Source organism: Paraburkholderia silvatlantica (assembly GCF_003096715.1).
In the GTDB taxonomy this organism is placed as follows: Bacteria; Pseudomonadota; Gammaproteobacteria; order Burkholderiales; family Burkholderiaceae; genus Paraburkholderia; species Paraburkholderia silvatlantica.
In genome coordinates this window covers 340,334-382,067 of the sequence record NZ_QEOL01000005.1, presented here as the reverse complement: position 1 = coordinate 382,067, position 41,734 = coordinate 340,334, and the positions used below count along the sequence as shown (strand labels likewise).

Below are 41,734 nucleotides of genomic sequence, written 5' to 3'. Positions count from 1 at the left end.
CGCGCTGCCGTCCGACTTGCATGTGTAAGGCATGCCGCCAGCGTTCAATCTGAGCCAGGATCAAACTCTTCAGTTCAATGCCTGTTACTGTTTTCGGTTCGGTTAAGAACCGGTCGCTCACTCAAAGCTGACAGGTTTCAGAATAAATTCAAAAACCTGACTTACTTTAGTGTGAGACTCTTGATACCTTTGCTGCCCCCGACTCCGCTCCAAAGAACGAAATCAGGCCGCCACCGCATCAAGCGCCCACACTTATCGGCTGTAAATTTTTAAAGAGCATTCGCGAAACCCGCCGGAGAACTGCGTTACCACCACCCGGCGCTTTCTACGTTGCTGCGTCAGCAGCAGAGAAACGAGATTATGAAGACTGTCCGGCGATCTGTCAACAGGTTTTTTTACTTCGCTTAACCTGCCGCTGAACTTCAAATCACCCGCAGACCCAGTCGCCACAAGGCTTTCGCCCGGGCTTCCCGTCTCCCCGCGCCTTCACCGAAAGCGCGAAAGACCGGAATTCTAGTCACGCAGGTGACATCTTGCAAGCGGTTTTTTGATGGACGGGAAATTCGGAAAAACGCGTCAGCGCAATCGCCTCAAACGTGGCGTTGCATGACGCGCTCGACGATTTGCAGATAGTGGTCGAGATCCGGCGTCGGCTTGCCGGCCACCTTCGCGAGGTCGTCCCAGCGGCGCAGGCGCACCGCGTCTTCGGCGTGGGGGCGCGCAGCGAAATCGCGCGCCTCATCTGCATTGAAGATGCCGCCTTGCAATTCGAGGCTGCGCACCGAGTCTGCGGAGAGGCAGCCAAAATACGCTTTATCGACGGCGCAGAGGTAGCGCTTCGCATCGACGTGCAAGCGAATCGGTTCCAGCACGCTATCGGGTAACACGGGCCGCAGGAACGGCAGCGCATAGTACTGGTGCAGATCGTCGATGCCGCGTTCGGTCGGCGTTTCGCCCTGACGATTGAGCAGGTGACCCAGATCATGCAGGAACGCTGCAGCGGTCAACTCTTCGTTCGCACCGTCTTCTTCTGCCAGCGCGCCGCTTTGCAGCGCGTGCTCCAGTTGCGTGACCGGTTCGCCGCTATACGCCAACGCGCCGTACGTCTCGAACAGCTCACGAATATCCGCGAGGCTCAGTGCCATCTTCTTCAACTCCTCTACCAGGTGAATTCGGCGGCGGCCCGCACGAGGGCGCCTCCCATCGTTCCTTCTGCTCTCAGTCGCCGCAGGATTCGCGCATGCGCCTGGCCGATTCATCGGCGTCGCGCGATGCGAGCGCGCTCAACAGCGCCCGATGCCCCGCATACGATGCATCCAGTGCATTGTGCGCCGGCGCCGCACGCCGCGACGAGAGCCGCAATTCGCGCACGGTGCCCTCATAGGTCTCGCGCAGCCTGGCGTTGCCAGCCGCTGCGAAGAGCGACGCGCGAAAAGCGTCGCGCGCTTGCAGAAAAGCCTCGCCCTTCTCGGCGACCACCGCGTCGCGCATCGCGTTGAGGTGCTCGCGCAACTCGGCGACCTGCGCCGCGTCGATGCGCGGCGCCAGCATCCGGCACGCCGCTTCGCGCAACGCCGCGCACACTACGCCCAGTTCCTGGGCCTCAGCCGCGCCGACGCTGCGCACGAACATCCCCCGATGTTTCTCGTTGCGCACGAGACCCGCCTGCTCCAGCGCGCGAAACGCTTCGCGCACGGGTCCGCGCGAGACGGCGAGGCGTGCCGCCCAGTCGGCTTCGTTGAGTTTGTCGCCGGGTGCGAGCACGCCCGCCGCGATGCGCCGCTCGATCTCGTCGCGCACCAGCGCCGTGAGCGAATGCTGGCGCACCATGGCAAGCGGCGTCGTGTCGGACAACGCCTGAGGATCGCGACCAGGATCGCTCGCGTTCCCGTTACTTGCGCACTCATCGCTCATCGAATCTTGCACGTCCTGCCTTGCCCGTCTGTTGCGCGCCTGCGGCGCATCGAACCGCATGGCATCCATCCGCTCAGTCCGCCCGCCGGCGCGGCACACGTGCCGCGATCAGCAGCAGCGCCGCCAGCGAGACGAGCAACAGGATCAGCGAAAGCGCCGAGGCCGGCAGGTAGTAACCGCGCTCGACTGCGCCCACCACGACGATCGGCACCGTCGCAAATCCCGGTGGATACACCGTTAGCGTCGCGCCCAGCTCGCCGAGCGACAGCGCGAAGCCGAGCGCGAGACTCGCGCGGATGGCCGGCACGAGCTGCGGCAGCACCACGCGGCGCAGCACCATCGAAGGCGGCGCTCCGAGACTCGCTGCCGCTTCGCGCAGCACAGTCAGCTCGGGACGCAGCGCGGCCGCAGCGCATCGATAGCAAAACGGCAGTACGAGAGCGAGCTGCACGAACACGACGATCGCAGCCGAACTCGACAGATCCACAGGCGCCTTGTGATAGGCGATCAGCACCGCGAGACCAAGGACCACGCTCGGCACGCCGTTTGGCACCATCGCGAGCGTGTCGACAACCGCGCCCAGACCGCGCCGGTCGCGCCCTTCGAGCGCGAGTGCGAGCCACAGACCCAGCGCCGTGCCGAGCACCGCCACGCCGAAGCCGATTTCGAGACTCGTTGCGAGCGCATCGAAGTCGGTCGAGCCGAGGCGCTCGAACCAGCGCGTGCTGAAACCGTCGGGCAGGATCGTGCCCGACCAGTGCGACGCGACGCTCGACAACGCGACGACGATCACCGGCAAGACGAAAAGCCAGAAGCACAGCAGCGCCGCAAAGCCAAGCAGTACCGCGCTGGCGATGCGCGAGAAAAGGCTGCGCTCGACAGGCCGCGCACGAAGGTGCCTGGGCGGCAGCGCGATACGGTCGGAACCGGCGGCGGGATTAGTTGACATTGCGCGCGCCTCCATGACTGCGGCGATTCACGCGCCGATACAGCGCATACAGGGAAAGCGACATCGCGAGCATGACCACGGCGCCTGCGGCGGCCGCCGGCAGATCGAGGTCGACTGTGGCCGAACTGTAAATCGCCACCGGCAGCGTGATGAGGTGCGCGCTGCCGAGCACGAGCAAAATGCCGAACTCGTTGAACGTCAGCAGAAAGCACAGGATCGTGCCCGCCGCGATCCCCGGCCACGCGAGCGGCAGGATCACACGCAGGGCGACCATCCGGCTGTTCGCACCGAGACTGCGTGCGGCTTCGATCAGGCGCATGTCGAGCAGCGCGAACGCGGCGAGCGTCGGGCGCACGACGAACGGCGCATAGAACACCACTTCCGCGAGCACCACGCCGCCGATGCCGAACAGGAAGTCGAGCGGCGGCGACTGCAAATGAAAGAGCCGTTGCAGCCCGATGCTTACGGAGCCCTGCGAGCCGTACAGAAAAATCAGCGTGAACGCGACGAGAAACGACGGGAACGCCACGAACAGTTCCAGAAAACGCGTGACGAGCTGCGCCCCCGGAAACGGTTTGAAGAACAGCAGCGCGGCCAGCGCGACGCCGAGCACGGAAGCCAGACCGGCGCTCAGGAACAGGATCCACAGCGTCGTGGCGATCACGCCGCGCGAGTCGGGATTGCCGAAGAAGGTTTCGTACGCATGGAAGCTCAAGCCATGCGCGCCCGCAAGACTCAGCAGCACGAGCCGCACGAGCGGATAGACCACGAGCGGCCCGAGCACGAACACGAGCAGACACGCGATATGCCATTGCGCGCGCCGCTCGCGGCGGCGCACGGCGGCCGCGTGCGCGTCCGCGCCGGGCAGAGCCACAGCGGAATCAGGGGGTGATAAGGACGACATCGTCAGCCTCGTAACGCAAGGACACACGCATGCCTTTCGCCGGCGTCATGCCGTGGCCGCGCTGCATGGTGACGAGCACCGGTTCGTTCGGCATCGCGTCGAGCAGCACCGGCACCGAGAGGACCGAGCCATACCACTCGACCGATTCGATCGTGCCGTGCAGCGCGCCTTCGCCGAGCGGCACGATACGCAGGCTTTCGGGGCGCAGGCACGCGAGTTTGTCGCGCACGTCGTGGCGCGCGTCGCCCATCGGGAACGCGACGTTCGGCGGCAGCAGGTTCGCCGCGCCCAGATAACGGGCCACGTAGGCGTCGCCCGGCGTGTCGTAGAGTTCCTGCGGCGTGCCGAGCTGCGCGATGCGGCCATCGCGCATCAACAGCGTGCGGTCGGAGAGCACGAGCGCGTCGTCCTGATCGTGCGTCACGCAGACGATCGTGAGATCGGGCAGGCGCTCGTGCAGTGCCTTCAATTCGGAGCGCACCGAAGCGCGCAGATTGGCGTCGAGCGCCGAGAGCGGCTCGTCGAGCAGGAGCACGTCCGGCTCGATCACGAGCGCACGCGCGAGCGCCACGCGCTGCTGCATGCCGCCCGAGAGTTGCGCGGGCATGATGTGCCCCGCGTCGCCGAGCTGCACGAGCTTGAGCGCGTCGGCCACGCGCCGCGCGATGTCGCGCGACGGCACGCGCCGCGCCTTCAACCCGAACGCGACGTTCTCGAACACCGAGAGATGCGGAAAGAGCGCATAGCTCTGGAACAGCAGACCCAGGTTGCGTTGATGCGGCGGCACATGGGTCAGGTCGCGGCCCGCTACGGTGAGCGAGCCCGCGAGTCCATCGGCTTCGATGAAACCGGCGATGAAACGCAGCAAAGTCGTCTTGCCGCAGCCGCTGCGGCCCAGCACGGTCAGCAGTTCGCCGCGGCGGATCGTGAGCGACAGATCGTCGAGGACAGTGCGCGCGCCGAAGCGCACGCTCAGGTGGTCGATCTGCACGCCCGCGGCACCGGAAGCGTCCGTGGCGTCAGTCAGTCCGGACACATCCGGCAGCGCGCCGGCCATGCCGGCCGGCGCGAGGCTTGCGGTATTCACCGGGTTCATCTCCTGTCGGCCAGAGTGGGCGCTCGAGCTGTCGACCGGAATCAGGCTTTAGCCCTGATTCCGGTCCCATGCAGAACCCTTACTCTGGTCCCATGCAAAGTTGCAGGTACCGTTGCTTACTTCGGCTTCACGACTTCGAGCTGCTTGCCCGACGAGCCGATCACTTCGTTCTTCCAGCGCGTGGTCCAGTCGGCCTTCTTTGCCATCACCTGGTTCCAGTCCACCGGAATCAGCTTCACGCCCTGGATGGCCTGCTTGACGGCTTCGCCGTTCTTGCCCGCGAGCGCCACGTCCGTGCGGGCCGGAATGCCGAAGATGTCCGGCACCTTCGACTGGACGTCCGTCGACATCAGGTAGTCGATCAGCTTCTTGCCTTCCGCCTGGTTCGGGCCGTTCTTGATCAGGCCGATTGCGTACGGCAGCTGGAACGTCGTGGGATGACCACCAGCGTCGGCCGCAAGGAAGATCGGCTTGAGCGAGAGGCCGCCGTTGGCGGCGTCGTCGAGATCCATCTGCAGGTCGCCGTTGGCCACCGAGATTTCGTTGCGCGAGAGCAGCACGTCGAGGTAGCCCGTGCCCTTGGTGTGGAACTTCGCGCTCTGCTCGAGCTTCTTGAGGTAGTCGAACGCCTTGTCTTCGCCCATCAGCGAGGTCGTGAGGATGATCACAGCCATGCCGTCGCCAGCCGTGGCCGGGTTCGAGTACGCGACCTTGCCCGAGTAGTCCGGGTGCAGCAGGTCGGCAAACGTCTTCGGCTCGTTCTTCACGACATCGGGGTTGATCGCGAACGAGAAGTAGTTGTTCACGAACGTCGCCCACGAACCGTCGGTCGCCTTCGCGATCGTCGGAACGTTCTTGTAGTTCACGCTCTGGTACGGCTGCAGCAGGCCGCTTTGCTGCGCCTGCTGGATGAACGGCGGCAGCGTGACGATCACGTCGGCCTTCGGCGAGTCCTTCTCGACGTTCGCACGGTTCACGACTTCGCCGCTGCCCGCCGTCACGATGTTGACCTTGACGCCTTCCTTCTTCTCGAAGGCCGGCAGCACGTCCTTGTAGAGATTTTCGAGGCCGTCGGCCGTGTACAGCACGACGGCGTCGGCGGCGTGCGCGCTCGCGGCTGCGCCCAGCAGCGCCGCGGCGGCCGCGATCGGCAGCAGCTTGCGTGCAAAACCCGCGCGATGGGAATTCGTGTGGTTCATGTCACTCTCCGAAGGCAAAACCAGATGCTCGGGATACCCGATGCGTTTGTGATTGAATGGATCGAACTGAGCTGAACAATCCGGACTTCGGCGGACTGCGCCGCCTGTCATAGCCCGTCTGGCGGTAGACTCGTATCACGGATTGCAGATTGTCTACAATCCGGAACTTTCCGCCTGAACCGTCCGGCCCGGCGAAGCCCCGAAGCTGCCGCCCGCCTCGCTTACCGGCCCATCTGGACGGGCCCCGCAAGAATCACAGGTTTTGATGACACGCGCATGACGATTGTGGCGTTTGTCAAAAAATTCCACAATTCGCCAATATTCGACAAGCCACACAAGCGTGCAGATTCCGCCGCTCACGCGTTGGCGGCGGGCATGCGAATGTGTAGACGGGCAAAAGCAAACGCAGCGCGCGCCGCAGGAAGACTCAGGCGATGACGAGTTCGGGCCCGCGCGCCGTGATGGCGCGCGCGACGCTCTTTTCGGGCGCAAGCTCGGTGACGACGTAGCGCGCCTGCTCGAAGCCGTTGATGCGCACGGGCGTGACGCGCCCGAACTTCGAATGGTCGGCGACGACGATCGCGCAAGCCGTGGCCGCGAGCATGCGGCTGCGCACCTCGGCGACCATGCGCGAGTAGTCGGTGAGCCAGCCGTCGGCGGTAATGCCGCCCGCGCCGACGAACGCGAAGTCGGCGTGGTACTGGGCCAACTGCTGCACGGTGTCGAGACCGAAGGTCGCCTCCTCGTGGTCGGACAGCTCGCCGCCCAGCAGCGTGACGCGGTTTTCGTTGCGGCGCCCGAGCAACAGCGCGATGCGCCAGTCGTTGGTATAGACCGTGAGCCGATGGCGGTCCGTGAGCGCGCGCGCGAGCGCATGCGTGGTGCTGCCCGAATCGATGATGACCGAGGCGCCGTCGGGCACGAACTCCGCCGCGCGCTCGCCGATCGCTCGCTTGGCGCTCGCGTTGGCGGCTTCGCGCACGTCGAGATCCGGCTCGCGGCGGTCGCTCGAGAGCGCGCCGCCGTGAGTTGTGACGAGCAGCCCGCGTTCCGCGAGCGTATTGAGGTCGCGCCGAATCGTCTCGCGCGAGACGCGCAGTTCGCGCACGAGATCCGCCACGGAAAGCGCGCCCGTCCGGTTGACTTGCGAGAGGATGTACTGGTGACGTTGTTCTGCGAGCATCTCGATGGGCGCGGGTCGTGCGTGGAAAAAACGCTGCGAATGATGTGAGTCCGGTGTGAATCCGGAAAAGCCGCCGTATTGTAGTACGCATGCGCAGAACGAGCCCGCCCTGCCATGGCGTGGGCATCCCTGCTAATCTCGTGGAGACCGCGCGCTCACGCGACACTCGCTTTGCCGACCATTGGAATTCATGCGTTCACGACTTCGTCAATTGCGTCTGCTGTTTTGTGCACTGCGTTATGGCTTCAGGCTGATCTGGCTCGCAGCTCCCGAGCATCACAAGCTGCACTGGTTGCTCACGCTCGCCTCGAACCTGCACGGCGACCCGCGTCTCGCCTCGCGCCTTCATGGTTCGCTGCCGCGTCTCGCGCCGCTCGCCGCGGCCTTCGCACAAACGCTCGCCACACGCCCCGAACTCGCGGGCGTGACCTTGCACGACGCGATCGACGCCATCGACCATTTCGAAGAACCCCTCGCGGGCGAGGCGCTCAGCACTACGCTGCGCGCCGCGCTCGGCAAGCCGCCCGAAACGGTGTTCACGTGGATCGATCCCAAGCCGGCCCATAACGGCTGGTGCGAGCAGACGCACGTCGCGCGGCTCGCGCTGCCGGTGAACGGCCACCAGACGATCACGCTGCGTGTACTGCGCGCAAAACAGGTCCAGGAAGTCGACGACGACGCCGCGCTCCTGTGCGCCGTGGCCCGCTGGATAGAGCGCTTTTCGCGCGCCGCGCGCAAGCTGCAGCTGCGTTCGCTCGCGCAGGCGCTGCGAGACGACCTGCATCGCCGCTTCGACCTGCGCGCCCAGGCCGCGAACCTGAGCCAGAGCGGCCATCAGCTTGGCGACGATCCGCGCATCGTCGTTCCCGACGTGATCTGGGACCTCTGCACCCCTCAGACAATCGCGGTGCAGCACATCGACACCGTGCGCGCAACCGATCTCGCCGGGCTTGCCGAGCACCACATCAACGTCACGCAGGTGGCGGCACGTCTGATCGAGGTCGTCACGCGTCAGGCGTTCGAACACGGGTTCTTCCATGCGGCCCTCGACGCGAGCCGGGTCGCGGTGAGCGTCGAACCCGAGACGCGCGGCCGCCTCGTGCTCGCGGGCGCGGCGCTGATGACGAGCCTGTCTTCGCCTGAACGCGAATTCTTCGTGCACGGTGCGACCGCATTGTTCGAACAGGACTACGGGCGGCTCGCCACGCTGCATCACGTGGCGGGCCATGTGCCCACGCATGCACGCACCGAACAGATCGAGGCCGAATTGCGCACGCGCAGCGAAGCGCATTTTGCAAGCGACACCGACGAGCGCAGCGCGGGGGCGCTGTTCCATCATCTGCTGCACTCGGTGCAGCCGTTCGGAGGCGAAGTTTCGCCGCGCCTCGTGGCGGCGCAGCGCGCGTTCGGCCAGGCCGAGCAGCTGGCCCGCTCGATTCATCCGGGCGTCGACGCATGGGGCATTGCGCGGCACACGCTCGCCGACATCGCGCGACAAGATCTCGGCCACCACGGCTGGATCAGGCGACTCTCGCAGGAGTTGCCCCACCTCGCGCAAATCGCACCGCGCGTACCGCAGATGGTGTTCCGCTTCCTCGAGCATCACGCGAAGGGCGGACACGGTCCCGCTGCGGGACAGGCCGCGCAGCAGGCCGCGTTGCTCGATGCCTGGCGCCGCGAGCATCGGCGCACGCGCGCGCTGCTGCTCGCCTGTGCGGTCTGCGGCGGCTTGATTGGGGTGACGGCGGTGTTGTTTGCGAGCTAGCGGCCGCTGACGTTTCCATTTCCGCCCTGGCGATGTTTGCGTTAGCCGACGTGGTATGGAATAGGCAGTTAGTTGCGTTATAGTTGTCGAGCGACGCACGTTCCGGCCAGTGCAGTCCTGAACAAGACCGCAACCTGCACGTTGCGCGATACTCCGAGCCTTTCGTGTTCCTCAGTGCGCAGCGTCAGCGCGCGCCCTCTTCGACACCGATGCTCGCCGCCTTCGCACCCACCCTTTTCGTCTTCCTGTGGTCGACGGGTTTCGTCGTCGCGCGCGCCATTGCGCCCTACGCCGATCCCAACCTGTTCCTGCTCGCGCGCTTCGCAGGCACGGCGGCGCTGTTCACGATCGTTGCGCTGGTGATGCGCGCGCCCTGGCCGCGCGGACGCGAAATCGGCAAGCATCTCTTCGCCGGCGCGCTCCTGCAGGGCGTCTATCTGGGCGCGGGCTACTGGGCGGTCGCGCAGGGCTTGAGCGCGGGCGTGATGGCGCTCCTCGGCGCGCTCCAGCCGCTCCTGACGGCTGCCGTCGCGGCACGCATGTTCGGCGAACGCCTGCCGCCGCGGCGCTGGTCGGGCATGTCGCTCGGCCTCGTTGGCGTCGTGCTCGTGCTGAGCCCGAAGTTGTATGCCGCCATGCACGCCGCCGGCGGCGCCATCGCCAACGCCGCTGCCGCTACCGCGCCCACGCACGCTCACGCGAACCCGCTGCTCGTGGTGGTGATCGCAGTGGTATCGGTCGGATCGATCACGGCGGGCACGCTTTACCAGAAGACTTCGCTCGCACAAGCCGACATTCGCAGCGCGAGCGCCGTGCAGAACCTCGGCGCGGCCATCGTCGCCGCCGTGCTCGCGCTCGTGCTCGGCGAGACGCGCTGGATCGCCACGCCGACCCTGTGGTTCTCGCTGGCCTGGGGCATTGCAATGCTCTCGGGCGCGGGCGTGACGCTGCTCGTCTGGATGGTGCGCCACGGCGACGCCGCCCGCGCCACCGCGCTGCTCTTTCTCGCGCCGCCGCTCGCGGCGCTCGAAAGCTGGCTGCTGTTCGGCGAAACGCTTACGCCGCTGCAGATGGCGGGCTTCGGCGTCGCGCTCGCGGGTGTGCTGCTCGCGCGGCGCGCGTAGCGCCAGCGCACGCCGCTGGCGCGCCCTCGCCGAATTGCGCGCTCAGTCAGCGGTGTCGGCGCCGGCCGGCACCTTCGCGCGCGCCTTGCCGCCGGGTACGGGCGACCACGCCGGACGCGTCTTGCGCTCCGAATCGACAACGACGATGAAGCGTCCCGCCCACGGCGTGATCTCGCGGTCCGAGTGGAGGACCCAGAGCGACTTGCCCGCATCGACCAGCGCCTGGTATTCGGCGTCGATGATGCCGTAGTGGTCGATGAACGCGTTGAGCGTCGCGGGAATCCGCACGCAGCCCTTCGAGTGGCGGATGCCGAGCAGCGGCTCGAGGCGGTCGGGGTCGGTGGCGTGCATCTGGAAGCGCATCTGCGAATAGCCGCCCTTGCCCCAGCCGCGTTCGCCGTCCACCCAGCCGAGGTCGTAGATGCGCATGTCGCGCCGGCCATAGCCGCGGATGTTGTTCTGGTTCATGGTGCCTTCCGCGCGGAAGTCCATATTCAGCGGCGTGTGCTCGAACACGCCGAGCGGCGTGAGGAAGTGGTCGAACTCGCCGGGGCGTCCCGTCGCGACCGGCGACGCGCCGATCATGAGCCAAGGCTCGTCGGGCATGGCGCGGAAGTAGATGAAGAGCGCCTGCACATTCGCGCTGCGATCGACGAGGATGACGAACTCGCCCGCCAGCGCGCCGAGGTTCTTCTCTTCGAGCGCGGCCTGCAGGCGCTGGCCGTAGGCGCGCTGCTCGGCCAGCGGCACATGCAGGCGCCGGTTGACATCGCGCGCGAAGCGCTTGCGCATTTCGAGCGCGCCGCGGGTTTCCTCGGCGGCCTCCTGCGGTGTAAGCATCCGGTGAACGGGCAGCACGAGTTCGGGAGGCGCTGAGGCGGCTTCCGCGGCCGATGCCGCGGAAGCCGGCTGCGCCGACGAAGCGGCGGACGCGCCCGAAGCGCCCGAAACACCCGAAGCAGGCACGGGCACGGAAGCAGCGGAGGCCGCCGAAGCCGCTGTTGCAACCGGCCGAGCCGCCGATGCGCCCGAAGCCGCCGATACAGGGGGCGCGCCCAAAGCGGCCGGCTTCGGCGCTGCCTGCGCCGGCGCGCTGTGCACGGCGCCCGAGGCAACGTGCGCGCCTGAAGCCGTCGCGGCGTCGGAGGCGTAAGCGGCGCTTGCCGCCCACGAAGCGTAAAAACAGGTGGAGAGTGCAATCGCTATTGCGCGGCGCGCCGGCGCGCTCAACCACTGCGTTCTATGATGGGGTGGTTTCGGGGCGTCGCCCCGGACGCCACCGCGTACGCGAGCGCCCATGCGCCGCGAAAAATTGTCGTTCATCGTGAGTCCGGCCGATTATGCGTCTTGTCTGAAGTCGGATACGTCGGGCGCCGTGTCTTGCGGCGTCGCTGACAGCGCCACGACCACCCGACATTAGACCAGACAACGCAGACTAAGCGCATATGTCGCGTACGCAGCCAATTTGAGGACCGCCCATGCCCGCCCAATCGGACGCCAGACCCGCTACCGACCGCCTCGCCCGCCAGCAACGCATCGTCGCCGAACTGAACGTCGCGGCGCGCTTCGACGCACACGCTGAAATCGAGCATCGTGTGCGCTTCCTCGGGGAGCGCCTCGAGGCGAGCGGGCTGCAGACGCTCGTGCTGGGCATCAGCGGCGGCGTCGACTCCGCAACGGCAGGGCGCCTCGCGCAACTGTGCGTGCAAAGCCTGCGCGCGCAGGGCCGGACGGCGGCACGGTTCGTCGCGATGCGTCTGCCCTACGGCAGCCAGCGCGACGAAGCGGACGCCGCGGCTGCGCTCGACTTCATCGCCGCGGACGAAATCCTGACCGTCGACATGCGCCCCGCCGCCGACGCGATGCTCGGCTCGCTCACAGCGGGCGGCATCGCCTTCGCCGACGAGAGCGTGCAGGACAAGGTTCACGGCAACATCAAGGCGCGCGAGCGGATGATTGCGCAGTATGCGGTGGCCAGTGCGCGAGCGGGACTCGTGATCGGCACGGATCACGCGGCGGAATCGCTAATGGGATTTTTCACGAAGTTCGGCGACGGCGGCGCCGACGTGCTGCCGCTCGCGGGCCTGAACAAGCGGCGCGTGCGCGCGCTTGCGCGGGCGCTGGGCGCTCCGGCCACGCTGGTGGAGAAAACGCCCACTGCGGATCTGGAAACGTTGCGCCCGCTGCATCCTGACGAAGACGCCTACGGGATCGGCTATGACGAGATCGACGACTTTCTGGAAGGCCGACCGGTGAGCGAACGCGCGTACGAGACGATCTTTCGCTTTTACGAGTCGACGCGCCACAAGCGGGCGCTGCCCTATACACCGTACGACACCGCCGACGACGGCCGCTGAAGCGCGGCGCGAACGGGTCACCTGCGTTGCGGCGGCTCCTCGTCTTCGAACGGAGTCGCACTCACCCTCAGCGCGACGCCCGCGAGACGGCGGGACTGAAGTTCGCGCGCCACGGCATCGGCCACATACGGCACTTCGGAGTCGAGTTCGAGGTCCGCGTGCGCGTTGGACGTGCCCGCGTCATAAACGGTAATGCCCTTGGCGTACTTGCCGAGTTCCCGCTCGAAAAAGCTGCGGACATCCTGCTCGCTGCAGGTTTCTGGAACATTCCAGACAGTCAGGTGCATGACGGCCTACCTCGCGTGGTATTCGAACCCGATGTGCAGCGTTTAGCGGAACTGGCGGGGTTGCGTCGCGCGCACGCGCACGGGCTGCAGGCTCGCACGAGCGCGTGCGCGGGTCCACGCCACCTGGCCGAGCACGGCAGCGACGCCAAGCAGTAAAAGGCTGGACGTAAGCATTGTTGTGACTCCCTCTTGTTGATGAATGTCAGCATAGTCGCATTTGCTGAGCGGTGCGCTGCGGCATATTGTCTGGCGGCAGATGGCTAACCGATTGCCGTCGGATTGCCCGCCGTGCATGCCTGATCCGGACCGCAATCGGCGTGCCCGACAGGAAAGGTGCGCGCGAAACGGCGCTTCAGGACCCGTCGTCGCGGCTTGCCGAGGTCGTCTCTTCGACCGACCCGCCACAATCCATGCGCGTGAGGCGATTGTACTGATGCACCCAGTTGCCGGTGATCGCGGCCTGCGCCTCGGCCAGCGTCATGCGTCCCGCGCATACGCAGCGCTTCAGGCGCACCGTGAGCAGCGACTTGCGGCGCTCGCCGGCATGGCCGCCCCATGGGATGAGGTCGAAATTGGCCGCAGCGTCCGGCGACCCGCCGAGTACGATCGGCACGCGCCGGTCGAGCGCGTAGCCCACGCCGTCGTCGGCGCCGATGCCACGCGCTGCAAGCATGCGGTCCTTCAGCGCCATGGTCTCGTCGAACGGCGGCGCCACGGTGTCGGCGTAGCCCGGACGGCAGATCGTGTCCGTCACCGACCCCTGCGTGACGCGCGTATCGAGAAGCCGTGGATCTTGCGCGAATGCGGCCTGTGCCGCGCTGCCCGTAGCGAGCGCCAGCAGCGAAACGCGCAACACTCGCGCGCGCCACCGCGGCGCGCCAGTGCGACAAACAATGCCTTCCGCCATGCGGCGCGCGATGCGGCGTATTGCTGCCTTTTCTGCGTTCATGGTTGAGCGCATCGTGCAACACGATGCGCAATGGTTGGTTGGTGCCGGGCTATTAAACCACAATCAAATATTGTCGGGGCAATTGCGCACATTGGTTTGCAGACATGCACTTGCGCACGTCGCGCGCCGGCCCGCGCTCCCGCGCCGCAATCTATCGCAACCTCAAGGTTTCGTATGGAATATTTGCTCTGTAATCCCAGGTAATTTACGCACCTGGCGAAATGTCGGGCCGTTGCGCTGAGGCTGGCAGTTTGGCCGATGGCAGCAGGCGACGCGATAGCGCATAATGGGCCGCCGCCCGGTCAGCTCCAAAGCGGAGCGCATCGCGCGCATTCCAGGAAACGAGGAAACCCCATGTCAATTTCCATGTATCAAGCATCGGTGCCCGTGCTCGTGCGCGGCCTCACCAATCTGCAAAACATCATCGGCAAGGCGCAGGCGCATGCAGCGGAAAAGCAGATCGACCCCTCCGTGCTGACGGGCGCGCGGCTCTTCCCCGACATGCTGCCGCTCATGCGTCAGATCCACATCGCCACCGACACCGCAAAGGGCTGCGCCGCGCGCCTCGCCGGTGTGGAAGCTCCGAAATTCGAGGACGTCGAGGTCACTTTCGACGAATTGCACGCCCGTATCCAGAAGACCATCGACTATCTGAACGGGTTCAAGCCGGAGCAGATCGACGGCACGGAAACACGCAGCATTACGCTCAAGATGCGCAGCGGGCCGATCGAGTTCACGGGCCAGAGCTATCTGCTGGGCTTCGTGCTGCCCAACTTCTTCTTCCATGTCACCACGGCCTACGACATCCTGCGTCACAACGGCGTGGAACTGGGCAAGCTGGACTATCTTGGCGGGCGCTGACGCGAGCCGCTAAACGCGAGCGACAAAAAAGCGTGCGTCGCACACGGCGCCGCACGCTTTCTGGCAATCGTCAGTCCCGGCGGCGGCGTCAATCGAGCGAGAGCCGCAGCGCGAAGCCGATCAACGCGGAGGAGAACGCCCACTTCTGGACCGTCTGCGCGAGCGGATGGCGGCGCAGCCACACGGCGATGCGCGCCGCACCCAGCACGTAGATCACGTCGAAGAGCGCGCACACGGCAACGAGCAGCACGCCCAGCACGGACACCTGCAGCCAGACCGATCCCGCCTCGGGCCGGATGAACTGCGGCAGCAGCACCGAGCAGAACAGCAGCGCCTTCGGGTTCAGCAGGTTCGTGAGCAGCCCCTTGGCGAAATCGGCGCGGCGCGGCCGCGCTATGGCCACGCCCTCCTGCTCGGGCATCGCGAACGCCGGCGCGCGGAAAATCTGCACCGCAATCCACGTGAGATAAACCGCCCCCACGTAACGCACGACTTCATAAAGCCACGGCGCGTTGCGCAGCAAGGCCGCAAGACCGCAGGCCGACAGCGTCACGTGGGTCGCGCGCGCGAGTCCGAGGCCGCAGGCCGCCGCGAAGCCGCTGCGCGTGCCGCGGCTCATGCTGGTCTGCATCACGAGCGCCATGTCGGCGCCGGGCAGCGCGCAGACGATAATCAGGGCGACGATGAACATCAACAGCAGGTGAGCGGAAATCATGTTGGCCTCGCGTGAAAGAGGCTCTATCTTGCCGCTACACGCAGAGCGATTTCTGGCGATTTTCATACCACCCAAGCCAGAGATTGGAGGAATGCGCTAAGATTTCCGAATCCGCACCAGAATTCCCCCAGCCATCATGAGCGATCTCGATAAACTCGACCGGGCGATACTCGGCGCGCTCCAAACCGACGGGCGCATGCCGAACGCACGGCTCGCCGAAACGGTGGGCCTGAGCGAAACGCCGTGCGCGCGGCGCCTCAAGCGCCTCGAACAGGAGGGCTATATCGAGCGTTACCGGGCCGTGCTCTCGCGCCGCGCGCTCGGTTTTGGCGTGGTGGGATTCGTCTCGGTGCGCTTCGCCGTGCACGACCGCGCGCTCGCCGACCGCTTCGAGCGCGAGGTGCTGGCGATCGAGCGCATTCTGTCGTGCCACAACGTATCCGGCACGGCGGACTATATTTTGCAGGTGGTGGCCCGCGATCTCGACGACTACGGCACCTTCATGCGCGACCAGCTGCGCAGCTTGCCCGGTGTCACGTCGGTCGAATCGGCGCTGTCGCTGCGCGAAGTGAAGGCCGAGAGCGGACTGCCCCTGCCCTGAACACACCCAACCCCATTCACGCAAGAACGGAGCTTTCGATGACCCCAGAACAGGCTCGAGCCGAAGAAGCCGCCGCCATGGAGCGCGTCCTGAGCGCGACCCAGCGCGTCAAGTCGGCGTTCACCTCGCTGCAGTCGCAGTTTCCGCCGGAAGGCGATGGCAAGCCGTCGCAGTTCGCGCTGCAGACCTTCGACATGGCACTCCAGGAACTCGAAGACGCCCAGGCCGCCTTCGACGAGATGCTCAACGATCTCTTCGACGGCGAACGTTGAATGAATCTACCCGCGTTTGCTGCGCGCCCTGCATAGCAGAACGGCGCGCAGCGCGTGATCGGCCTCACCCATGATTCGGAATCCAGATCAACATCCACAAGGCATGAGTGATGACATGAGTGCTCCCGTCACCGTGCTCGGCGTGGGCATCGTCGTACGCAACGGCGATATGTGGCTGCTCGGCCTGCGCAAAAGCGCATGGGGCCGCGACACATGGGCGTTCCCCGGCGGCAAGGTCGACCCCGGTGAGGATCCGCTCGCCGCGGCCGCACGCGAGCTGCGCGAGGAAACAGGCCTGGAAACGACCGGCGCGCAAGCCGACGGCTGGGCCAGCGGCTGGCTCGAAGCCGGCCGCGTGCGTCATGTGACGCTGTTCGTCGAGGCCGCCGCGCAGGGCACGCCCGTCGTTGTCGAGCCCGACAAATGCGCGCGGTGGGCATGGTTCGCGCGGGACGCATTACCCACCGACCTGTTCGAGCCCACGCGCCTCTACTTCGAGACCCGCTAGCGCGTCGCGGCGGCGGCGCGCTCCCGTGCGAACGCCGCGATGCGCTCGCAGGCCTCGACGAGCCTCGGTTCGTCCACGACGAAACCAAGCCGCACATAGCCGTTTGCGGTTTCGCCGAACGCGCTTGCGTCGAGCACGGAAACCTTCTGCGCCTCGAACAGCTGCCATGTGAAAGCCTGCGTGTCGAGCCCCGTGCCGCGGATGTCGATCATCATGAACATGCCCGCTTCCGGCAACAGGCACTTGAGACCCGGCACGCCCGCGAGCCGCTCGTAGACGATGTCGCGCCGGCGGCGATAGATCTCGCGCATTTGCGCGACGATCTGCGCGCGGTTGTCGAGCGCCGTGATCGCCGCCTCCTGGATGAAACCGGGCAGCCCATAGAGCATGCAGAGCGCGAGCCGCGCCAGATGCGCGATCATCGTTTCCGGCGCGATCACCCAGCCGAGGCGCCAGCCCGGCATGGCATGCGATTTCGAGAGACTGCCGAGCGTGACCGTGCGCTCCGCCATGCCGTCGAGCGCGGCGATGCTCACGTGCTCGCGCTCGAATGTGAGGTCGGCATAGACCTCGTCGGAGAGCACCCACAGGTCGTGGCGCCTTGCCAGTTGCGCGACGCGTTCGAGGTGCGCGCGCGGCATCACTGCGCCGGTGGGGTTGCACGGCGTCGCGAAGAAGATCGCGCGCGTGCGCGGCGTGACGGCTGCTTCGAGCGCATCGCAGTCGAGATGGAAGCCGCTCCCGGGATCGACGGGCACCGGCACGAGCGTCGCGCCCGACGCGCGGATCGCGGCCTCGTAGGTCAGGTACATCGGCTCGGGCACGAGCACTTCGTCGCCGGCCTCCAGCAAACAGAGCGACGATGCGAACAAGCCGTTCTGCGCGCCTGCGCAGAGGATCACGTTTTGCGCGCCGACCGCGCGCCCGCTCTGCTGCGCATGCTCGCGTGCAATCGCCTCGCGCAGCGGCTCGCGGCCCATGATGGCCGAGTAGTGCGTATCGCCTTCGCGCAGCGCGGCCACGGCGCGCTCGACGATGGGCGCGGGCGTGCCGAAGTCCGGGTCGCCCACGCTCAGCACGATCACGTCCTCGCCACGCGCCGCGGCCTGCACCGCTGCGTGATGGATCTCCCATGCCGTCGTGCGACGGCCCTGCAAGCGCTCGACCAGATTCGAATACTTCATCTTCCGTGACTCTCCCGAACATGCGGCGCGCCTCGCACGCCGCGGCGTTCAAACCGTTCCCGTTGATTCGTGTGTGCCACGATACCAAGGAACGATGCCGCCGGGAAATGTCGGCGCACTCATGCGCGTATCCAACGTGGTGTTAGTATTTCCAGCCTGTTGGATGATCTTTGACCGGCAAACCCGGCGCGCAGCTCCATGTCCTCCCCCTACGAAGTCCCGGCGCTACGGCGCATACACGACATTCTCGACGTGCTCGCGCACGCTCAAGGCCCGATGCGCGCGGCGGCGATCGCGCAGGCCACCGGCCTCTCGCGCAGCACGCTCTACCTGATGCTCGACTCGCTCGAGCGCCGGCGCTGGATCGAAAAGCGCGCCGACGGCTATATCGTCGGCCTCACGTTGTTCGAGCTAGGCAGTGCCTACGTGCGGCACGATCGGCTCCAGGAAGTGTTCCGCCAGGAAGCGACCGTCTTCGTCGCGACGCATAACGAAGTCGTTCAGCTAGCGGTGCTGGACGGCGCAGAAGTCGTGTACCTCGCGCGCGAGGACCCCGCGCGGCCCGTGCGTCTCGTCTCCGATCTCGGCTCGCGGCTGCCCGCGCACTGCAGTGCGCTGGGCAAGGCGCTGCTCGCCAGCCTGTCCGACGACGAGGTCAACGCCATCCTGCCGCGCCAGCTTCCCGCCGTGACGGCCAACACCATCACGCGCAAACAGGACCTGCTGGCGGCGCTCGCCGCGATACGCCGCTCCGGCCTCGCGCACGAGCGGGAAGAAGTGACGGCGGGCATCGCATGCTTCGCGGCGTTCGTCGGCGTAACGGCGCTTGGCAAGCGCGTGGCGGTCAGCGCGAGCCTGCCGCTGGAGCGGCTGGACGCGCGCCGCGAAAAGCGGCTTGCCATCGCGGTGGTCGAGATGGCGCAGCGTATCGCCAAGGGGCTTTGAAGACGCAGGCGCATCGCACGCTCGCGTCGCATGCTCAAGCGCTCTCGCGCGGCACGACGCTGTACTGAATGCGCGTTTTCGCGGGATGCGACGCGCCCGCGCCGTCCACTGCCGCAAGGGCGGCGACGATCGCCTCGCCGGCACGCTGCCCAATGCCGTAGGCATCGACCGAGATCGTGGTGATCGCCGGATAGCAGCACGCCGCGATCTCGAAGTTGCCAAAGCCGGCAACCGCCACGTCGCGGGGCACGCTCAGACCGCGCCGCTGGCACTCCATGATCGCGCCGAACGCCGACATGTCGCTCACGCACATCACCGCCTGCGTGTCGGGCCAGCGTTCGAGCAGATCGGCCATGGCGGGCGCGCCGTGGCTCATCGTGACCGGCGAGTCGCCGAGTTGCACGACGCGGTGCCTTTCGAGCCCGAGCGCCTTCATCTCCATCTGAAAGCCCTTGAGGCGGTCCAGGCCGCGCCGGTCCAGGTCGCCTGCGCCGCCAAGAAAGCCGATGCGGCGATGCCCCTTGTCCGCGAGATAGCGCACCATCTCGCGCGCGGCGCTCACGTTGGAAAAGCCCACGGCCATGTCGATCGGCTCCGTGGGCAGGTCCCACATCTCGACGACCGGCACGCCCGAGCGCTGCAGCAGCGTGCGCGTGGCGTCCGTATGCTGCGCGCCCGTGAGCGCGATGCAGCGCGGCTGGTGGCGCAGCATCTGGCGCACGAGACGCTCCTCGCGATCGAGGAAGTAGTCGGTGTCGCCGATCAGCAGTTCGAGCCCTTGCGGTTCGAGCACGGCGGTGAGGCCGCTCACGGTGTCCGAGAAATTGGAGCTGGAAAGCGAAGGCACGAGCACCGCGACGAACGACGAGCGCCCCGAGGAAAGCGCGCCGGCCGCCGCGTCGGCCACGTAGCCCAGCTCGTCGATGGCGCGCTGCACGCGCTCGCGGGTCGCCTCCGACGCGCTGCGCCCCGCCATCACGCGGGACACCGTCATTTTCGAAACGCCCGCGAGACGGGCGACATCGGACATGCGGGGCGGCGTGGCTTTCGGAGCGCTGGTTTTGGACATCGCGGCTGGACGGCAAAATAAAGGGAACGCATATCATAACGGCTGTGCCCTTCTTTTCCTCATTTCGCGCTGTTGCATGTCATCGCCTTCGTAGGCGCTCATTTAATTCGCCATCCTTATTTTCGTGCCGATCGAGGCGCAAGCCAGCGCCGTTCGAATCGGCAATCCAGGAATTCGGTCACAATCGATGGCGCCAGGGGATGCGCACCCCCGCGCAGACACCCCGCCGCCTATTCACGAGTCTGGAGGAAACTTGCCATGTCAGGACCCGCCCGCACTATCGCCGAGAAACGCGCCGAATTTCGCGCGCTGCACGCCACCGGTTGCTTCGTGCTGCCGAACCCGTGGGACGTGGGCAGCGCGCGCTATCTCCAGCGCCTCGGCTTCAAGGCGCTCGCGACCACCAGCTCCGGCTTTGCGTGGTCGCGCGGCCACGCCGACAACACCCTGCCGCGCGACGCGATCCTCGCGCACCTGCACGAAATCGTCGCGGCCACCGACCTGCCTGTGAACGCCGACTTCGAAAGCGGCTTCGGCGCGGATCCCGCAGACGTCGAAGCAAGCGTGCGCCTCGCCGTCGAGACCGGCGTCGCCGGGCTTTCCGTGGAAGACTCGACCGGCGACGACGCAGCGCCGCTGCTGCCGATCGAGGTTGCCGTCGAGCGCATGCGCGCGGCTCGGCGCGCCATCGACGCGTGCGGCGGCGACACCGTGCTCGTCGGCCGCGCGGAAAACTTCGTGGCGGGCGTGCCCAATCTCGACGACGCCATCGCGCGCTTGCAGGCCTATGCGCAGGCAGGCGCGGATTGCCTCTATGCGCCCGGCATCCAGACACGCGAGCAGATCTCGGCCGTCGTCAGCGCCGTCGCGCCGAAGCCGGTGAACGTGCTGATCGGGGCGAAATCGGCTTTCACGCTCGACGAACTGGCCGCGCTCGGCGTGCGGCGCGTGAGCGTGGGCGGCGCACTCGCCCGCACCGCGTGGGGCGCTTTCATGCACGCGGCGCAACGGCTCACCGAAGGGCGTTTCGACGGCTTCGAAGGCGCGGCCCCCGGCGCGGCGCTGAACGCCGCCTTCCGTAGCGAGAGCTAATCACGCTACGTCGTTCCGCGCGGCTTGCGAGCCGAACGACGAACACGCGGCGACGCCGACGCCCGCGCGCCGGTCACGCCTCCCGCCTCGCCAAAGCACGCCAGCGCCCACGCCACGAACGCGCGCTGCTTCGGGGCCTGTGCGCGGCGATCCGCGTAAAGCAGATGCATGGGCCGCACCGGCGCGGCATACGCCTCGAGCAGCGGCACGAGCCGCCCCGCCGCCATCGACGGCGCGAGGCTCGGCTCGCCCGCCAGCACGATTCCCGCTCCGGCCTCCGCCGCCGCGATCAGCGCGCGGGTGTCGTTGCTGCGCAGCTGGCCGCGCGGCTCGACTTCGATCTGCGTGTCGCCATCCTTGAAGATCCACGTCTGGGGCGCCGGGAAGCTGTCGAACGCGTAATCGAGGCACACGTGCTGCACGAGTTCGCGCGGGTGCGCCGGCGTTCCGTGTGCGGCGAGATAGGCCGGCGCGGCGCACGGCACGAGCCGATAGGGCGCCAGCGGCCGCGCGACCCGTTGCGAGTCGGGCAGCGCGCCGATACGAAACGCGACATCGAAACCGTCCTGCAAGAGGTCGAACTGCCGGTCGCTCAGCACGAGATCGACTTTCACGTCCGGGCAATCCGCGAGAAACGCCTTGATTTCATGCGCAAGCCGGAAGGCGCCGAACGCGACGGGTGCCGTCACGCGCAGCGTGCCTTGCGGGTGGGCGGTCTGCGCGAGCGCGACGGCCTCCGCGGCGGCCGCCTCTTCGAGCACGCGCCGGCAGGCTTCGAAATAGGCGCGGCCGGCCTCCGTGAGGGCGTGCTTGCGCGTCGAGCGCTGCAGCAGGCGCACGCCTAGTGTCTTTTCCAGCGCGTCGACGTGCTTGCCTGCCATCTGCGGCGTCATCGCAAGCATGCGCGCCGCCGCCGTGAACGAACCGGATTCGGCCGTCTTGACGAACACGGTCATGCTGGTCAGTTTGTCCACGATTGGAAATCCGCTATTTCAAGTGTTTCACCAGAATGGCTGATTATCGCATGGGAGTTTCGGCGCTACGCTGGGGCCTCCATTGCAAACCACGGGGCTTCCCATGAACGAACATCGATTGGCTGTCGGCATTCTCGGCGCGGGCGAGATCGGCTCGACGCTGGGCAAACTGCTTGCGCAGGCGGGGCATGAGGTGATGCTCTCGTCGCGCGATCCGAAGGCGCGCACTGAAGAGGCGGCGGCGATCGGCTGCGGGATCGGCACGCTGGAGCAAGCCGCCGCGTTCGGCGAGATCGTGATCTCGGCGCTGCCGCTGAGCGCGCTCGGCGAGATACCGGTCAAAACGCTCGCCGGCAAAGTCGTCATCGACACCATGAACTACTACCCGGCGCGCGACGGCGCCATCGCTGCGTTCGACGAACACCGCGAGGCCACGAGCGAGCGCGTTGCACGGCAGCTCACTGGCGCCCGGGTGGTCAAGGCGTTCAATGCGATTCTTGCGTACGACCTGCCGCGCGAAGAGCGGCCGCCTGTCGAAGGCGGACGGCGTGCGCTACCCGTTGCGGGAGACGACGAAGCGGCGAAGGCGCTCGTGGCCGCGTTGCACGCACAACTCGATTTCGACGTGTTCGACGCGGGCTCGCTTGCCGATAGCTGGCGCTTCGAGCGCGCGAAACCGGCCTATTGCATTCCACTGAATCACACGCAGTTGCGCGCCGCGCTCAACGCTGCCGAACGCGGCAAGGAGCTGCCGCACGGCTCATGGCGACGCAAAGCGCGGCAGGATTGAGGCGGCGTGCAGACGTTCCGCCTCTGCAAGCCGTGCTTAGTCGTAGTGACGGTGCTTGTGGTGCTTGCCGTGATAGCCGCGCGAATAGTCGTCGGCGTAGGAGTTCGAACGCGAAACATTGCCGCCGAGCGCCGAGCCTGCGCCGCCGCCCACCGCCGCCCCGATCAGGCCGCCGGTGCGGCCGCCCATGGCATTGCCCGCCGCCGTGCCTGCGCCGCCGCCGAGCGCGCCGCCGATGATGGCGCCCGTGCGCTCGCGGCGATTCGAGGTGACCGCGCCACCTGCGCCGCCGCCCACCGCGCCGCCGATCACCGCGCCGGTGCTGCCGCCCACGGCGCCGCCCAAAGCCGCGCCGGCGACGCCGCCGAGCGCGCCACCCAGTGCGTTGTTCATATCGCCGGCGAACGCCGGCAGCGAGGCCGCAGCAGTCAAAGCAGCGACGGCAACCATCTGGATGATTTTCTTCGACATAGTTGTTCTCTTACGTTTTTGAGACGGAATGGAGTATAGCGGCCAAAGTGAAAGGGCTTTGTAACACCATAGGCCGAGCGCCGTAAGAGGTGTAACAAAATGGTCCGGCGCGACGGCCTGCCGCTCGCGCTTCGGGGCGCGACTCGAAAACGCGGTGCGGCTTTCGAGCGCCTCGCCCACCGTGTTGCCCGCGCTTTCGACGAGACCTGAAGATAATGCGTAGCCAGCAGCATTTCTCCGACCTCCAGCAACGCTCGTACGTCATCGCCGTAATCACCCGGCCATTCCCGCAATGATTTCTGGTGAGAGGCGCTCGGCTCGGCAGCTTCGATGGCGAGATGTGCGGAGACATTGCCTTCGAGGTGTTTGATGTCGACTTCGACCTATTGCGCCCCGAGATCTTCAAACGTCGTCAGCGCCTGCTCCACGGCCCGCTTTACGTCCGCCTGCAAGTGAAAGAAGAAGTAACCGGGCACCACGCCAATCCGGAGACCCCTGACTCCCGAGTTCAGCCGGGACGGGTAGTCGTCCGGGGGGACCGTCGAGGTTGCGGGATCGGTTGGGTCGGGACCTGCAATCGCATCGAATATCAATGCGCCGTCCTCGACAGTTCGGGTCATGGGCCCTACCGTGGCGACGTGCGCATTTTCCGTTCGTAAAGGCTACGCAACTGCGCGTGCAGGCAGCTGGTTTTCATTCGTCGACACCGGCAATGACGCGGCCGCCGTCGGGGAAGATTAACGCTCAGCGCTGCGTCCCGAATATTCGCAGGGACGGCTAGTCCGAAGCCATCGAACGGCGAGCGTACAGTTTTCATAACGCACGCCGCTCGAACTGGCCATTGGCAAGATCAGATCTGCCCGTCCTCGTGCAATTCGATGCCGGCCATCATTTCGCTGAAGCGCGCCATTTCAGTGTGATCCTTGCCATGCCCCAGCGCCCCCGCGGCGGCGGACCACAATTCGCGGCATAGCGACGAGAACGGCACGGCCACGCCACCCTCATTCGCCACTTCGAGCGCGATGCCGAGATCCTTCGCGAGCAGATCCAGCCCGAAGTTGCTGTTGAAAGCACGCGACAACACGAACTGCCGGAACTTCTTTTGCGTGCTGTTGTTCATGCCCGTGGAAGCGTTGAGCACGTCCACCATCTTCCCGGCATCGAGGCCAAAGCGCTGACCGATGATCAACGCCTCCACGCCGATCAGGAATCCGCCGGCTGACACGAGGTTGTTGAGCGCTTTCATCGCCTGCCCCGCGCCGATCTCGCCGACTTCGGTGACGGTCGTGCCCATCTGGCGCAACAGCGGCATCGCGCGTTCAACATCCGTCGCGGCGCCGCCCGTCATGATCGCCAGTTCACCCGTCTTCGCGCGCGGCACCCCCCCTGAAACCGGCGCATCGATCATCGCGTAGCCCGCGCTCGCCAGCCGCCTGGCCAGCGATTGCGTGATCGAAGGCACACCAGACGTCATGTCGACGACGATCGCGCCCGGCGCGAACGTGCCGATGAGGGGTGTCAGCAACGATTCCACGTGTCGGCTGGTCGGCAAGATCGTGATGATCGCGTCGGCGTCGCGCATCGCCAATTCCGCACTGCCAGCCGCGCTGCCCCCCACTTCAGCGACGAAGTGTTCGGCACGACCCGGCGCGACATCGTAGACGGCAACGTTGAAGCCGGCGCCCACGAGCCGAGCGGCCATCGGCCAGCCCATGTTGCCGATGCCGATGAACGCGACCTTGTTGAAGCCTCCGGCACTCACTTCAGCGCTCCTTCGTTCACGAGCACTTCGTGTGCGGCCTTGAACGCGCTCAAGCCGTGTGGAATGCCCGAATACGCCGTGGCATGCAGCAACGCCGACTTGATTTCCTCGACGCTCACACCGTTGTTCAATGCGCCCTTCACATGCAGCTTGAGTTCGTTCGTATGACCGGCGACCGTCAGGAGCGCCAATTGCATGAGACTGCGCGTGCGGCGGTCGAGCGTATCGTCGCCCCACGCCCAGCCCCAGGCCCACGCGGTCGTCGCGCGCTGGAACGCCATCATGAACGCATCGGCCTTTTCCATCGACGCATCGACATATTCCGCGCCCAACACTTCGCGGCGAATCGGCATGCCTTTCTCAAACAATGCGGTATCTTCTTTCACGACTCCACTCCTTTTTGCAGAACGATAGTTTCAGAAGGCGCGACCGACTCCAGCGAGCGGCCCGTCGTGCGCGGGCCAATCAGCGCAACGACGAGAGCCACCAGAAGCCAGCACACCGAGATATAAGTGAAGACGCTCATGTAGCCGAAGCCGACGTAAAGCGTGCTCACGATAAACGGCCCGATGACGTTCGTCAGGCGTCCGAGCCCGTAGCAGAAGCCCGTGCCCATCGAACGAAGATGCGTGGGATACGACTCCGGCGTGTAGATGTAGAGCGTTGCGTTCATCAACTGGATCGTGATCGTCACCATCGCGCCGAAGATCACGATGAACACCGGCGATGGCGCAAGACCGTACGCCACGCCCGAAACGGCGATCACGAGCGCGTCGACGGCGACGATCCACTTGCGCTCGAAGCGCTCGACCACGCCGCTCGCGAGCCACGCGCCGATGGGATTGCAGATCGCGATCAAGCTCGCGTACTCCAGCGAATGCGCGACGCTAAAGCCGCGCTCCACGAGTAGCGTCGGCACCCACGCGACAAAGCCGTAAAAGCCGAAAGTCTGAAAAATCCAGATCAGCGACAAGCCGATGGTTTGCGCCCGATAGCCGGGTGCGAGCAAGTCGCGCACGGAAGCCTTGCTCTGCGCGGCCGCTTCGTTGGTTGCCGGTTCGTTGACGACTGCGCCTGTTTCAGGTGTCCGGCCCGCTGCGCGTTCGAGCTTTTCAAGCGCGCGCCGGGCTTCGTCAAAGCGCCCTTTCATCAACAGCCAGCGCGGCGATTCGATCAGGCGCAGCGCGAACGGAATCGCCAGTAGTCCCAGGCTTCCCCAGACGAACACGAGACGCCATGCCCACGGCGCGACGGGAACGACAAGACGCGCGACCCACGCCGTCGCCGGAATGCCGACCAGGCCGAGCGTGAAGATCACCCCCATCACCTTGCCTCGTAACCGGGCCGGAAAGAACTCGCTGATGTAGACGTTGGCGATCACCGTCATCGAGGAGAGCCCGATGCCGGTCAGGAAGCGAAATGCGGCCAACGAGAACACGTCCCACGAGATCGCATTGAGCAGCGAAAACAGCGTGTACACGAGGATGCTCAAAATGAACGCGCGCTTGCGGCCGAAACGGTCGGCGAGCAGGCCACCGCTCGCGCCGCCGATGAACATGCCGCCGAAACTGAACGACGTGATCAGCGCGACGTCGTGCACGGGAATTTTCCAGTGGCTCACGATCGCGGGCGCCGCATACGCGAAAGTGTTCAGGTCCGCGAGTTCGAAGAAATACGCGAAAGCTAGCGCGCAGGCCGCGACTTTGTGGAAAGTCGTGATCGGCAACGCGTCCATGCGACTACTGATGTTACTCATTGGGTCCCCTCCATTTTTTCAGATTGTCTGTCAATCTGCCAATTCAATGGGCGCACTATGACACCTCGAAGATTGTCTGTCAATCTGCAAATATGGCGGCTATGGTAAAATTTCGGCTCCGACGCGAGAACCCGATGAAGAACGATTCCCTCAAAGTCACGCCCCTTTCCGTACGAAGCCAGGTTGAGGCGGGATTGCGTACGGCGATCACGTCCGGCCGCTTTCTGCCCGGCGATCACCTGCCGGACCGCTTGCTATGCGAGACGTTCGGCACAAGCCGTAGCGTGGTGCGCGAAGCCATTCGCCTGATGGAAGCCGAAGGACTCGTGGTGGTGCATCCGAATCGCGGGCCGTTCGTGGCGACGCTTTCGATGGAGGAAGCGGCGGATATCTACGAGATTCGCGGGTCGCTCGAGGCGCTGGCTGGAGAGGGTTTTGCGACCAGGGCGAGCGACGACGAGCGCGCCGAATTGCGTCGCGTGTATGAAGAACTGCGCGCGGCCGGCGTCGATCGCGATCAGCTCATCGACATCAAGCGCCGCTTCTATGAAGTGCTGACGCGCGGCAGCGGCAACAAGCTCATCAAGGGCATGCTCGATCGCCTGCTGATTCGCAACTCGCAGTTGCGCGCACTGTCGCTGTCGAGCGAGGGACGGCTGCCGGAAACGCTCGCAGAGATCGGCCGAATCATGACAGCGATAGAGCGCAAGGATGGGGCAGCGGCTGCGCACGCCTGCCGAGCGCACATCAAGGCGGCAGCCGAAGTCGCACTACGCATTCTCGCGGAACGCGAGACGCAGCCAGAGGCGCGAGCAGGCGAACGCTGATCGTCCGTGCATGCAGAGCCCATGCAAAGGCAAGGTTCGCGCCAGCCGTCATCATGCGAATCGTCCAAAATCTGCGGGGACGCTTAGGTATGACTCATTTCGTGAGCAACTGGTCCCAGCGCCGTGACGCACCTTATTCCCACGAGACGCACTTTGTTCCCACGGATCAGCCGACAACCCTCTTGAAATGAGTGTTATCGCCCATATCGTAAAATTCCGATATATGATTCGGACAGTTACGATGCAGCCGCGATGAAGAACCCTCCTACCGCTCCCGCTCTAGACGTCGACGCGATCTGCAAGGCGCTCTCCAATCCTGTGCGCCGCGAGATTCTTGCGTGCCTGCGCGAGCCGCAGGTGCACTTTGGCGATCAGGAGCTGCCGCTCGAAAACGGCGTTTGCGCGGGCAAGATCGACGCGCATTGCGAGCTTTCGCAATCCACGGTGTCCGCGCATCTGGCCGTGTTGCAGAAGGCCGGACTCGTCACGTCCAAACGCGTGGGGCAGTGGGTGTTCTTCAAGCGCAACGAGCCGGTCATCGAGGCGTTTATCGCTCATATGAACGCGCAGTTGTGATTCCGCGGTTGTGATGCTTCAGCGACGAAACCTCTGCTGAACATGCATCGTCCGTCGATTCCCTATCGCTTTTCAGCCCGCGGGCCGCGCCCGCAGACAAGGTGACCCTACATGGCAACGCTTTTCGACCCCATCCAGATCGGCGACCTCACGCTGCCGAACCGCATCATCATGGCCCCGCTCACGCGTCAACGCGCAGGCGAAGTGCGCGTGCCCAACGAACTCATGGCGAAGTACTACGCCGAGCGCGCGACGGCCGGCCTCATCATCAGCGAGGCGACCTCGGTGACGCCGCAAGGCGTCGGCTATGCGGAAACGCCGGGCATCTGGTCGCAAGAGCAAGTGCAAGGCTGGAAGATCGTGACCGATGCGGTGCATGCCGCGGGCGGCCGCATCTTCTTGCAGCTATGGCACGTGGGCCGTGTGTCCGACCCTGTGTTCCTGAACGGCGAGTTGCCGGTAGCGCCCAGCGCCATCGCGCCGCAAGGCAACGTGAGCCTCGTGCGTCCGCAGCGTGGTTTCGTCACGCCGCGCGCGCTGGAAACTGAAGAGATCGCCGGCGTGATCGCCGCATTCCGCCAGGGTGCCGTCAACGCGAAGGCGGCCGGTTTCGACGGCGTGGAAATTCACGGCGCGAACGGCTATCTGCTCGACCAGTTCCTGCAGGACAGCACCAACCAGCGCACGGACGCCTATGGCGGCCCGATCGAAAATCGCGCGCGGCTGCTGCTCGAAATCACCGACGCGTGTATCGACGTGTGGGGCGCGGATCGCGTGGGCATGCATATCGCACCGCGCGGCGACGCACACACGATGGGCGATTCGAATCCGGCGGCGACGTTCGGCTATGTGGCGCGCGAGCTCGGCAAGCGCAAGATCGCGTTCCTGTTCGCGCGCGAATCGCTTGGCGAGAACCGTCTCGGGCCCCAGCTGAAAGCCGAATTCGGCGGCCCGTTCATCGCGAACGAAAAGTTCTCGCTGGAATCGGCACAGGCCGTGCTCGCCGCAGGCGAAGCCGACGCAGTCGCGTGGGGTCAGCTCTTCATCGCGAACCCCGATCTGCCGCGCCGTTTCGAATTGAACGCGCCGCTGAACGCCCCCAATCCGTCGACGTATTACGCGCGCGGCGAAACGGGCTACACGGACTACCCGTCGCTCGAAAGCGCGGCGTAAAGATCACATAAGCAGATCGCACGCGGCCCATGGCCGCATGCCGCCAGGCGGCCACGGCGCGGACATTCTGTCTCGCCGTGGCCGTTTTGCTCTGCAAGTCCTGAAAATACGGGGCTCGCGCGACCGGGTGCTAACGCTCAGACAAATCACGCTTGCGACCCGCGGGCAGCGCTTTTTTGCGCGATAGGCGGATTCAATTGGTATCCCGCGCCCGGATATCCTTGAATACAAACCCGCCTTCCAACCCTCCTCGCTGACCGGAGCCAAGTCATGCCGAAGACCGCCGATGCTTCCGAGATCGTCCATACCATCGCCGAAGAAACCAACACGCCGGAGGAAACGGTCGCGCGCATCTACGCCGACACGCTCAATGAATATCGGGCGCAAGCGCGCATCCAGGACTATCTGCCGCTTTTCGCCGCGCGCAAGACGCGTGCGACATTGCGGCAAAATGGCACGAAGCCGCACTAATCGCCCGCACTAATCCCCGTCTGTCATCTTGTCTTCGAGCCGGCCCCAAGCAGGCCGGCCGCTCCACCCCCCGTCACGATTTTCCGAACGGTGCGCGCCCGCAGAGGGCCCGCACCGCTGCATCCATTGGCCAACCCGGCCGCCCCTGTGCATCCCCTCTTAAGCCTGGTTTAATTCTTTGCTGCAACCATAGTCTCAACCCCTGTTGAGCCGCCGGAACATCGGCGGCATTTTTTTGCACGGCAAGCCTGGGAAGGAGCGAAGTCATGGTTGAAGACGATGTGCTGGTGCACCTGCAATCCCTGCTGCGCGAAGGCGCCGCTTCGACGGTCGCGTCGTGCCGGGTCTCCACGCCGCTCCAGCATCCGTGGGGCCGCGCCTACCGGCTCGTCGAATGGACGACTCCGCTCGACGACAGCGCGCGCCGCCAAGTCGTGCCCGCCGAAAGCACGGCGCTCGACATCGCCCGCCTCGTTGCGCAGCACGTGCCCGGCCGCCGCATTCTGCTGAACGGCGAACCCGCAGCAGTCGAGCGCCCTCGCTCGCGCCGCCGTCGCGCGTCCAGCGCCGCGAGCGCACGCGCGGCGCGCTAGGCGCGCCGCTTTCGGGCGGCACATACGCGGCGGCGCACGCCGCACTTCCACTGCCAGCCCCTCATCCCGCCACGCGCCCTTCACGCACGGGCAGCTTCAAATCGCGAGGCGCGCCAGCGACGCTTCCAGTGCACCGCTCACACGCGTCATCGGCGCGCGCAGTTCATTGCGGATCAGCCCGCGCGCAGCAAGCCCCGCCTTCACCGGCCCCGGATTCGGCTCCGCGAACGCCGCGCGCACGAGTGGCACGAGCGTGTGCCAGATCGCGCGCGCATCGGCGAGACGCCCTTGCTGCAGCGCGCGCGCCATGCCCACGAAACGCTCGGGCCGCCAATGCGCCGACGCCGCAATCGCCCCGCTCGCACCTGCGCACATCGCGCCGAACATGTCGATATCTTCGCCGCAGAGCACCTGCAAACGGCCATCGAGAATCAGCGCAAGCGTCTTGTCGAGCGAGCCGCCGCAGTCCTTCACTGCGACGATGCGTTCGTGCGCTGCGAGTTCGAGCAGGCTCGCCAGTTCGATGCACACACCCGTGCGCGCGGGGATGTCGTAGACGATCAAGGGCTTGCGGCTCGCCTCTGCGAGCGCCGCGAAGTGGCCGATCACACCCGCTTGCGCAGGCCGGATGTAGTAAGGCGCGGCCGCCAGCACGCCGGCGATGGGCCGCTCGTTGAGCGCCGCGATCCGCTCGCAGACGGCCGCCGTGTGGTTGCCGCTCACGCCCGCCACGACCGGCAGCCCGCCCGCCGACGCCAGCACGGTGGTGAGCACGTCATCCGCTTCCACGTCGCTCAGCGCGGCGGGCTCGCCTGTCGTGCCGAGCGCGACGAAGCCGGCCACGCCGGCCTCGACGTAGTGGCGCACGAGCGTGTCGAGCGCAGCATGATCGACGGCACCGTCGTTGAACGGCGTGATGAGCGGAATCCAGATACCCGAAAACTCAGACATGACTTTCCCTTGAACTCGACCGTATGGAAGGTCCGTTCAGCGGTGCGCAGGAGGGAAGCAAGCCGGGAGTGAGGCGGAAGGCAGGGCGCCTTCGACTGGCTGTTCCGTCGCACATCTGACGGAACAGCAGACTCCGGTCAGATGAGCGGCTGTTTTTTGGATTTGGCTTTCGCCCGCACCGAAGCGGCCTGCGCGAGCGACGACACCGCGCGCGTGGCGGCGGTGGGATTCGGCAGGTCGTGGCGGAGCAGGTTACGCAGCATGTCGCGCAGTGTAACCGGGATCGCGCTGTTGCGGGCGCGAGCACGGTCTTTCGAGCGCTCATCCGACAAAAGAACTTGACTTCTCGTGCCACCGAACTAATATACGCACCGCGTACATTAACCAGAACTCACGGGTGCCAGCATGAGCGTTCCGCAACAAGCCTTCCTCCGTGACGCCATGCGGCGTCTGAACATGACCCGCGACGCATTTGCGAGCCGCATCGGCGTGTCACGTCGTGCGCTCGACACGTGGCTGCTGCCCGAGGAGTCGCAGGAATCGCGAGCCATGCCGGAGATCGTCGAGCGCTTCGTTTCGGAAATCGTCGGCAATGGCGAGCCGCGCGAAGACTATACGCAAAGCGTAGATTCGCGTTCGCTCGCCAGCCAGATGCAGTTCGAAGGCAAGCCGCAACTGCTCTCCGTGGAACAGTTCTCGCGCGAGTCCGTCGAAGCCCTGTTCCGCGTGGCCGACATCATGCAGCCCATCGCGCGCCGCCGGAAAATCTCGCGCGTGCTCGAAGGCGCGGTGCTCGGCAACCTGTTCTTCGAGGCCAGCACGCGTACGCGCGTGAGCTTCGGCGCCGCGTTCTGCCGCCTCGGCGGTTCGGTGTGCGACACGACCGGCTTCACGTTCTCCTCGATGGCCAAGGGCGAATCGATCTACGACACGAGCCGCGTGATGGCCGGCTACGTGGATGCGATGGTGATTCGGCATCCTGATCAAGGCTCGGTGGCCGAATTCGCGCGCGCCGTGAACATCCCTGTGATCAACGGCGGCGACGGTCCCGGCGAGCACCCGAGCCAGGCGCTGCTCGACCTCTACACGATCCAGCGCGAGTTCTCGCGTCTGGGCAAGATCGTCGACGGCGCGCATATCGCGCTCGTGGGCGACCTCAAGTACGGCCGCACGGTGCACTCGCTCGTGAAGCTGCTCGCGCTCTATCGCGGCATCAAGTTCACGCTCATTTCGCCGCCGCAGCTCGAAATGCCGGCATACATCGTCGACAAGATCTCGACCAACGGCCATGTGGTCGAGCAGACGCACGACCTGCGCGCAGGCCTGCGCGGCGCTGATGTGGTGTACGCCACGCGTATCCAGAAGGAGCGCTTCGCCGACGAGTCGTTCGAAGGCTACACGCCCGAATTCCAGATCAACCAGGCGCTGATGGACGAGTGCTGCAGCGCCGAAACGCTCGTGATGCACCCGCTGCCGCGCGACAGCCGCCCGGGCGCCAACGATCTCTCGACCGATCTGAACCACGATCCGCGCCTCGCGATCTTCCGCCAGACCGACAACGGCATTCCGGTGCGCATGGCGATCTTCGCGGTGTTGCTGGGCGTCGAAAATCTCGTGCAGCACTCGATGCGCGACGCCGTGTGGCGTCCGCCTGCCTACCTCGGCCCGGACGACGCCGTGTTCCACGGCATCGACTGAATCTCGTTGCGCTCGCAACGTAATCGGCCCGCAAGCGTCAGTCGCGCTTGCGGGCCGATTGGTTTGTGGCGTGCTCAAACGCCTGGCGACGTGCAAACCGTCACGCAGGTCAGCCCTTCTGCCTTTTCCGCCGCGTCGATCGCGGTCTCCAGCGCATCGAACGCGTGGCGTTGCACGTCGATCGCATCGAGCGGCAGTTGCCCCGACTGCACGAGCGCGATCAGCGCACGGTAGTCCGCACTGCTGTACATGAAGTGGCCCATCAGCTCCCAGTTGTTGATGAGCATCTCGCCATACCTGATCGGCAACTCCACCTCCATGCTGCCCATCAGCACCATGCGGCCGTTGCGGCGCAGGCTGCGCAGCGCGGCGAGCGTGGCGTCCGGGTCGGTGGCGTGGCCCACCATGTCGAAGGCGAGATCGGCGCCGCCGTTTGCGGCGGCGCCGATGGCCTCCACGTCGCGCGCCATCTCGCCACTGAGCGCGACGGCGACCACGCGGCCGCCGCCGAGCTTCGCGAGCGGCGCCAGCGCCGCTGCGCGCCGCCCGAGCGCCACCACACGGCCCGCGCCGAGTGCGAGCGCGTCGAGCACGGCCGCCGAGCCGAACGCGCCGGCCGCGCCGTTGACCACCACGGTTTCGCCAGCCGCGAGCCGGCCGCGCCGCAGGCCGCCGAACGGCACCACGAGCTTGCCGAGCGCCGCGAGCTGCGCCGAGGGCACGTGATCGAGGCCGTCGAGCGGGAACACCGTCGAGGCGGGAAACTCGACCGCCTCGCGCAGCGTGCCGTGCGGATAATCGCCGAGCATGGGTGCGCTGTCCGGGCTGATTGCCGTAAGCCCGAGCAGCGCCTGGGCGGGCTCGCGCAGTGCCTCGTCGGCGATCCAGTAGGGGCTCAGCGCCACACGCTGGCCGACGCGATAGCCGTACACGCCTGCGCCGACCGCAAGCACCCGGCCGACGCCGTTGGTCCCCGGCGAAAACGGCCCCTGCGGGTAACCATAGGGCAGCTTGCCCTGCACGTACTGGCGCGTATAGCTCAGGAGCGGCACGGCCTCCACACCCACCAGCAGCGCGCCGCGGCGCGGTTCGGGTTGCGGCACGTCGCGCAGTGCGAGCGGCTGGCCGGGTCGATCGAGCATCCAGGCTTTCATGGCTTCTCCTGATGGAAAGCGGGTTCATCTGACGGATTGAACTCTAGGCGAGCCAGACGTATTCTTGAAATCAATTACCGATATCCCACCCATCAACGTGATTGATCTCTCCGGCATCGACTTGAACCTGCTACGCGGCTTTTCGATGCATGTGGCCTGGCATCCGCGCAATCACGCCGATCCCGCGCTCGTATGGCTACGCGAAGCCGTGGCTGCGCTGAGCACCGGCAGCATGGTTAGCTATCCTCTCGAATGACTCGTGCGCAATTCGTCAGTCGATTGATCCGGCGATTGTCCGCCTGCGCGCCGCCTATACTGCATGAGATGTCAAAAAAAACGGCCGCGCCGCAACACGAAGGCTCGGTCCCCGCGCCGCTGTCCCATCGTCGTTTCCTGCTTGCCCGCGACTTGCGAAGCCATGCTGACCACAGACGAAATCCGCGCGATCCCGCTTTTCTCCACGCTCCCCGAAGCCGAACTCGAACGCCTCGCCCAAACCTCCGCGGACCTGCACTTGAGTCCCGGTGAGTACGCCGTGCACGAAGGCGGCGAGCGCGCGCTCTATGCCGTGCTGTCCGGCAAGATGGAGGTCGTCAAGCTGTTCGACGGCATCGAGCGCACACTTGGATGGCGCGTGCCCGGCACGATCTTCGGCGAAGTTCCGCTCGCGCTCAGCTCGCCGTTTCCGGGCGCATACCGCGCAGCGATTCCCTCGCGCGTCATGCGCGTGGACGCGCAGCATTACTACGCGCTCGCCGCGGCCTCCCCGGACGTCGCCACGCGTATGGGCGCGCTCGCGCGCGAACGCATAGGCGGCTTGCAGGGCCTTTCCGCGGAGCCGCCGAAAACACGCGTCAAGCTCGTTGGCGCGCGCTGGGACCCGGCTTGCGCGAACCTGCGCCAGTTTCTTGCGCGCAACCAGATCAGTTGCGAGTGGCTGACGCCCGACGCGCCCGAACTCGAAACACACTGGAACGGCCCCTGCCCCGAGGAACAGCACTGCCCCGCCTTGCGCCTCGCCGACGGCACCCTGCTGATCCGCCCCGCAACGCGCGACCTGGCGGAACGCCTGGGGCTGCAAACCCAGCCGCGTCTCGGCGAATACGACACGCTGATCATCGGCGGCGGCCCGGCTGGACTTGCCGCTGCTGTCTATGGTGCATCAGAAGGACTCCGTACCATTGTGATCGAGCGCGAAGCGCCGGGTGGCCAGGCCGGCACCTCTTCGCGCATCGAAAATTATCTGGGCTTTCCCGGCGGCATTTCCGGCGACGAACTGGCGAGCCGCGCGTTGCAGCAGGCAAGGCGCCTCGGCGCCGAAATTCTCGTTACACGCGCGGTTGCGCGCGTCGATACCGCCGCGCGCGAAGTCCACCTCGACGGCGGCGACGTGGTGCGCGCGCATACGCTCATTCTCGCGACGGGCGTCACCTGGCGGCGGCTTGCGATTGAAGGTTTCGACCGCTTCATCGGCAAAGGCATCTATTACGGCGCGGCGCGCAGCGAGGCGAGCGGCACGCACGGACTCGACGTATATCTGATCGGCGGCGGCAATTCTTCGGGACAGGCCGCGCTGTACTTCGCGAATCATGCGCGCGCCGTGACGCTCATCGTGCGCGGCGCTTCGCTCGAGAACAAGATGTCGCGCTATCTCGTCGAGCAGCTGACGGGAAAGGAGAACGTCCGTGTCGAACTGAATTCGGAGGTCGTCGGCGTGTATGGGCAAACGCATCTCGACGCCATCGACGTGCTCGATACGGCCAGCGCAAGCGTGAACCGCCGCGAATGTGGCGGTCTGTTCGTGTTCATTGGCGCAGACGCGGAAACGGGTTGGCTGCCGCCGGAAATCGCCTGCGACAATCGCGGCTACGTGCTGACCGGGAACGATGCCGTCAAAGCCGGGCGCTGGTCGCACCGGCGCGATCCTTACCTGCTCGAATCGAGCGTACCCGGCATCTTTGCCTGCGGCGACGTGCGGCTGAGCCCGGTCAAGCGGGTGGCCTCCGCCGTTGGCGAAGGCAGCATGGCGATCGCCTTCGTACATCGCTACCTTCAGGAAGATCGCGCGTAGCGTTGCGTTGCGCGGTACGACTCGTCGCGCAACCCTCTTTCAATACGCTTTTCCCTCCTGCTGCATTGCGTTTCTGTCCACGGCGCCAGCTTCGCGCCGGGCTGGCGTCAGCCATGCGACAGCGTTGCGCCATCAAGCAATATGCAGCGAAAAATTCACACGTAAGCGCTTTACTTTCGGGTTCGAGAAGTGCAATTTGCAGTTCTGCGATGCCCGGCCGAGTAACCGCGGCATCGGAATTGCTTCACGAAAGAAGCGCGCCGCTGCGCGACGAAGCCCTGCGCAACCCCGAGCGGCCAGCGCCTGAAGTCCCGGCTCGTGTTCCGTCTTCATCCTGGAGTCCGCAGATCGCCATGTCCAACGAACGTCCCCTCAATGCGCCGAGCGATTGCGACGACGCCTCGCAAGCTTGTCCCTCCCGCGCGCCCGCCGACGTTACACGCCGGCGCTTCCTGCAATCGGCGGCCGCCGCTGCCGCGTTGAGCGCGACGCCTCATCTGCATGCGCAGAATGCGCCGCCGGCCAGCACCCCGGCTGTTGCGCCGCCGCCCGCGCCCGCACAACCGGTCAGGCTCGACATCAACGGCCGCGCATACGCGCTGCATATCGAACCGCGCGTCACGCTGCTCGATGCGCTGCGCGACTACGCGGGCCTCACCGGCACGAAGAAAGGCTGCGATCGCGGCCAGTGCGGCGCATGCACGGTGCTCGTCGAAGGACGGCGCATCAACAGTTGCCTCACGCTCGCAGTGATGCACGAAGGCGAGCGCATCACCACGGTCGAAGGTCTCGCGGGCGTGGCCACGTTGAGCCCCGTGCAGCGCGCCTTTATCGAGCACGACGCCTTCCAGTGCGGTTTCTGTACGCCGGGCCAGTTGTGTTCGGCAACGGCCTGCCTCTCCGAATTCGCAGCAGGGGCAGCGAGCGCCGCCACGCCCGACGTGCGCACGCGCCCAGCGCAACTGAGCGATGCCGAAATACGCGAGCGCATGAGCGGCAACATCTGCCGCTGCGGCGCCTATGTCAACATCGTGGCCGCCGTGCGCGACGCGCACACGGCCGGCGCCTGAGCACGGAGGCACACAAATGGATGCCATCTCGTACCAGCGCGCAGCCGACGTGAACGGCGCGATTGCCGCCGCGCAGCGTCCCGGCGCGGTGTTCGTCGGCGGCGGCACGAATCTGCTCGATCTCATGAAAGGCGGCGTCGCGCATCCGGTGACGCTCATCGACATCACGCGCATCGAGGCGCTCGATCAAGTCGCAGCGCTGCCCAACGGCGGCCTGCGCATCGGCGCGCTCGTGCGCAACAGCGACGCGGCCAATCACCCGCTCGTGCGCACGCGCTACCCGCTGCTCTCGCAGGCGCTGCTCGCCGGCGCTTCGCCGCAACTGCGCAATATGGCGACTGTGGGCGGCAATCTCATGCAACGCACACGCTGCCCGTACTTTTACGACACCGCGTTCACCCAGTGCAACAAGCGCGCGCCCGGCAGCGGCTGTGCGGCGGTTGACGGCTTCAACCGCATGCATGCGATCCTCGGCGCAAGCGCACAATGCGTGGCCGTCAATCCGTCCGATATGAGCGTTGCGCTCGCGGCCCTCGACGCCACCGTGCAGGTGAGCGGTCCGGGCGGCGCGCGCACCATTGCGTTCGCGTCGTTTCATCGCCTGCCCGGCGACCGGCCCGATCTCGACACGACGCTTCAGTCAGGTGAACTGATCACTTCGGTCGACTTGCCGCCGCCGTTGTTCAGCGAACATGCACACTACCTCAAGGTCCGCGACCGCGCGAGCTATGCCTTCGCGCTCGTCTCGGTCGCCAGCGCGCTGCAACTCGACGGCCACCGCATACGCACGGCGCGCATCGCGCTGGGCGGCGTCGCGCATCGGCCCTGGCGCGCGAGCGTGGCGGAGCAGCATCTCGCGGGCAAAACACTCAACGAGTCGACGCTGCGCGAGGCGGCCGCGGCGGAACTCGCGCAGGCAAAGCCGCTGAGCGGCAATGCGTTCAAGGTCGGGCTCGCGCAGCGCGCGATTGTCCGCTCGACGATGCTCGCTGCCGCCGGCGCGCAAGCGCAAAACACCGGAGATTTCGCATGAGCACGCTGACCGGACAACCGATGGACCGCATCGACGGCATGCTCAAGGTCACGGGCGGCGCCCTCTACGCGAGCGATTTCCCCGAAACGCGGCTCGCCCATGCCGTGCTCGTCACCAGCACGATTGCGAGCGGCACGATCACGTCGATCGACACAAGCCGCGCGCAGTCCATGCCCGGCGTGCTGCTGGTCATGACGTACCAGAGCGCGATGCGGCTGCCCAACGGCGGGCGCTCGCCGCTCAAGCCGCCGGCGGGACGGCACCTCACGCTGCTGCAGGACAACGTCGTGCGCTACAGCAACGAGCCGGTCGCCGTCGTGGTGGCCGACACGCTGGAACACGCCACGGATGCCGCGCGTCACATCGACATCGCCTACGCACCGACGCAGGGCACGCTCGACTTCGACCGCGCGAAAGGCGACGCGCACGCGCCGCCAAGCCCGATGGGCCGCCCGGTCGAATCGACGCGCGGCAATGTCGAGGCCGGGTTGCATGAAGGCGCAGTGCGCTTCGAGGCCGTCTACACCACGCCCACGCAGTTTCACAACCCGATGGAGCCGCACGCGACGATGGCCCACTGGGACGGCCCGGACCTCACGCTCTACGACGCCACCCAGGGCGTGAGCGGCACGCGCAACGCGGTGGCGGCCGTGTTCGGCATCGCGCCGGACAACGTGCGCGTGATCTCGCCGTTCCTCGGCGGCGGCTTCGGCTGCAAGGGCTCGTCGTGGTCGCACGTGAGCCTGTGCGCGATGGCCGCGAAGCAGACCGGACGCCCCGTGCGGCTCACGCTCGCGCGTCCCCAGATGTTCGGCCCGGTCGGCTCGCGCCCGCACACGGAGCAGCATCTCTCGCTCGCCGCTCGCGCGGACGGCACGCTTACGGGGCTGCGCCACGACACGCTTGCCCACACGTCCACGTTCGAAGACTGGCTCGAGACGTGCGGCCTCGTCACGCGCATGATGTACGCAGTGCCCAATTGCAGCACGAGCCATCGTGTCGTACCCCTGAATGTCGGCACACCGACCTTCATGCGCGCGCCCGGTGAAACCACGGGCTCGTTCGCACTCGAATCGGCCATGGACGAACTGGCATGGCAACTGAAAATGGACCCGGTTGCGCTGCGCCTGAAGAACTACGCGGAGAGCGAGCCGCAGGACGGCAAGCCGTGGTCGTCGAAAGCGCTGCGCCAATGTTACGAGGCGGGTGCGCAACGCTTCGACTGGTCGCGGCGCATCGCCACGCCGCGCGCCATGCGCCGCGGCAATACGCTCATCGGCCTTGGCATGGCAAGCGCAACGTATCCCGCGAATCGCAGCGAAGCCGCTGCTGTGGCGCGCATCCTGCCCGACGGCAACGCGATGGTCGCGTCGGGCACCCAGGACATCGGCACCGGCACCTACACGGTGATGACCCAGGTGGCCGCCGACGCGCTCGGCTTCCCGCCCAGCCGCATCCGCTTCGCGCTGGGCGATTCGACCTTGCCGGGCGCGCCGGTTTCGGGCGGCTCGCAGTCGGCGGCGAGTGTCTCGCCCGCCGTGCAGGCTGCGTGCACAGCCGTGCGCGACAAGCTCGTCGCGCTCGCGCGCGCCGATCGCGGCTCGCCCGTCTACGGACTCGGCGCCGACGACGTGACCGTGCAGGACGGCTGGGTCGTGAGCCGCAGCGACAACTCGCGCCGCGATCCAGCCGCGGCCGTCATCGCACGCGCGGGCGGCCAGCCTGTCGAGGCACAGGCCGCGACGAAGCCAGGCGCGGAGAAGCAGCAGTATGCGTTTCACTCTTTCGGCGCCGTGTTCGCCGAAGTGCACGTCGATGCCGATACCGGCACGATGCGCGTGGCGCACATCGTCGGCGCGTACGACGTGGGGCGCGTGCTCAACGAAAAAACGGCGCGCAGCCAGTTGATGGGCGGCATGGTGTGGGGCGTGGGCACGGCCCTGCACGAAGAGGGCCTCTTCGACACGCGTATGGGCCGCATCGCGAACAACAACCTCGCCGAATACCATGTGCCCGTGAACGCGGACGTCGGCGAGCTGGACGTGCTGTTCGTCGGCGAACCCGATCTGCGCTTCAATCCGCTCGGCGTGCGCGGTATCGGCGAGATCGGTATTACCGGCGTGCCGGCGGCCATTGCGAACGCCGTGTATCACGCCACGGGCGTGCGCGTGCGCGATTTGCCGATCACGCTCGACAAGGTCGTTCCACAGATGAACTCGCTTGTGTGACCGGCACGATGCGGCCTGCAACGCCGGGCCTGCACCCGCATAGTGCATGCGCGGTCCGCACATGGAGGATAAAGCAAGGCATATGCCGCGCGCGGGGCTTGCCTCACGCGCGCTTGCGCCGCACAATCACTGCTCACCCTCTTCGCGGCGTACCACACCCATGGCCTATGCTTCGTTCGCCACCGGCGTGTTGCTCGCCGCCGGCACCGGTTCGCGCTTCGATCCCAACGGACTGCGCAACAAGCTCCTCGCTCCCCTCCCGGAAGGCACGTGCGTCGCGCGCGAGTCCGCGCAGCGGCTGCTGCGCGTCGTACCCAAGGTCATCGCGGTGGTGCGCCCCGGAGCGGAAGCGCTCGCGCATGTGCTCAACGACGCGGGGTGCGACGTGGTGTTCGCGCCCGGCGCCGCGCGCGGCATGGGCGCGAGCCTGGCAGCCGGCGTGGAAACTGATCATGAAGCGGAAAGCTGGATCGTCGCGCTTGCCGACATGCCCTGCATTGCCGTCGAGTCGATCGAAGCCGTAGCGCGCGCACTGGATGGCGGCGCATCGCTCGTCGCGCCGTTCTATCGCGGGCAGCGTGGACATCCGGTCGGCTTCGGCTACGCGCATCGCGCGGCGCTCGTCGCGCTCGATGGCGACGCGGGCGCTCGCGCCCTGCTGAGCACCCATCCGCTCACGCGCGTCGAAGTCGACGACCCGGGCATTCTGCGCGACGTCGACACGCCGGCGGATCTCAAGGGGCTCTGATTCGCGCGCACTCGCGCGCTGCGATTGTTCAATTGCGAGTGCCTGGCATGCAATCGATCGCCTACGCTATAAGTTCACGCGCGCCACACGGCCGCCCGCTTTAGCGCAAGAGGACCTCGCGATGATCTGCTCGCACACGAATCCGCTTCCCGATCCACTCGCCGATCCGACGCGGGACCCCGAACGCGACCCGCTCACCCCGCCGGCGCCAGGCCATCACAACGACGAACCGCAGCAGCCCGAAGGGCCGCCGGACAAGGACCCCGTGTGATCGCACGCCCGGCCGCCGCGGCCGGGCATCTCGTCTCACGGCGGTAGCGGCGCTCGCGACGACGGTTCGCAAGCGCCGCGTCAGCCTCTGCGCGCTGAGCGCTTCTTCCGCCCCCCAATCCCCGCCTTTCGCAAAGCTTGCGC

45 protein-coding genes, 1 rRNA gene and 2 pseudogenes are annotated in these 41,734 nt (G+C 66.3%); 23 read left to right on the top strand and 25 right to left on the bottom strand.

The features are described 5' to 3' along the window. From C7411_RS09930 to C7411_RS09895, 8 genes are all read right to left on the bottom strand, one after another. A 16S ribosomal RNA gene (locus C7411_RS09930) occupies positions 1-76 on the bottom strand; the annotation flags it as partial. 514 nt (positions 77-590) lie between these two features. Then, entirely contained in the window at positions 591-1,145 is a 555-nt protein-coding gene (locus tag C7411_RS09925; protein ID WP_110383612.1) for a phosphonate degradation HD-domain oxygenase, read from the bottom strand. Between the two features lie 73 nt (positions 1,146-1,218). Then, positions 1,219-1,830, bottom strand: a complete 612-nt coding sequence (locus tag C7411_RS09920; RefSeq protein WP_243413112.1) for a GntR family transcriptional regulator — start codon at positions 1,828-1,830, stop codon at positions 1,219-1,221. Between the two features lie 157 nt (positions 1,831-1,987). After that, a complete protein-coding gene (phnV, locus tag C7411_RS09915; protein ID WP_110383611.1) occupies positions 1,988-2,863 on the bottom strand; it encodes a 2-aminoethylphosphonate ABC transport system, membrane component PhnV in 876 nt (291 codons plus the stop codon). Further along, positions 2,853-3,767, bottom strand: coding sequence for a 2-aminoethylphosphonate ABC transporter permease subunit (locus C7411_RS09910; protein WP_110383610.1), 915 nt, complete (start codon positions 3,765-3,767; stop codon positions 2,853-2,855). Before C7411_RS09910 ends, phnV begins: the two co-directional genes overlap by 11 nt. Then, positions 3,745-4,854, bottom strand: a complete 1,110-nt coding sequence (phnT, locus tag C7411_RS09905; protein WP_243413104.1) for a 2-aminoethylphosphonate ABC transport system ATP-binding subunit PhnT — start codon at positions 4,852-4,854, stop codon at positions 3,745-3,747. Before phnT ends, C7411_RS09910 begins: the two co-directional genes overlap by 23 nt. Positions 4,855-4,979: 125 nt before the next feature. After that, positions 4,980-6,062: a 2-aminoethylphosphonate ABC transporter substrate-binding protein gene (gene phnS, locus C7411_RS09900; RefSeq protein WP_110383609.1), complete on the bottom strand. Its 1,083-nt coding sequence runs from the start codon at positions 6,060-6,062 to the stop codon at positions 4,980-4,982. A 427-nt stretch (positions 6,063-6,489) separates the two neighbouring features. Then, entirely contained in the window at positions 6,490-7,245 is a 756-nt protein-coding gene (locus C7411_RS09895; RefSeq protein WP_110383608.1) for a DeoR/GlpR family DNA-binding transcription regulator, read from the bottom strand. A gap of 190 nt (positions 7,246-7,435) precedes the next feature. Between C7411_RS09895 and C7411_RS09890 the strand changes: the two genes are divergently transcribed. Together C7411_RS09890 and C7411_RS09885 are read left to right on the top strand one after the other, a co-directional pair. Beyond that, positions 7,436-9,010 (top strand): ABC1 kinase family protein, encoded by a 1,575-nt coding sequence (locus C7411_RS09890; RefSeq protein ID WP_110383607.1) that lies wholly within the window; start codon positions 7,436-7,438, stop codon positions 9,008-9,010. A 209-nt stretch (positions 9,011-9,219) separates the two neighbouring features. After that, positions 9,220-10,134, top strand: a complete 915-nt coding sequence (locus C7411_RS09885) for a DMT family transporter (protein ID WP_110383646.1) — start codon at positions 9,220-9,222, stop codon at positions 10,132-10,134. A 42-nt stretch (positions 10,135-10,176) separates the two neighbouring features. On the opposite strand, the gene C7411_RS09880 is transcribed toward C7411_RS09885, so the two are convergent. Further along, complete coding sequence (locus tag C7411_RS09880; RefSeq protein ID WP_110383645.1) at positions 10,177-11,433, bottom strand: L,D-transpeptidase; 1,257 nt, start codon at positions 11,431-11,433, stop codon at positions 10,177-10,179. Positions 11,434-11,612: 179 nt separating this feature from the next. On the opposite strand from C7411_RS09880, the gene nadE reads away from it, so the two are divergent. Next, the gene (gene nadE, locus C7411_RS09875) at positions 11,613-12,491 is read left to right on the top strand and encodes an ammonia-dependent NAD(+) synthetase (protein WP_110383606.1); all 879 of its coding nucleotides are present in this window, start codon (positions 11,613-11,615) and stop codon (positions 12,489-12,491) included. A gap of 17 nt (positions 12,492-12,508) precedes the next feature. Here nadE and C7411_RS09870 read toward each other — a convergent pair whose 3' ends face one another. The 3 genes from C7411_RS09870 to C7411_RS09865 all read right to left on the bottom strand — a co-directional run bounded on the left by C7411_RS09870 (position 12,509) and on the right by C7411_RS09865 (position 13,634). Beyond that, positions 12,509-12,778, bottom strand: a complete 270-nt coding sequence (locus tag C7411_RS09870) for an RNA-binding protein (RefSeq protein WP_110383605.1) — start codon at positions 12,776-12,778, stop codon at positions 12,509-12,511. Between the two features lie 42 nt (positions 12,779-12,820). After that, a complete protein-coding gene (locus C7411_RS38610) occupies positions 12,821-12,952 on the bottom strand; it encodes a hypothetical protein (protein WP_258365415.1) in 132 nt (43 codons plus the stop codon). 178 nt (positions 12,953-13,130) lie between these two features. Then, positions 13,131-13,634 (bottom strand): hypothetical protein, encoded by a 504-nt coding sequence (locus C7411_RS09865; RefSeq protein ID WP_373682569.1) that lies wholly within the window; start codon positions 13,632-13,634, stop codon positions 13,131-13,133. Positions 13,635-14,081: 447 nt separating this feature from the next. Here C7411_RS09865 and C7411_RS09860 point away from each other — a divergent pair, with 447 nt between their 5' ends. After that, positions 14,082-14,588, top strand: a complete 507-nt coding sequence (locus tag C7411_RS09860; RefSeq protein WP_110383604.1) for a DUF1993 domain-containing protein — start codon at positions 14,082-14,084, stop codon at positions 14,586-14,588. Between the two features lie 88 nt (positions 14,589-14,676). On the opposite strand, the gene C7411_RS09855 is transcribed toward C7411_RS09860, so the two are convergent. Next, positions 14,677-15,303 carry a LysE family translocator gene (locus tag C7411_RS09855; RefSeq protein ID WP_110383603.1) on the bottom strand — a complete coding sequence of 209 codons (627 nt, stop codon included), beginning with the start codon at positions 15,301-15,303 and terminating at the stop codon, positions 14,677-14,679. Positions 15,304-15,439: 136 nt separating this feature from the next. Between C7411_RS09855 and C7411_RS09850 the strand changes: the two genes are divergently transcribed. The 3 genes from C7411_RS09850 (at position 15,440) to C7411_RS09840 (ending at position 16,684) form a co-directional block, all read left to right on the top strand. Continuing rightward, positions 15,440-15,904, top strand: a complete 465-nt coding sequence (locus tag C7411_RS09850) for an Lrp/AsnC family transcriptional regulator (RefSeq protein WP_110383602.1) — start codon at positions 15,440-15,442, stop codon at positions 15,902-15,904. A gap of 38 nt (positions 15,905-15,942) precedes the next feature. Continuing rightward, entirely contained in the window at positions 15,943-16,176 is a 234-nt protein-coding gene (locus C7411_RS09845; RefSeq protein WP_042266486.1) for a hypothetical protein, read from the top strand. Between the two features lie 115 nt (positions 16,177-16,291). Further along, positions 16,292-16,684, top strand: coding sequence for a nucleotide triphosphate diphosphatase NUDT15 (locus C7411_RS09840; protein WP_181431313.1), 393 nt, complete (start codon positions 16,292-16,294; stop codon positions 16,682-16,684). Here C7411_RS09840 and C7411_RS09835 read toward each other — a convergent pair. Beyond that, entirely contained in the window at positions 16,681-17,868 is a 1,188-nt protein-coding gene (locus C7411_RS09835; protein ID WP_110383600.1) for a pyridoxal phosphate-dependent aminotransferase, read from the bottom strand. The genes C7411_RS09840 and C7411_RS09835 overlap by 4 nt on opposite strands. A gap of 198 nt (positions 17,869-18,066) precedes the next feature. On the opposite strand from C7411_RS09835, the gene C7411_RS09830 reads away from it, so the two are divergent. Continuing rightward, entirely contained in the window at positions 18,067-18,813 is a 747-nt protein-coding gene (locus C7411_RS09830) for an IclR family transcriptional regulator (protein ID WP_110383599.1), read from the top strand. Between the two features lie 34 nt (positions 18,814-18,847). Here C7411_RS09830 and C7411_RS09825 read toward each other — a convergent pair whose 3' ends face one another. Continuing rightward, positions 18,848-19,843, bottom strand: coding sequence for a LacI family DNA-binding transcriptional regulator (locus C7411_RS09825; protein ID WP_110383598.1), 996 nt, complete (start codon positions 19,841-19,843; stop codon positions 18,848-18,850). Between the two features lie 297 nt (positions 19,844-20,140). Here C7411_RS09825 and C7411_RS09820 point away from each other — a divergent pair, with 297 nt between their 5' ends. Next, positions 20,141-20,974: an isocitrate lyase/PEP mutase family protein gene (locus tag C7411_RS09820; protein ID WP_110383597.1), complete on the top strand. Its 834-nt coding sequence runs from the start codon at positions 20,141-20,143 to the stop codon at positions 20,972-20,974. A gap of 5 nt (positions 20,975-20,979) precedes the next feature. Here the strand turns inward: C7411_RS09820 and C7411_RS09815 are convergent, their stop codons facing one another. After that, positions 20,980-21,948, bottom strand: coding sequence for a LysR family transcriptional regulator (locus tag C7411_RS09815; RefSeq protein ID WP_110383596.1), 969 nt, complete (start codon positions 21,946-21,948; stop codon positions 20,980-20,982). Positions 21,949-22,051: 103 nt separating this feature from the next. Here C7411_RS09815 and C7411_RS09810 point away from each other — a divergent pair, with 103 nt between their 5' ends. Continuing rightward, complete coding sequence (locus C7411_RS09810; protein ID WP_243413102.1) at positions 22,052-22,738, top strand: NADPH-dependent F420 reductase; 687 nt, start codon at positions 22,052-22,054, stop codon at positions 22,736-22,738. Between the two features lie 36 nt (positions 22,739-22,774). Here C7411_RS09810 and C7411_RS09805 read toward each other — a convergent pair whose 3' ends face one another. The 5 genes and pseudogenes from C7411_RS09805 to C7411_RS09785 form a co-directional block, all read right to left on the bottom strand. Beyond that, positions 22,775-23,209 carry a hypothetical protein gene (locus C7411_RS09805; protein ID WP_110383594.1) on the bottom strand — a complete coding sequence of 145 codons (435 nt, stop codon included), beginning with the start codon at positions 23,207-23,209 and terminating at the stop codon, positions 22,775-22,777. 383 nt (positions 23,210-23,592) lie between these two features. Then, a pseudogene (locus tag C7411_RS09800) lies at positions 23,593-23,838 on the bottom strand (amidase family protein); the annotation flags it as partial. A 221-nt stretch (positions 23,839-24,059) separates the two neighbouring features. Beyond that, positions 24,060-24,971: an NAD(P)-dependent oxidoreductase gene (locus C7411_RS09795; protein ID WP_243413101.1), complete on the bottom strand. Its 912-nt coding sequence runs from the start codon at positions 24,969-24,971 to the stop codon at positions 24,060-24,062. Continuing rightward, positions 24,968-25,357: a carboxymuconolactone decarboxylase family protein gene (locus C7411_RS09790; RefSeq protein ID WP_110383592.1), complete on the bottom strand. Its 390-nt coding sequence runs from the start codon at positions 25,355-25,357 to the stop codon at positions 24,968-24,970. The genes C7411_RS09795 and C7411_RS09790 overlap by 4 nt, the downstream gene beginning before the upstream one ends. Continuing rightward, the gene (locus C7411_RS09785; protein WP_110383591.1) at positions 25,354-26,727 is read right to left on the bottom strand and encodes an MFS transporter; all 1,374 of its coding nucleotides are present in this window, start codon (positions 26,725-26,727) and stop codon (positions 25,354-25,356) included. The genes C7411_RS09790 and C7411_RS09785 overlap by 4 nt, the downstream gene beginning before the upstream one ends. A gap of 134 nt (positions 26,728-26,861) precedes the next feature. On the opposite strand from C7411_RS09785, the gene C7411_RS09780 reads away from it, so the two are divergent. The 5 genes and pseudogenes from C7411_RS09780 to C7411_RS09760 all read left to right on the top strand — a co-directional run. Then, complete coding sequence (locus tag C7411_RS09780) at positions 26,862-27,554, top strand: GntR family transcriptional regulator (RefSeq protein ID WP_207786527.1); 693 nt, start codon at positions 26,862-26,864, stop codon at positions 27,552-27,554. A gap of 252 nt (positions 27,555-27,806) precedes the next feature. Further along, positions 27,807-28,130, top strand: coding sequence for an ArsR/SmtB family transcription factor (locus C7411_RS09775; protein WP_110383589.1), 324 nt, complete (start codon positions 27,807-27,809; stop codon positions 28,128-28,130). Between the two features lie 111 nt (positions 28,131-28,241). Then, positions 28,242-29,303: an alkene reductase gene (locus C7411_RS09770; RefSeq protein WP_110383588.1), complete on the top strand. Its 1,062-nt coding sequence runs from the start codon at positions 28,242-28,244 to the stop codon at positions 29,301-29,303. Between the two features lie 270 nt (positions 29,304-29,573). Next, on the top strand, positions 29,574-29,774 hold the full coding sequence (locus C7411_RS09765) for a DUF3562 domain-containing protein (protein ID WP_028202533.1): 201 nt from the start codon (positions 29,574-29,576) through the stop codon (positions 29,772-29,774). Positions 29,775-30,040: 266 nt separating this feature from the next. Then, a pseudogene (locus C7411_RS09760) lies at positions 30,041-30,271 on the top strand (DUF2866 domain-containing protein); the annotation flags it as partial. 192 nt (positions 30,272-30,463) lie between these two features. Here the strand turns inward: C7411_RS09760 and dapA are convergent. Together dapA and C7411_RS38605 are read right to left on the bottom strand one after the other, a co-directional pair. Further along, positions 30,464-31,318 (bottom strand): 4-hydroxy-tetrahydrodipicolinate synthase, encoded by an 855-nt coding sequence (gene dapA / locus C7411_RS09755; protein WP_110383586.1) that lies wholly within the window; start codon positions 31,316-31,318, stop codon positions 30,464-30,466. Between the two features lie 137 nt (positions 31,319-31,455). Further along, a complete protein-coding gene (locus tag C7411_RS38605; RefSeq protein WP_258365414.1) occupies positions 31,456-31,581 on the bottom strand; it encodes a hypothetical protein in 126 nt (41 codons plus the stop codon). A gap of 142 nt (positions 31,582-31,723) precedes the next feature. Between C7411_RS38605 and C7411_RS09745 the strand changes: the two genes are divergently transcribed. Next, positions 31,724-33,016, top strand: a complete 1,293-nt coding sequence (locus tag C7411_RS09745; protein WP_110383584.1) for an aspartate carbamoyltransferase — start codon at positions 31,724-31,726, stop codon at positions 33,014-33,016. A gap of 74 nt (positions 33,017-33,090) precedes the next feature. Here C7411_RS09745 and C7411_RS09740 read toward each other — a convergent pair whose 3' ends face one another. Beyond that, positions 33,091-34,170, bottom strand: a complete 1,080-nt coding sequence (locus C7411_RS09740; RefSeq protein WP_110383583.1) for a zinc-binding dehydrogenase — start codon at positions 34,168-34,170, stop codon at positions 33,091-33,093. Between the two features lie 64 nt (positions 34,171-34,234). On the opposite strand from C7411_RS09740, the gene C7411_RS36980 reads away from it, so the two are divergent. Together C7411_RS36980 and C7411_RS09735 are read left to right on the top strand one after the other, a co-directional pair. Continuing rightward, the gene (locus tag C7411_RS36980) at positions 34,235-34,426 is read left to right on the top strand and encodes a hypothetical protein (protein WP_133253631.1); all 192 of its coding nucleotides are present in this window, start codon (positions 34,235-34,237) and stop codon (positions 34,424-34,426) included. 162 nt (positions 34,427-34,588) lie between these two features. Further along, a complete protein-coding gene (locus C7411_RS09735; RefSeq protein ID WP_110383582.1) occupies positions 34,589-36,241 on the top strand; it encodes an FAD-dependent oxidoreductase in 1,653 nt (550 codons plus the stop codon). 132 nt (positions 36,242-36,373) lie between these two features. On the opposite strand, the gene C7411_RS36975 is transcribed toward C7411_RS09735, so the two are convergent. Then, complete coding sequence (locus C7411_RS36975) at positions 36,374-36,574, bottom strand: hypothetical protein (protein WP_133253630.1); 201 nt, start codon at positions 36,572-36,574, stop codon at positions 36,374-36,376. A gap of 20 nt (positions 36,575-36,594) precedes the next feature. Here C7411_RS36975 and C7411_RS09730 point away from each other — a divergent pair, with 20 nt between their 5' ends. From C7411_RS09730 to C7411_RS37395, 5 genes are all read left to right on the top strand, one after another. Then, a complete protein-coding gene (locus C7411_RS09730; protein ID WP_110383581.1) occupies positions 36,595-37,311 on the top strand; it encodes a (2Fe-2S)-binding protein in 717 nt (238 codons plus the stop codon). A 16-nt stretch (positions 37,312-37,327) separates the two neighbouring features. Next, positions 37,328-38,344 (top strand): FAD binding domain-containing protein, encoded by a 1,017-nt coding sequence (locus C7411_RS09725; protein ID WP_110383580.1) that lies wholly within the window; start codon positions 37,328-37,330, stop codon positions 38,342-38,344. Then, positions 38,341-40,572, top strand: coding sequence for a xanthine dehydrogenase family protein molybdopterin-binding subunit (locus C7411_RS09720; protein WP_110383579.1), 2,232 nt, complete (start codon positions 38,341-38,343; stop codon positions 40,570-40,572). The genes C7411_RS09725 and C7411_RS09720 overlap by 4 nt, the downstream gene beginning before the upstream one ends. A 160-nt stretch (positions 40,573-40,732) precedes the next feature. Further along, positions 40,733-41,320 (top strand): nucleotidyltransferase family protein, encoded by a 588-nt coding sequence (locus C7411_RS09715; RefSeq protein ID WP_110383578.1) that lies wholly within the window; start codon positions 40,733-40,735, stop codon positions 41,318-41,320. Positions 41,321-41,441: 121 nt separating this feature from the next. Continuing rightward, a complete protein-coding gene (locus tag C7411_RS37395; protein WP_165822772.1) occupies positions 41,442-41,591 on the top strand; it encodes a hypothetical protein in 150 nt (49 codons plus the stop codon). Positions 41,592-41,734: the final 143 nt, after the last annotated feature.

Excerpts from the sequence above, each read along its gene's own strand:
- C7411_RS09830 (WP_110383599.1), top strand. The coding sequence starts at position 18,067 with ATGTCCTCCCCCTACGAAGTCCCGGCGCTACGGCGCATACACGACATT.
- C7411_RS09765 (WP_028202533.1), top strand. The coding sequence starts at position 29,574 with ATGCCGAAGACCGCCGATGCTTCCGAGATCGTCCATACCATCGCCGAA.
- C7411_RS09845 (WP_042266486.1), top strand. The coding sequence starts at position 15,943 with ATGACCCCAGAACAGGCTCGAGCCGAAGAAGCCGCCGCCATGGAGCGC.
- C7411_RS09840 (WP_181431313.1), top strand. The coding sequence starts at position 16,292 with ATGAGTGCTCCCGTCACCGTGCTCGGCGTGGGCATCGTCGTACGCAAC.
- C7411_RS09785 (WP_110383591.1), bottom strand. The coding sequence starts at position 26,727 with ATGAGTAACATCAGTAGTCGCATGGACGCGTTGCCGATCACGACTTTC.
- C7411_RS09880 (WP_110383645.1), bottom strand. The coding sequence starts at position 11,433 with ATGGGCGCTCGCGTACGCGGTGGCGTCCGGGGCGACGCCCCGAAACCA.
- C7411_RS09820 (WP_110383597.1), top strand. The coding sequence starts at position 20,141 with ATGTCAGGACCCGCCCGCACTATCGCCGAGAAACGCGCCGAATTTCGC.
- phnS (WP_110383609.1), bottom strand. The coding sequence starts at position 6,062 with ATGAACCACACGAATTCCCATCGCGCGGGTTTTGCACGCAAGCTGCTG.
- C7411_RS09720 (WP_110383579.1), top strand. The coding sequence starts at position 38,341 with ATGAGCACGCTGACCGGACAACCGATGGACCGCATCGACGGCATGCTC.
- C7411_RS38610 (WP_258365415.1), bottom strand. The coding sequence starts at position 12,952 with ATGCTTACGTCCAGCCTTTTACTGCTTGGCGTCGCTGCCGTGCTCGGC.
- C7411_RS09725 (WP_110383580.1), top strand. The coding sequence starts at position 37,328 with ATGGATGCCATCTCGTACCAGCGCGCAGCCGACGTGAACGGCGCGATT.
- C7411_RS09730 (WP_110383581.1), top strand. The coding sequence starts at position 36,595 with ATGTCCAACGAACGTCCCCTCAATGCGCCGAGCGATTGCGACGACGCC.
- dapA (WP_110383586.1), bottom strand. The coding sequence starts at position 31,318 with ATGTCTGAGTTTTCGGGTATCTGGATTCCGCTCATCACGCCGTTCAAC.
- C7411_RS09910 (WP_110383610.1), bottom strand. The coding sequence starts at position 3,767 with ATGTCGTCCTTATCACCCCCTGATTCCGCTGTGGCTCTGCCCGGCGCG.
- C7411_RS09805 (WP_110383594.1), bottom strand. The coding sequence starts at position 23,209 with ATGTCGAAGAAAATCATCCAGATGGTTGCCGTCGCTGCTTTGACTGCT.
- C7411_RS09825 (WP_110383598.1), bottom strand. The coding sequence starts at position 19,843 with ATGTCCGATGTCGCCCGTCTCGCGGGCGTTTCGAAAATGACGGTGTCC.
- C7411_RS09780 (WP_207786527.1), top strand. The coding sequence starts at position 26,862 with ATGAAGAACGATTCCCTCAAAGTCACGCCCCTTTCCGTACGAAGCCAG.
- C7411_RS09855 (WP_110383603.1), bottom strand. The coding sequence starts at position 15,303 with ATGATTTCCGCTCACCTGCTGTTGATGTTCATCGTCGCCCTGATTATC.
- C7411_RS09810 (WP_243413102.1), top strand. The coding sequence starts at position 22,052 with ATGAACGAACATCGATTGGCTGTCGGCATTCTCGGCGCGGGCGAGATC.
- C7411_RS09870 (WP_110383605.1), bottom strand. The coding sequence starts at position 12,778 with ATGCACCTGACTGTCTGGAATGTTCCAGAAACCTGCAGCGAGCAGGAT.
- C7411_RS09895 (WP_110383608.1), bottom strand. The coding sequence starts at position 7,245 with ATGCTCGCAGAACAACGTCACCAGTACATCCTCTCGCAAGTCAACCGG.
- C7411_RS09715 (WP_110383578.1), top strand. The coding sequence starts at position 40,733 with ATGGCCTATGCTTCGTTCGCCACCGGCGTGTTGCTCGCCGCCGGCACC.
- C7411_RS09890 (WP_110383607.1), top strand. The coding sequence starts at position 7,436 with ATGCGTTCACGACTTCGTCAATTGCGTCTGCTGTTTTGTGCACTGCGT.
- C7411_RS37395 (WP_165822772.1), top strand. The coding sequence starts at position 41,442 with ATGATCTGCTCGCACACGAATCCGCTTCCCGATCCACTCGCCGATCCG.
- C7411_RS09925 (WP_110383612.1), bottom strand. The coding sequence starts at position 1,145 with ATGGCACTGAGCCTCGCGGATATTCGTGAGCTGTTCGAGACGTACGGC.
- nadE (WP_110383606.1), top strand. The coding sequence starts at position 11,613 with ATGCCCGCCCAATCGGACGCCAGACCCGCTACCGACCGCCTCGCCCGC.
- C7411_RS09745 (WP_110383584.1), top strand. The coding sequence starts at position 31,724 with ATGAGCGTTCCGCAACAAGCCTTCCTCCGTGACGCCATGCGGCGTCTG.
- phnV (WP_110383611.1), bottom strand. The coding sequence starts at position 2,863 with ATGTCAACTAATCCCGCCGCCGGTTCCGACCGTATCGCGCTGCCGCCC.
- C7411_RS09885 (WP_110383646.1), top strand. The coding sequence starts at position 9,220 with ATGCTCGCCGCCTTCGCACCCACCCTTTTCGTCTTCCTGTGGTCGACG.
- C7411_RS38605 (WP_258365414.1), bottom strand. The coding sequence starts at position 31,581 with ATGCTGCGTAACCTGCTCCGCCACGACCTGCCGAATCCCACCGCCGCC.
- C7411_RS09775 (WP_110383589.1), top strand. The coding sequence starts at position 27,807 with ATGAAGAACCCTCCTACCGCTCCCGCTCTAGACGTCGACGCGATCTGC.
- C7411_RS09850 (WP_110383602.1), top strand. The coding sequence starts at position 15,440 with ATGAGCGATCTCGATAAACTCGACCGGGCGATACTCGGCGCGCTCCAA.
- C7411_RS09740 (WP_110383583.1), bottom strand. The coding sequence starts at position 34,170 with ATGAAAGCCTGGATGCTCGATCGACCCGGCCAGCCGCTCGCACTGCGC.
- C7411_RS09735 (WP_110383582.1), top strand. The coding sequence starts at position 34,589 with ATGCTGACCACAGACGAAATCCGCGCGATCCCGCTTTTCTCCACGCTC.
- C7411_RS09770 (WP_110383588.1), top strand. The coding sequence starts at position 28,242 with ATGGCAACGCTTTTCGACCCCATCCAGATCGGCGACCTCACGCTGCCG.
- C7411_RS09860 (WP_110383604.1), top strand. The coding sequence starts at position 14,082 with ATGTCAATTTCCATGTATCAAGCATCGGTGCCCGTGCTCGTGCGCGGC.
- C7411_RS36975 (WP_133253630.1), bottom strand. The coding sequence starts at position 36,574 with ATGAAGACGGAACACGAGCCGGGACTTCAGGCGCTGGCCGCTCGGGGT.
- C7411_RS09920 (WP_243413112.1), bottom strand. The coding sequence starts at position 1,830 with ATGGTGCGCCAGCATTCGCTCACGGCGCTGGTGCGCGACGAGATCGAG.
- C7411_RS09835 (WP_110383600.1), bottom strand. The coding sequence starts at position 17,868 with ATGAAGTATTCGAATCTGGTCGAGCGCTTGCAGGGCCGTCGCACGACG.